53 protein-coding genes and 3 pseudogenes (2 of these 56 cut by a window edge) are annotated in these 56,804 nt (G+C 60.8%); 28 read left to right on the top strand and 28 right to left on the bottom strand.

Annotation, left to right across the window (positions count from 1 at the left end):
* The 3 genes from AC07S6_RS19145 to AC07S6_RS19135 all read left to right on the top strand — a co-directional run.
* Positions 1-852, top strand: partial view of a class 1 fructose-bisphosphatase gene (locus AC07S6_RS19145; protein ID WP_003187818.1) — the 3' portion only. 159 nt of this gene lie to the left of the window's left edge; 852 of the gene's 1,011 nt are visible here — the last part of the coding sequence; its start codon lies beyond the left edge, outside the window; its stop codon occupies positions 850-852.
* A gap of 176 nt (positions 853-1,028) precedes the next feature.
* Positions 1,029-1,283: a hypothetical protein gene (locus tag AC07S6_RS19140; protein ID WP_003187823.1), complete on the top strand. Its 255-nt coding sequence runs from the start codon at positions 1,029-1,031 to the stop codon at positions 1,281-1,283.
* 30 nt (positions 1,284-1,313) lie between these two features.
* Positions 1,314-1,883: a lipocalin family protein gene (locus AC07S6_RS19135; RefSeq protein WP_014716529.1), complete on the top strand. Its 570-nt coding sequence runs from the start codon at positions 1,314-1,316 to the stop codon at positions 1,881-1,883.
* A gap of 125 nt (positions 1,884-2,008) precedes the next feature.
* Here AC07S6_RS19135 and AC07S6_RS19130 read toward each other — a convergent pair whose 3' ends face one another.
* Positions 2,009-3,373, bottom strand: a complete 1,365-nt coding sequence (locus tag AC07S6_RS19130; protein ID WP_495112796.1) for a formimidoylglutamate deiminase — start codon at positions 3,371-3,373, stop codon at positions 2,009-2,011.
* A gap of 147 nt (positions 3,374-3,520) precedes the next feature.
* Between AC07S6_RS19130 and hutC the strand changes: the two genes are divergently transcribed.
* The 21 genes and pseudogenes from hutC (at position 3,521) to AC07S6_RS19025 (ending at position 28,219) form a co-directional block, all read left to right on the top strand.
* Positions 3,521-4,231 (top strand): histidine utilization transcriptional repressor HutC, encoded by a 711-nt coding sequence (hutC, locus tag AC07S6_RS19125; protein ID WP_232910453.1) that lies wholly within the window; start codon positions 3,521-3,523, stop codon positions 4,229-4,231.
* Positions 4,228-4,788: a HutD/Ves family protein gene (locus tag AC07S6_RS19120; protein ID WP_495112795.1), complete on the top strand. Its 561-nt coding sequence runs from the start codon at positions 4,228-4,230 to the stop codon at positions 4,786-4,788. The genes hutC and AC07S6_RS19120 overlap by 4 nt, the downstream gene beginning before the upstream one ends.
* Positions 4,789-5,188: 400 nt before the next feature.
* Positions 5,189-6,859: a urocanate hydratase gene (gene hutU / locus AC07S6_RS19115; RefSeq protein ID WP_495112794.1), complete on the top strand. Its 1,671-nt coding sequence runs from the start codon at positions 5,189-5,191 to the stop codon at positions 6,857-6,859.
* 178 nt (positions 6,860-7,037) lie between these two features.
* Complete coding sequence (locus tag AC07S6_RS19110) at positions 7,038-8,483, top strand: purine-cytosine permease family protein (protein WP_003187834.1); 1,446 nt, start codon at positions 7,038-7,040, stop codon at positions 8,481-8,483.
* Positions 8,484-8,552: 69 nt separating this feature from the next.
* Positions 8,553-9,518: an ABC transporter substrate-binding protein gene (locus AC07S6_RS19105; protein ID WP_054897537.1), complete on the top strand. Its 966-nt coding sequence runs from the start codon at positions 8,553-8,555 to the stop codon at positions 9,516-9,518.
* Positions 9,519-9,589: 71 nt separating this feature from the next.
* Entirely contained in the window at positions 9,590-10,441 is an 852-nt protein-coding gene (locus AC07S6_RS19100) for an ABC transporter permease (RefSeq protein ID WP_003187838.1), read from the top strand.
* On the top strand, positions 10,438-11,262 hold the full coding sequence (locus AC07S6_RS19095) for a quaternary amine ABC transporter ATP-binding protein (protein WP_057975382.1): 825 nt from the start codon (positions 10,438-10,440) through the stop codon (positions 11,260-11,262). The genes AC07S6_RS19100 and AC07S6_RS19095 overlap by 4 nt, the downstream gene beginning before the upstream one ends.
* A gap of 121 nt (positions 11,263-11,383) precedes the next feature.
* On the top strand, positions 11,384-12,892 hold the full coding sequence (gene hutH, locus AC07S6_RS19090; protein WP_032901817.1) for a histidine ammonia-lyase: 1,509 nt from the start codon (positions 11,384-11,386) through the stop codon (positions 12,890-12,892).
* A gap of 26 nt (positions 12,893-12,918) precedes the next feature.
* Positions 12,919-14,457: a histidine ammonia-lyase gene (hutH, locus tag AC07S6_RS19085; protein WP_495112793.1), complete on the top strand. Its 1,539-nt coding sequence runs from the start codon at positions 12,919-12,921 to the stop codon at positions 14,455-14,457.
* Between the two features lie 164 nt (positions 14,458-14,621).
* Complete coding sequence (locus AC07S6_RS19080; RefSeq protein ID WP_034125549.1) at positions 14,622-16,031, top strand: amino acid permease; 1,410 nt, start codon at positions 14,622-14,624, stop codon at positions 16,029-16,031.
* A 15-nt stretch (positions 16,032-16,046) separates the two neighbouring features.
* Positions 16,047-17,252: an imidazolonepropionase gene (hutI, locus tag AC07S6_RS19075; protein WP_089042092.1), complete on the top strand. Its 1,206-nt coding sequence runs from the start codon at positions 16,047-16,049 to the stop codon at positions 17,250-17,252.
* 12 nt (positions 17,253-17,264) lie between these two features.
* Positions 17,265-18,065 (top strand): N-formylglutamate deformylase, encoded by an 801-nt coding sequence (hutG, locus tag AC07S6_RS19070; RefSeq protein WP_495112792.1) that lies wholly within the window; start codon positions 17,265-17,267, stop codon positions 18,063-18,065.
* Between the two features lie 138 nt (positions 18,066-18,203).
* A pseudogene (locus tag AC07S6_RS19065) lies at positions 18,204-18,323 on the top strand (alpha/beta hydrolase); the annotation flags it as partial.
* Between the two features lie 103 nt (positions 18,324-18,426).
* The gene (gene pip, locus AC07S6_RS19060) at positions 18,427-19,398 is read left to right on the top strand and encodes a prolyl aminopeptidase (protein WP_034125552.1); all 972 of its coding nucleotides are present in this window, start codon (positions 18,427-18,429) and stop codon (positions 19,396-19,398) included.
* Entirely contained in the window at positions 19,395-19,832 is a 438-nt protein-coding gene (gene dtd / locus AC07S6_RS19055; RefSeq protein ID WP_060764872.1) for a D-aminoacyl-tRNA deacylase, read from the top strand. Before pip ends, dtd begins: the two co-directional genes overlap by 4 nt.
* A gap of 267 nt (positions 19,833-20,099) precedes the next feature.
* A complete protein-coding gene (locus tag AC07S6_RS19050; RefSeq protein WP_060764904.1) occupies positions 20,100-21,836 on the top strand; it encodes a glucan biosynthesis protein G in 1,737 nt (578 codons plus the stop codon).
* A pseudogene (gene mdoH, locus AC07S6_RS19045) lies at positions 21,829-24,407 on the top strand (glucans biosynthesis glucosyltransferase MdoH); the annotation flags it as partial. The gene AC07S6_RS19050 and the pseudogene mdoH, both read left to right, overlap by 8 nt.
* A 178-nt stretch (positions 24,408-24,585) precedes the next feature.
* Entirely contained in the window at positions 24,586-25,386 is an 801-nt protein-coding gene (locus AC07S6_RS19040) for a transporter substrate-binding domain-containing protein (RefSeq protein ID WP_495112791.1), read from the top strand.
* Between the two features lie 218 nt (positions 25,387-25,604).
* Complete coding sequence (locus AC07S6_RS19035) at positions 25,605-26,402, top strand: transporter substrate-binding domain-containing protein (protein WP_197880911.1); 798 nt, start codon at positions 25,605-25,607, stop codon at positions 26,400-26,402.
* A gap of 130 nt (positions 26,403-26,532) precedes the next feature.
* On the top strand, positions 26,533-27,492 hold the full coding sequence (locus AC07S6_RS19030) for an amino acid ABC transporter permease (RefSeq protein ID WP_495112790.1): 960 nt from the start codon (positions 26,533-26,535) through the stop codon (positions 27,490-27,492).
* Positions 27,485-28,219, top strand: a complete 735-nt coding sequence (locus tag AC07S6_RS19025; protein ID WP_197880932.1) for an amino acid ABC transporter ATP-binding protein — start codon at positions 27,485-27,487, stop codon at positions 28,217-28,219. Before AC07S6_RS19030 ends, AC07S6_RS19025 begins: the two co-directional genes overlap by 8 nt.
* A 109-nt stretch (positions 28,220-28,328) precedes the next feature.
* On the opposite strand, the gene AC07S6_RS19020 is transcribed toward AC07S6_RS19025, so the two are convergent.
* From AC07S6_RS19020 to ubiE, 12 genes and pseudogenes are all read right to left on the bottom strand, one after another.
* Positions 28,329-30,236, bottom strand: coding sequence for a methyl-accepting chemotaxis protein (locus tag AC07S6_RS19020; RefSeq protein ID WP_495112789.1), 1,908 nt, complete (start codon positions 30,234-30,236; stop codon positions 28,329-28,331).
* A 135-nt stretch (positions 30,237-30,371) separates the two neighbouring features.
* On the bottom strand, positions 30,372-31,085 hold the full coding sequence (locus AC07S6_RS19015; RefSeq protein ID WP_370712509.1) for a methyl-accepting chemotaxis protein: 714 nt from the start codon (positions 31,083-31,085) through the stop codon (positions 30,372-30,374).
* 144 nt (positions 31,086-31,229) lie between these two features.
* A pseudogene (locus tag AC07S6_RS19010) lies at positions 31,230-32,288 on the bottom strand (methyl-accepting chemotaxis protein); the annotation flags it as partial.
* A 201-nt stretch (positions 32,289-32,489) separates the two neighbouring features.
* Positions 32,490-33,197: a 16S rRNA (uracil(1498)-N(3))-methyltransferase gene (locus AC07S6_RS19005; protein ID WP_014716554.1), complete on the bottom strand. Its 708-nt coding sequence runs from the start codon at positions 33,195-33,197 to the stop codon at positions 32,490-32,492.
* A complete protein-coding gene (gene tatC / locus AC07S6_RS19000) occupies positions 33,194-33,985 on the bottom strand; it encodes a twin-arginine translocase subunit TatC (RefSeq protein ID WP_034125559.1) in 792 nt (263 codons plus the stop codon). Before tatC ends, AC07S6_RS19005 begins: the two co-directional genes overlap by 4 nt.
* The gene (tatB, locus tag AC07S6_RS18995; RefSeq protein ID WP_200583260.1) at positions 33,982-34,398 is read right to left on the bottom strand and encodes a Sec-independent protein translocase protein TatB; all 417 of its coding nucleotides are present in this window, start codon (positions 34,396-34,398) and stop codon (positions 33,982-33,984) included. Before tatB ends, tatC begins: the two co-directional genes overlap by 4 nt.
* Before the next feature lie 10 nt (positions 34,399-34,408).
* Positions 34,409-34,687: a twin-arginine translocase TatA/TatE family subunit gene (locus tag AC07S6_RS18990; RefSeq protein WP_003187877.1), complete on the bottom strand. Its 279-nt coding sequence runs from the start codon at positions 34,685-34,687 to the stop codon at positions 34,409-34,411.
* 27 nt (positions 34,688-34,714) lie between these two features.
* Positions 34,715-35,047, bottom strand: coding sequence for a phosphoribosyl-ATP diphosphatase (locus AC07S6_RS18985; protein WP_003187881.1), 333 nt, complete (start codon positions 35,045-35,047; stop codon positions 34,715-34,717).
* Positions 35,048-35,049: 2 nt separating this feature from the next.
* Positions 35,050-35,442 (bottom strand): phosphoribosyl-AMP cyclohydrolase, encoded by a 393-nt coding sequence (gene hisI, locus AC07S6_RS18980; RefSeq protein ID WP_003187884.1) that lies wholly within the window; start codon positions 35,440-35,442, stop codon positions 35,050-35,052.
* 41 nt (positions 35,443-35,483) lie between these two features.
* Positions 35,484-37,088 carry a ubiquinone biosynthesis regulatory protein kinase UbiB gene (gene ubiB, locus AC07S6_RS18975; RefSeq protein WP_019820016.1) on the bottom strand — a complete coding sequence of 535 codons (1,605 nt, stop codon included), beginning with the start codon at positions 37,086-37,088 and terminating at the stop codon, positions 35,484-35,486.
* A complete protein-coding gene (locus tag AC07S6_RS18970) occupies positions 37,085-37,708 on the bottom strand; it encodes a ubiquinone biosynthesis accessory factor UbiJ (protein WP_019820017.1) in 624 nt (207 codons plus the stop codon). Before AC07S6_RS18970 ends, ubiB begins: the two co-directional genes overlap by 4 nt.
* Entirely contained in the window at positions 37,708-38,478 is a 771-nt protein-coding gene (ubiE, locus tag AC07S6_RS18965; protein ID WP_003171186.1) for a bifunctional demethylmenaquinone methyltransferase/2-methoxy-6-polyprenyl-1,4-benzoquinol methylase UbiE, read from the bottom strand. The genes AC07S6_RS18970 and ubiE overlap by 1 nt, the downstream gene beginning before the upstream one ends.
* Positions 38,479-38,623: 145 nt before the next feature.
* Between ubiE and AC07S6_RS18960 the strand changes: the two genes are divergently transcribed.
* The 3 genes from AC07S6_RS18960 (at position 38,624) to AC07S6_RS18950 (ending at position 40,366) form a co-directional block, all read left to right on the top strand.
* On the top strand, positions 38,624-38,899 hold the full coding sequence (locus tag AC07S6_RS18960; protein ID WP_495112788.1) for a polyhydroxyalkanoic acid system family protein: 276 nt from the start codon (positions 38,624-38,626) through the stop codon (positions 38,897-38,899).
* Positions 38,900-39,004: 105 nt separating this feature from the next.
* Positions 39,005-39,427 (top strand): phasin family protein, encoded by a 423-nt coding sequence (locus tag AC07S6_RS18955; RefSeq protein WP_032878324.1) that lies wholly within the window; start codon positions 39,005-39,007, stop codon positions 39,425-39,427.
* A gap of 12 nt (positions 39,428-39,439) precedes the next feature.
* Positions 39,440-40,366 (top strand): phasin family protein, encoded by a 927-nt coding sequence (locus AC07S6_RS18950; RefSeq protein WP_495112787.1) that lies wholly within the window; start codon positions 39,440-39,442, stop codon positions 40,364-40,366.
* Positions 40,367-40,460: 94 nt separating this feature from the next.
* On the opposite strand, the gene AC07S6_RS18945 is transcribed toward AC07S6_RS18950, so the two are convergent.
* From AC07S6_RS18945 to AC07S6_RS18920, 6 genes are all read right to left on the bottom strand, one after another.
* On the bottom strand, positions 40,461-40,976 hold the full coding sequence (locus tag AC07S6_RS18945) for a fimbrial protein (RefSeq protein WP_168223965.1): 516 nt from the start codon (positions 40,974-40,976) through the stop codon (positions 40,461-40,463).
* Between the two features lie 17 nt (positions 40,977-40,993).
* Positions 40,994-41,950, bottom strand: a complete 957-nt coding sequence (locus tag AC07S6_RS18940) for a fimbrial protein (protein WP_495112786.1) — start codon at positions 41,948-41,950, stop codon at positions 40,994-40,996.
* A complete protein-coding gene (locus AC07S6_RS18935; RefSeq protein WP_495112785.1) occupies positions 41,947-44,511 on the bottom strand; it encodes a fimbria/pilus outer membrane usher protein in 2,565 nt (854 codons plus the stop codon). The genes AC07S6_RS18940 and AC07S6_RS18935 overlap by 4 nt, the downstream gene beginning before the upstream one ends.
* Positions 44,512-44,656: 145 nt before the next feature.
* Positions 44,657-45,415 carry a fimbrial biogenesis chaperone gene (locus tag AC07S6_RS18930; RefSeq protein ID WP_495112784.1) on the bottom strand — a complete coding sequence of 253 codons (759 nt, stop codon included), beginning with the start codon at positions 45,413-45,415 and terminating at the stop codon, positions 44,657-44,659.
* Positions 45,416-45,421: 6 nt separating this feature from the next.
* Positions 45,422-46,195, bottom strand: coding sequence for a fimbrial biogenesis chaperone (locus tag AC07S6_RS18925; RefSeq protein WP_495112783.1), 774 nt, complete (start codon positions 46,193-46,195; stop codon positions 45,422-45,424).
* A gap of 53 nt (positions 46,196-46,248) precedes the next feature.
* On the bottom strand, positions 46,249-46,827 hold the full coding sequence (locus AC07S6_RS18920; protein ID WP_495112782.1) for a fimbrial protein: 579 nt from the start codon (positions 46,825-46,827) through the stop codon (positions 46,249-46,251).
* A gap of 339 nt (positions 46,828-47,166) precedes the next feature.
* Here AC07S6_RS18920 and AC07S6_RS18915 point away from each other — a divergent pair, with 339 nt between their 5' ends.
* Complete coding sequence (locus tag AC07S6_RS18915) at positions 47,167-47,862, top strand: response regulator (protein ID WP_495112781.1); 696 nt, start codon at positions 47,167-47,169, stop codon at positions 47,860-47,862.
* 7 nt (positions 47,863-47,869) lie between these two features.
* On the opposite strand, the gene AC07S6_RS18910 is transcribed toward AC07S6_RS18915, so the two are convergent.
* The 9 genes from AC07S6_RS18910 to argS all read right to left on the bottom strand — a co-directional run.
* Positions 47,870-48,490, bottom strand: coding sequence for a TetR/AcrR family transcriptional regulator (locus AC07S6_RS18910; protein WP_020302373.1), 621 nt, complete (start codon positions 48,488-48,490; stop codon positions 47,870-47,872).
* 27 nt (positions 48,491-48,517) lie between these two features.
* Positions 48,518-50,200, bottom strand: coding sequence for a class II poly(R)-hydroxyalkanoic acid synthase (phaC, locus tag AC07S6_RS18905; RefSeq protein ID WP_191948820.1), 1,683 nt, complete (start codon positions 50,198-50,200; stop codon positions 48,518-48,520).
* A 90-nt stretch (positions 50,201-50,290) separates the two neighbouring features.
* Positions 50,291-51,136 (bottom strand): poly(3-hydroxyalkanoate) depolymerase, encoded by an 846-nt coding sequence (gene phaZ, locus AC07S6_RS18900; RefSeq protein WP_019820034.1) that lies wholly within the window; start codon positions 51,134-51,136, stop codon positions 50,291-50,293.
* A gap of 165 nt (positions 51,137-51,301) precedes the next feature.
* Positions 51,302-52,981, bottom strand: a complete 1,680-nt coding sequence (gene phaC / locus AC07S6_RS18895; RefSeq protein ID WP_495112780.1) for a class II poly(R)-hydroxyalkanoic acid synthase — start codon at positions 52,979-52,981, stop codon at positions 51,302-51,304.
* A 249-nt stretch (positions 52,982-53,230) separates the two neighbouring features.
* Positions 53,231-53,608 carry a gamma-butyrobetaine hydroxylase family protein gene (locus tag AC07S6_RS18890; RefSeq protein WP_034125568.1) on the bottom strand — a complete coding sequence of 126 codons (378 nt, stop codon included), beginning with the start codon at positions 53,606-53,608 and terminating at the stop codon, positions 53,231-53,233.
* A gap of 160 nt (positions 53,609-53,768) precedes the next feature.
* A complete protein-coding gene (hslU, locus tag AC07S6_RS18885; RefSeq protein ID WP_044270712.1) occupies positions 53,769-55,106 on the bottom strand; it encodes an ATP-dependent protease ATPase subunit HslU in 1,338 nt (445 codons plus the stop codon).
* Positions 55,107-55,143: 37 nt separating this feature from the next.
* On the bottom strand, positions 55,144-55,674 hold the full coding sequence (hslV, locus tag AC07S6_RS18880) for an ATP-dependent protease subunit HslV (RefSeq protein WP_003171209.1): 531 nt from the start codon (positions 55,672-55,674) through the stop codon (positions 55,144-55,146).
* A gap of 220 nt (positions 55,675-55,894) precedes the next feature.
* Positions 55,895-56,596, bottom strand: a complete 702-nt coding sequence (locus AC07S6_RS18875; protein WP_003187899.1) for an SPOR domain-containing protein — start codon at positions 56,594-56,596, stop codon at positions 55,895-55,897.
* Between the two features lies 1 nt (position 56,597).
* A protein-coding gene (gene argS / locus AC07S6_RS18870; RefSeq protein ID WP_019817938.1) for an arginine--tRNA ligase crosses the window boundary here: on the bottom strand, positions 56,598-56,804 show its 3' portion. Its footprint extends 1,530 nt past the window's final position; the window shows 207 of its 1,737 coding nt (coding positions 1,531-1,737); its start codon lies off the right edge, out of view — the gene reads right to left on this strand; its stop codon occupies positions 56,598-56,600.

Raw genomic sequence — 56,804 nt, 5'->3', positions numbered from 1 at the left:
GGCACTGAAAACGTGCAGGGCGAAGTGCAGAAGAAACTGGACGTTCTGTCCAACGAAATCCTGCTCGAAGCCAACGAATGGGGTGGCCACCTGGCCGGCATGGCGTCCGAAGAAATGGACAATGCCTACCAGATCCCAGGCAAATACCCGAAGGGCGCATACCTGCTGGTATTCGACCCACTGGACGGTTCGTCCAACATCGACATCAACGCACCGGTCGGCACCATCTTCTCGGTGCTGCGTTGCCCCAACGAATACCTGAGCCAGAACGAAGCCCTGAACGAAAAGGCCTTCCTGCAACCAGGCACCGAGCAGGTTGCTGCCGGCTACGCGATCTACGGCCCACAGACCATGCTGGTGCTGACCCTGGGCGATGGCGTCAAAGGCTTCACCCTGGACCGTGAAATGGGCAGCTTCGTACTCACCCACGAAGACATTTCGATTCCTGCTTCTACCCAGGAATTTGCCATCAACATGTCCAACCAGCGCCACTGGGAAGAACCGGTGAAGCGCTACGTCAACGAGCTGATGGAAGGCGAAGAAGGCCCGCTGAAGAAGAACTTCAACATGCGCTGGGTAGCCGCGATGGTTGCCGACGTGCACCGCATCCTGACCCGTGGTGGCCTGTTCATGTACCCACGCGACAGCCGCGAGCCGTCCAAGCCAGGCAAGCTGCGCCTGATGTACGAAGCCAACCCGATGTCGTTCCTGGTTGAACAGGCAGGCGGTGCGTCCACCGACGGCCACCAGCGCATCCTCGACATTCAGCCTGAAGGCCTGCACCAGCGTGTGGCGGTATTCCTGGGTTCGAAGGAAGAAGTTGAGCGCGTGACGGCCTATCACAAGAAGTAAGCCGTAACGAGCGGTGAGCCGCTGTATTGTGAGATGGATCACCGTTAAAGAAGCCCCGAAACGTTTCAGCGTTTTCGGGGCTTTTTTGTTTTCGCTCGTCGGGAACCAGACACCCCTTTTCCCTTCTAAGCTTCTGGCAGATACCCCAGCTGCTTTGTCTCTCCAGGAGCTTTTCCATGTCTATACGCCGTCTCGCCCTGCTGGCTTTTTGCGTGCTCTTAGCCGCTTGCAGCAAGGTCACCCAAGAAAACTACCAAAAGCTCTCAGCCGGCATGGCCAAGGCCGAGGTGGAGTCGTTGCTGGGCAAGCCAACCGATTGTTCCGGCGCACTGGGCATGTCCAGCTGCACCTGGGGCGATAAAAACAGCTTTATCAGCGTGCAGTACGCCGGTGACAAAGTTCTGATGTTTTCCGGGCAAGGCCTGAAGTAAACCGGGGCGCGAGCCTGCGGGAGAAGAAGAATGATGCGTTTTGTTTTGTTCCTTTGCGCCAGCCTGTTTTTGGCGGGCTGCGCCAGCCATTCTGGCGATGATCTGCAACCCAAGACTGCGAGCAACGTCAACCTCAAGCGTTACCAGGGCACCTGGTATGAGTTGGCCCGGTTGCCGATGTACTTCCAGCGCAACTGTGCGCAATCCGAAGCCCGCTACACCTTGCTGCCTGATGGTGACATGTCGGTTTTCAACCGCTGCCTGACGCCTGAGTGGAAGTGGCAAGAGGCCAAAGGCACGGCAACGCCGCAGGTGCCAGGCAAGACCGACAAGCTGTGGGTGGAATTCAATAACTGGTTTACATCACTGTTGCCGGGCGTTGCCAAGGGCGACTACTGGGTGCTGTATGTCAGCGATGACTACAAGACCGCCATCGTCGGCAGCCCGAGCCGGCGCTATATGTGGATCCTGTCGCGCACGCCGACGGTGAGTGCCGATACCCGCGAAGACCTGCTGAGCAGGGCGCGACAGCAAGGCTATGACACCACGCGGTTGATCTGGCGCACGTCGGATAAGCAGATGGCGAAGTCGTCTCAATAATTCGCAGCCCATCAATCAAGTGTGGGAGCTGGCTTGCCTGCGATAGCATCAACCCGGTGTAACTGAAGCACCGAGGTGTCTGTATCGCAGGCAAGCCAGCTCCCACAGTTGTTATGGGTTGGTCGTCAGTTCAGCAAGTCCTTCAGCACCTGGGTGAATGCCCGGCTGCTGTCTTCTTCGCCAGCATGATGCCCATCTCGCACCACCCACTTGCCATTGACCAGTACATCGCGCACTTGCCGATCACCACCGGCAAATAGCCAGCGGTTGAGAATCCCATCCTCACTGGCCGTCGCCAGGTACGGGTCGCTACCGTCCAGCACTATCCAGTCCGCACGCTTGCCCACTTGCAGTCGACCAATCGGCTGGCCCAGCGCTTGTGCGCCACCGTCCAGCGCAGCATCGAACAGCGTGCGACCCACCATCGGTTGGTCACTGCGATACAACCGATTACGCCGTTGATCGCGCAGGCGCTGGCCGTATTCCAGCCAACGCAGTTCTTCCACCACGCTCAGTGACACATGGCTGTCGGAACCAATGCCCATGCGGCCGCCCTGGGCGAGGAAGTCCACCGCAGGAAAAATCCCATCGCCTAGGTTGGCCTCCGTGGTCAGGCACAAACCTGCAATCGCTCGGCTGTTGGCCATGCGTGTCACTTCGTCGGCATCGGCATGGGTGGCGTGCACCAGGCACCAGCGCTCATCCACCTCGACATTGTCATACAGCCATTGCAACGGGCGCTTGCCGCTCCAGGCCAAGCAGTCGTCGACTTCTTTTTGCTGTTCGGCGATGTGGATATGCACCGGGCAGCTCTTGTCACTGGCGGCCAGCACGGTATGGATTTGTTCGGGGGTGACGGCGCGCAGGGAGTGGAAGCACAGACCCAGTTGCTGCGCCGGTTGTGCCGCCAGAATGGGCTGCAGGCGTGCTTGCAGGTCCAAGTAGTGTTCCGTGCTGTTGATAAACCGTCGCTGGCCTTCATTCGGCGCTTGGCCACCAAAGCCTGCGTGGGTGTAGAGCACCGGCAGCAAGGTCAGGCCGATCCCGCTGCTGGCGGCCGCCTGGCTGATCTGGCGGGACAGCTCCGTACGGTCAGCATAGGGCTGGCCGCTGAGATCGTGGTGCACGTAATGGAACTCGGCCACCGAGGTGTAGCCGGCCTTGAGCATTTCGATATACAGCTGGCGGGCGATGACCTGTAACTGCTCGGGGTTGATCTTGCCGACCATGCGGTACATCAAGTCGCGCCAGGTCCAGAAGCTGTCATTGGGGTTGCCGGCCACTTCGGCCAAGCCCGCCATGGCGCGCTGGAAGGCATGGGAATGCAGGTTTGGCATACCCGCCAACACCGGGCCCCTGAGCCGTTCCGCGCCTTCTGCACTGGCATTGGGCTCAACCTTTGTCAGCAGGCCATCGGCGCTGACTTCAAGACGTACATCATTGGCCCATCCATTAGGCAGCAGTGCGCGTTCGGCAAAGAAAGCGGACATGATCAAGGCACCCCGGTCGTGTGTTTATTTGTATATACATATACAGACGTTTGCCTGCTCGGTAAACTCCGGCAATCTATGCATCTTTTTCCCCTGCAAGGATTCCCTGTGCCGACTCCGCCCGCCAACTCTTCGCTGGCTGCCCACATGGACGAAAGTCCGGCGCCCTTGTATGCCCGCGTCAAACAGATGATCAGCCAGCAGATCCTCAACGGCAACTGGCCGCCCCATTACCGCGTGCCGTCGGAAAGCGAGCTGGTCAGCCAGTTGGGCTTCAGCCGCATGACCATCAACCGCGCCCTGCGCGAGCTGACCGCCGAAGGCTTGTTGGTGCGTATGCAAGGCGTGGGTACCTTCGTGGCCGAGCCCAAGAGCCAGTCGGCCCTGTTTGAAGTGCACAACATCGCCGATGAAATCGCTTCCCGCGGGCATCGGCACACTTGCCAGGTCATCACCCTGGGCGAAGAAGCTGCTGGTTCCGAGCGCGCCGTCGCCTTGGAAATGCGCGAAGGCGGGCGGGTGTTCCACTCGTTGATCGTGCATTACGAGAACGACATTCCCGTGCAAATCGAAGACCGTTTCGTCAACGCCCTGGTCGCGCCCGAGTACTTGCATCAGGACTTCACCCAACAAACCCCTTATGCCTATCTGAACCAGGTCGCGCCGCTCACCGAGGGTGAGCATGTGGTCGAAGCGATCCTGGCCGACGCAGACGAGTGCAAGCTGTTGCAGATTGAGCCGAGCGAGCCCTGCCTGTTGATTCGCCGTCGCACCTGGTCGGGTCGCCAGCCGGTCACCGCCGCGCGATTGATCCACCCCGGTTCCCGCCACAGCCTGGAAGGACGGTTCAGCAAATGAGTACAGTGAAGGTCTGGCGCGCCGCCGACTATGTGCGCATGCCGTGGAAAAACGGTGGCGGCAGCACCGAAGAAATCAGTCGCGACGCCGGCACCGGCCTGGAGGGATTTGGCTGGCGTTTGTCGATTGCCGATATCGCCGAGTCGGGTGGGTTTTCTACCTTTGCCGGTTACCAGCGCGTGATCACGGTGATCAAGGGTGCGGGCATGGTGCTGACTGTCGACGGCGAAGAGCAGCGCGGCTTGTTACCGTTGCAGCCGTTCGCGTTCAACGGCGAAAGCCAGGTGTCATGCCGTTTGATCACTGGGCCGATTCGCGACTTCAACCTGATCTACTCGCCACAGCGTTACCATGCACGCTTGCAGTGGGTGGATGGCGTGCAGCAGTTTTTCAGCACCGCGCAGACGGTGCTGGTGTTCAGCGTGGCGGATGAGGTGAAGGTGCTGGGCGAAAAGCTCGGCCATCACGATTGCCTGCAAGTGGACGGTAACACTGGGTTGCTGGATATCTCGGTCAGCGGCCGCAGCTGCGTAATCGAACTGACCGCACTCGGTTAAAAACTGTGGGAGCTGGCTTGCCTGCGATAGCGGTGTATCAGCCTAGGATGTGCTGACTGACACACTGCTATCGCAGGCAAGCCAGCTCCCACATTTGTTTTTGCACTGTTCACAAAATCTGTTTCCAGCCCGCGCACCCATTTGTTACCGAACGCCCCAGCGTGATGCAAAGCTTCGCTGCCGTGACAATTCCCCTTGCTGCAAAAAACCTCCGTAAGAAATTTCATCAACCGTTGAAGCCTTGATTTACAAGGCTTGTACGCCCCGTGCAAAAAAATCCCAACCACGCCCGGCTAAAGTTGGCCGCTTGATTGCATATGCTTGTACATACAAGTAAAGGTGTGTGCGTAAGACTTCGCACCATCAGTGTCCGCGCATCGTTCGCCGAGGAGTCCTAGCTGTGACCAAGCCTACAAAATACCGTGACGTCGAAATCCGCGCCGCCCGCGGTAACAAGCTCACCGCCAAAAGCTGGCTGACCGAAGCGCCGTTGCGCATGTTGATGAACAACCTCGACCCGCAAGTGGCCGAGAACCCCAAGGAGCTGGTGGTTTACGGCGGTATCGGCCGTGCGGCGCGCAACTGGGAGTGCTACGACCAGATCGTCGAGAGCCTCACCAATCTGAACGACGACGAAACCCTGCTGGTGCAATCCGGTAAGCCAGTCGGCGTGTTCAAGACCCACAGCAACGCCCCGCGCGTGCTGATTGCCAACTCCAACCTGGTACCGCACTGGGCCAGTTGGGAGCATTTCAACGAACTGGATGCCAAGGGCCTGGCCATGTACGGCCAGATGACCGCCGGCAGCTGGATCTACATCGGCAGCCAAGGCATTGTCCAAGGCACCTACGAAACCTTCGTCGAAGCCGGTCGCCAGCATTACAACAGTGACCTCACCGGCCGTTGGGTACTCACCGCCGGCCTCGGCGGCATGGGCGGCGCGCAGCCACTGGCCGCGACCCTGGCCGGCGCCTGCTCGCTGAACATCGAGTGCCAGCAAGTCAGCATCGACTTCCGCCTGAACAGCCGCTACGTCGACGAGCAGGCCGCCGACCTCGACGACGCCCTGGCCCGTATCGCCAAGTACACCAAAGAAGGCAAGGCCATCTCCATCGCCCTGCTGGGCAACGCCGCCGAGATCCTGCCGGAACTGGTCAAGCGTGGCGTGCGCCCGGACATGGTCACCGACCAGACCAGCGCCCACGACCCACTCAACGGCTACCTGCCGGCCGGCTGGACCTGGGACGAATACCGCGCTCGCGCCAAGACCGAGCCGGCCGCCGTGATCAAGGCCGCCAAGCAGTCGATGGCCGTCCACGTCAAAGCCATGCTCGAATTCCAGAAGCAAGGCATCCCGACCTTCGACTACGGCAACAACATCCGCCAGATGGCCCAGGAAGAAGGCGTGGAAAACGCGTTCGACTTCCCAGGTTTCGTACCGGCTTACATCCGCCCACTGTTCTGCCGTGGCATCGGCCCGTTCCGTTGGGCGGCGCTGTCCGGTGACCCGCAGGACATCTACAAGACCGACGCCAAAGTCAAAGAGCTGATCCCGGACGACGCCCACTTGCATAACTGGCTGGACATGGCCCGCGAGCGCATCAGCTTCCAGGGTCTGCCGGCACGTATCTGCTGGGTCGGCCTGGGCCAGCGTGCCAAGTTGGGCCTGGCGTTCAACGAAATGGTGCGCAGCGGCGAGCTGTCCGCGCCGGTCGTGATCGGCCGTGACCACCTGGACTCCGGCTCGGTCGCCAGCCCGAACCGCGAAACCGAAGCCATGCAGGACGGCTCCGACGCTGTGTCCGACTGGCCATTGCTCAACGCTTTGCTCAACACCGCGAGCGGCGCCACCTGGGTCTCGCTGCACCACGGTGGTGGCGTGGGCATGGGCTTCTCCCAGCACTCGGGGATGGTGATTGTCTGCGACGGTACTGACGAAGCGGCCGAGCGGATTGCCCGCGTGCTGCACAACGACCCGGCGACCGGGGTGATGCGCCATGCGGATGCGGGTTATCAGATCGCTATCGACTGCGCTAAAGAGCAGGGCCTGAACCTGCCGATGATCAAGTAACTCAATGTGGGGTGGGCTTGTGTGGCGAGCAAGCTTGCTTGCGCTGGGGGTGCGAAGCAGCCCCAAAAAGCCGGCTCCAGCTTCGCTGTCGAACGGGAGCAAGCTCCCTCGCCACAGCAAGCCAGCTCCCACAGAAGAGCAAGATGCATACAAAACAATCCATCAGAGGTTGAACAACATGGCTGCAAACGACACCACCCCGTTGATCGAGAAACGTTCGATCGACTACATCCCGGAAGCGGAAAGACATGGTCGTCTATTCAGTCAATTCACCCTGTGGATGGGTGCCAACCTGCAGATCACTGCGATTGTCACCGGGGCGTTGGCCGTGGTGCTGGGCGGTGATGTGTTCTGGTCGTTGATCGGCTTGCTCATCGGTCAACTGATCGGCGGTGGCGTCATGGCGCTGCATGCGGCGCAAGGGCCCAAGCTTGGCCTGCCGCAGATGATCTCCAGCCGGGTGCAGTTCGGCGTGTATGGGGCGGCCATTCCGATTGTGCTGGTGTGCTTGATGTACCTGGGTTTCACCGCCACCGGTACCGTGTTGTCGGGCCAGGCGCTGGGCCAGTTGTTCGGGGTCAGCGACAGCGTCGGCATCCTGATCTTCGCCAGTGTCATCGTGCTGGTCACGGTGCTGGGTTACCGAGTGATCCACTTCATCGGCCGGGTTGCCAGCCTGATTGGCGTGGTTGCCTTTGTGTACCTGTTCAGCCGCCTGATGAGCCAGACCGACGTTGGCGCGCTCCTGCAGATCCGCCACTTCAGTTGGAGCAGTTTCCTGCTGGCCGTGTCGCTGGCGGCCTCTTGGCAGATTGCGTTCGGCCCTTACGTGGCGGATTACTCGCGTTACCTGCCGAGCCACACGTCATCGGTTAAAACCTTTCTCGCTGCTGGCGCAGGCTCAGTCATCGGGGCCCAAGTGGCGATGGTCCTCGGCGTGTTTGCCGCGGCCATGTCCAACGGGCAGTTTGCCGGTCACGAGGTGGCGTACATCGTTGGCTTGAGCGGCACGGGGGCCACCGCTGCGTTGCTGTATTTCAGCATCGCGTTCGGCAAGGTCACCATCTCGACGCTCAACTCCTACGGCAGCTTCATGTGCATCGCCACTATCATCAGCGGCTTTCGTGGGCGTCTGGAGGTCACGCGTCTGCAGCGTCTGGTGTTCGTGTTGATGATCGTCGGCACGGCCACGCTGATCGCGTTGCTCGGCCAGCATTCGTTCCTCGGTGCATTCAAGTCGTTCATCCTGTTCCTGCTGGCGTTCTTTACGCCCTGGAGCGCGATCAACCTGGTGGATTACTACTGCATCACCCGCGAGCGTTATGACGTGCCGGCGCTGGCCGATCCGAACGGTCGCTACGGCCGCTGGAACCTGCTGGGCATCAGCGTCTATGTGTTCGGCGTACTGGTGCAGTTGCCGTTCATCTCCACCAAGTTCTACACCGGTCCCCTGGTGGCCGCGCTGGGTGATGTGGATATCTCCTGGATCATCGGCCTGGTACTGCCGGCGGCCCTGTATTACGTGTGTGCGAAAAAATGGCACGGCACGGTACCCGATCACCTGATCCTGCCAAAAGAGCAGGGCGCTTTACCCATAACAAACGAGCTGGCTGCACAAGCCTGATGGGACGTGGACAGGGCAGGACGCCTACTGACTGCCGTAATCCATTTCAAGATTGGGAGCGTCACAACAATGACTATGAATAAGACCTTGCTGGCTACTTTGTTCGCGGCCGGCGTGCTGGCAAGTGCCGGCGCCCAGGCGGCCGGTTGGTGCGAGTCGGGTAAACCGGTGAAATTCGCCGGCCTGAATTGGGAAAGCGGCATGTTGCTCACCGACATCCTGCAAACCGTGCTGGAAAAAGGCTACGACTGCAAAACCGACAGCTTGCCGGGCAATTCCATCACCATGGAAAACGCCCTGGGCAGTAACGACATCCAAGTGTTCGCCGAGGAGTGGGTAGGTCGCAGCGAGGTCTGGAACAAAGCCGAGAAGGCCGGCAAAGTCGTGGGCGTCGGTGCTCCGGTGGTCGGTGCGGTCGAAGGCTGGTACGTGCCGCGCTATGTGATCGAAGGCGACGCCAAGCGCAAGCTGGAAGCCAAGGCGCCGGACCTGAAAAACATCGCCGACCTGGCCAAGTACGCCTCGGTGTTCAAGGACCAGGAAGAGCCGTCCAAGGGCCGCTTCTACAACTGCCCGGCCGGCTGGACCTGCGAGCTGGACAACAGCGAAATGCTCAAGAGCTACGGCCTGGAAAGCACCTACACCAACTTCCGCCCGGGCACCGGCCCAGCGCTGGATGCGGCGGTGCTGTCGAGCTACAAGCGTGGCGAGCCGATCCTTTTCTACTACTGGTCACCGACACCGCTGATGGGCCAGGTCGATCTGGTCAAGCTGGAAGAAAAGCCCGGCGTGGACAAAACCGTGAGCATCAAGGTCGGCCTCTCCAAGTCTTTCCACGAGCAAGCCCCGGAACTGGTGGCCGTGCTGGAAAAGGTCAACCTGCCCATCGACCTGCTGAACCAGAACCTGGGCCGCATGGCCAAGGAGCGGATCGAGTCGCCGAAACTGGCGAAAATATTCCTCAAGGAACATCCTGAAGTCTGGCACGCCTGGGTGAGCGAAGACGCAGCCAAGAAAATCGACGCGGCCTTGTAGGTCAAGTGTGCACGGCTACCCTCAAGGGTGGCCGGGCGGCTGGCCACAACCCACTGGATCGAGAGCACGATATGTTTCCTGAGAGCTTTACCTTTTCCATCGCCGACTGGGTCAACGGTTGGGTGGACGCACTGGTCACCAACTACGGCGATGTGTTCCGGCACATCTCCGATACGCTGCTGTGGGCCATCGTCAACCTGGAAGGCCTGCTGCGCGCAGCGCCCTGGTGGCTGATGCTGGCCATCGTCGGCGGTATTGCCTGGCATGCCACCCGCAAGGTGGTGACCACGGCGGTGATTGTCGGTCTGCTGTTCCTGGTGGGCGCGGTTGGCCTGTGGGACAAGCTGATGCAAACCCTGGCATTGATGATGGTGGCCACGGTGATTTCGGTGTTGATCGGCATCCCCCTGGGCATCCTCTCGGCGCGCAGTAATCGCCTGCGTTCAGTGTTGATGCCGCTGCTGGACATCATGCAAACCATGCCCAGCTTCGTGTACCTCATCCCGGTGCTGATGCTGTTCGGCCTGGGCAAGGTCCCGGCGATTTTCGCTACGGTGATCTACGCCGCGCCGCCGCTGATTCGCCTGACAGACCTGGGTATTCGCCAGGTCGATGGCGAAGTCATGGAAGCCATCAACGCCTTCGGCGCCAACCGCTGGCAGCAACTGTTCGGCGTGCAATTGCCGCTGGCGTTGCCGAGCATTATGGCCGGGATTAACCAGACCACCATGATGGCGCTGTCGATGGTGGTGATCGCCTCGATGATCGGTGCCCGTGGCTTGGGTGAAGACGTGCTCGTCGGCATCCAGACCCTCAACGTCGGCCGCGGCCTTGAAGCCGGGCTGGCGATCGTGATTCTCGCAGTGGTCATCGACCGCATTACCCAGGCTTATGGCCGCCCACGGCATGAGGCGAGCAAATGACGACTGTCAGCAAAATCGAAGTCAAAAACGTCTTCAAAATTTTCGGCGCACGCGCCAAGGATGCGCTGGCCATGGTCGGCCAGGGCAAGACCAAGGACCAGGTACTGGCCGAGACCGGTTGCGTGGTCGGCGTCAATGACCTGTCCCTGAGCATCGGCACCGGTGAGATCTTTGTGATCATGGGCTTGTCGGGTTCGGGCAAATCCACCCTGGTGCGCCACTTCAACCGCCTGATCGACCCCACCAGCGGCGCGATCCTGGTGGACGGCGAAGACATCCTGCAACTGGACATGGAAGCCCTGCGCCAATTCCGTCGGCACAAGATCAGCATGGTGTTCCAGAGCTTCGGCCTGCTGCCGCACAAGAGCGTGCTCGACAACGTTGCCTACGGCCTGAAAGTGCGTGGCGAGACCAGGCAAGTCTGCGCCGAACGTGCGTTGCACTGGATCGAAACCGTGGGCCTCAAAGGCTATGAAAACAAATACCCCCACCAGCTTTCCGGTGGCATGCGCCAGCGCGTGGGCCTGGCCCGCGCCCTGGCGGCCGACACCGACATCATCCTGATGGACGAAGCCTTCAGCGCCCTCGACCCGTTGATCCGCGCCGAGATGCAAGACCAGTTGCTCGAGCTGCAAAAGACCCTGCACAAGACCATCGTGTTCATCACCCACGACCTCGACGAGGCCGTGCGCATCGGCAACCGCATTGCGATCCTCAAGGACGGCAAGCTGATCCAGGTCGGCACCCCGCGAGAGATTCTGCATTCGCCGGCGGATGAGTATGTGGACCGCTTTGTTCAGCGGCGGGCGGCGGTGGTCTGACGGACGCCATCGCAGGCAAGCCAGCTCCCACATTTGATTGGGTTCACACAGTTCAAATGTGGGAGCCGGGCTTGCCCGCGATGACGCCGGCAATGCTGTAGAGATTATGAAGAGGTCAACGATGTCCCAGGCAACAACAATCATCATCGCCGACACCCCACTGCGCTGGCAGGACGTGGTCGCCGTCGCCCGCCACGGCGCCATGCTCGAACTGTCGGGCCACGCCTGGGCGCGCATCGACAATGCCCAAGCCATCGTGCAGCGCATCGTCACCAGCGGCGAGCGTGCCTATGGTGTCAACACCGGCCTGGGCGCGCTGTGCAACGTCTCGCTCAAGACCGAGCAACTGAGCCAACTGTCGCGCAATACGCTGTTGAGCCATGCCTGTGGTGTCGGCCCGGTGCTCAGCGATGAGCAAACCCGTGCGATCATCTGCGCGGCGATCATCAACTACAGCCATGGCAAGTCCGGCTTGCATCCGCAGGTGGTGCACGCGCTGCTGGCGTTGCTCAACCACGGCATCACCCCGCAAGTGCCGTCCCAAGGCTCGGTGGGGTACCTGACCCACATGGCCCATATCGGCGTGGCCCTGCTGGGCGTCGGCAATGTGAGCTACCGCGGCCAGATCGTCACGGCGCAACACGCGTTGCAGGCTGAAGGTTTGCAGCCGGTGGTACTCGGCGCCAAGGACGGCCTGTGCCTGGTCAATGGCACGCCGTGCATGACCGGCCTGAGTTGCCTGGCCCTGGCCGATGCGCATCACTTGCTGCAATGGGCCGACGTGATCGGTGCCATGAGCTTCGAAGCCCAGCGCGGCCAGATCGACGCCTTTGACGAAGAAATCATTGCTCTCAAGCCGCATCCTGGCATGCAGCAAGTGGGTATCAACCTGCGTGCCTTGCTCGACGGCAGTGAGGTGATTGCCAGCAGTAAAGGTATTCGCACCCAGGATGCCTTGAGCATTCGCTCGATCCCGCAGATTCACGGCGCGGCCCGCGATCAGGTGGAACACGCCACGCGCCAGATCGAGACCGAACTCAACAGCGCCACCGACAACCCGCTGGTGCTGGGCACGCCAGACAGCTACCGCGTGGTGTCCCAGGCCAACCCCCACGGGCAGTCCGTCGCGATGGCGGCCGACATGCTCGCCATCGCCATGGCCGAGATCGGTTCGGTGGCCGAGCGTCGCCTGGACCGCCTGGTCAACCCGCATGTCAGCGGCCTGCCAGCCTTCCTGGTGAGCAACCCGGGGGTCAACTCCGGGATGATGATCGTGCAGTACGTCGCCGCATCCTTGTGCGGGCAGAACCGCCAGTTGGCGCAACCGGCCGTGCTCGACAATTTCGTCACCTCGGGCCTGCAGGAAGACCACTTGAGCATGGGCACCAACGCCGCGCTCAAGCTGCACCAGGTGCTGGTCAACGTCACCCAGATTCTTGCCATCGAGTACCTGCTGGCGGCCCAGGCTTTCGAGTTTCTCAAGGACCAGCGCTTCGGCGCTGGTACCGATCGCGCCTGGCGTTTGCTGCGCGAAGTGGTCCCTGCGTATGAACAGGACCGCTGGCTGGCGCCGGATATTGCCGCCGCTGCCCAATTGCTTAAAGACACTGCTTTACCGAATTTGCACTGAACACCTAAGAACAATTCACAAGGAGTATGAATGTGACTGCGCTAAACCTGATTCCAGGCCAACTGAGCCTTGCCCAACTGCGTGCCATCTACCAGCAGCCAGTAACCCTCAGCCTGGATGACAGCGCCTCGGCCCAGATCGAAGCCAGCGTTGCCTGCGTGGAGCAGATTCTCGCCGAGAACCGCACCGCCTATGGCATCAACACCGGTTTTGGCCTGTTGGCATCGACCCGCATCGCCAGCGAAGACCTGGAAAACCTGCAGCGCTCCCTGGTGCTGTCCCACGCCGCCGGCGTCGGTGAGCCGATCAGCGATGCGCTGGTGCGACTGGTCATGGTGCTCAAGGTCAACAGCCTGAGCCGTGGCTTCTCCGGGATTCGTCGCCAGGTGATCGACGCGTTGATCGCGCTGATCAACGCCGAGGTGTACCCGCACATTCCGCTCAAGGGTTCGGTCGGCGCCTCCGGTGACCTGGCGCCGCTGGCGCACATGTCCCTGGTACTGCTTGGCGAAGGCAAGGCACGCCACAAAGGCGAATGGCTGCAAGCCACCGAGGCACTGAAAATCGCCGGCCTCACGCCGCTGACCCTGGCCGCCAAAGAAGGCCTGGCGCTGCTCAACGGCACCCAGGTGTCCACGGCCTATGCCCTGCGTGGCCTGTTCGAAGGCGAAGACCTGTTCGCCGGCGCCCTCGCTTGCGGCGGCCTCACTGTGGAAGCGGTACTGGGTTCGCGTTCGCCGTTCGATGCGCGTATTCATGCAGCGCGTGGCCAGCGTGGCCAGATCGACTCGGCAGCGGCCTATCGCGACCTGCTCGGTGAGAGCAGCCAGGTGTCCCAATCGCACCAGAACTGCGACAAGGTGCAAGACCCGTATTCCCTGCGTTGCCAGCCGCAGGTCATGGGTGCGTGCCTGACTCAATTGCGCCAGGCCGCCGAGGTGCTGGTGGTAGAGGCCAACGCAGTGTCCGATAACCCGCTGGTCTTTGCTGCCGAGGGCGATGTGATTTCCGGTGGCAACTTCCACGCCGAACCCGTGGCCATGGCCGCCGACAACATGGCGCTGGCCATTGCCGAAATCGGCTCCCTGAGCGAGCGCCGGATCTCGTTGATGATGGACAAGCACATGTCGCAACTGCCGCCGTTTCTGGTGGGCAATGGCGGGGTGAACTCCGGCTTCATGATCGCCCAGGTGACCGCTGCCGCGCTCGCCAGCGAGAACAAGGCGCTGGCCCATCCCCATAGCGTCGACAGCTTGCCGACTTCGGCCAACCAGGAAGACCACGTGTCCATGGCCCCGGCTGCGGGCAAGCGTTTGTGGGAAATGGCCGAGAACACCCGGGGCATCCTCGCGGTGGAATGGCTCGCGGCGTGCCAGGGCCTGGACCTGCGCGACGGCCTGAAGACCTCGCCCAAGCTGGAAAAAGCCCGTGGCATCCTGCGCGACAAGGTGGCGTTCTATGACAAGGACCGCTTCTTCGCCCCGGACATCAATGCCGCCAGCGAACTGCTCGCCAGCCGCTGCCTGAATGAGCTGGTGCCGGCCAGGTTGCTGCCAAGTCTCTGACCGCGACTCGGTCTGTGCCTGATCATTCCCACGCTCCGCGTGGGAATGCATCCTGTGACGCTCTGCGTCACCGCTCTAAAAGCGGACGCGGAGCGTCCAGGTCGGAGTTCCCACGCAGAGCGTGGGAACGATCTTCTCCTCATAAGAATAATTAGGGACGAGAAATGCACCAGCCAGAAAAAGGTTTGAAACGCGGGCTCAACGCCCGACATATTCGCTTCATGGCCCTGGGTTCCGCGATCGGTACCGGGCTGTTCTATGGCTCTGCCTCCGCCATCCAAATGGCCGGCCCTGCCGTGCTGCTGGCCTACTTGATCGGCGGCGCTGCTGTGTTCATGGTGATGCGTGCCCTCGGCGAGATGGCCGTGCACAACCCGGTGTCCGGCTCCTTCGGCCACTACGCCAGCACCTACCTGGGGCCGATGGCCGGGTTTATCCTCGGCTGGACCTACGCCTTTGAAATGATCATCGTCTGCCTCGCCGACGTCACCGCGTTCGGTATCTACATGGGCTTCTGGTTTCCCGAAGTGGCCCGTTGGGTCTGGGTGCTGGGCATCGTGTTTTTGATCGGCGGCCTGAACCTGTGCAACGTCAAAGTCTTTGGCGAGATGGAGTTCTGGCTGTCGTTGCTCAAGGTCGGTGCCATTGTGGCGATGATCCTCGGCGGCTTTGGCATCATGTTGTTCGGCATTCACTCGGCGGGCGAAACCCAGGCCAGCGGACTGAGTAACCTGTGGGCCCATGGCGGCTTCATGCCCAACGGCATCGGTGGGCTGATCGCCTCGTTTGCCGTGGTGATGTTTGCCTTTGGTGGCATCGAAATCATCGGCATCACCGCCGGTGAAGCCAAGGACCCGCAGCGGGTGATCCCCAAGGCGATCAACGCGGTGCCGCTGCGTATCCTGTTGTTCTACGTACTGACCCTGTTCGTGTTGATGGCCATCTACCCGTGGCCGCAGATTGGCAGCCAGGGCAGCCCGTTCGTGCAGATCTTCAGCAACCTGGGGATTGGCTCGGCGGCGACCATCCTCAACATCGTGGTGATCTCGGCGGCGGTGTCGGCGATCAACAGCGACATCTTCGGCGCCGGCCGCATGATGTACGGCCTGGCTCAACAAGGGCAGGCGCCCAAGGGCTTCGCGCAATTGTCCAAACAAGGCGTGCCATGGATGACCGTGGTGGTCATGGGCGCCGCCTTGCTCGGCGGTGTGGTGCTCAACTACCTGATCCCAGAAAACGTGTTCCTGCTGATCGCCTCGATTGCCACCTTCGCCACCGTGTGGGTATGGCTGATGATCCTGTTTACTCAGGTCGCCATGCGCCGCTCGATGACCAAGGCGCAGATCGCCGAACTGAAATTCCCGGTGCCGTTCTGGCCTTATGCGCCGGCGGCGGCCATTGTGTTCATGCTGTTTGTGTTTGGTGTACTCGGTTACTTCCCTGATACCCAGGCGGCGTTGATGGTAGGCGCAGTGTGGATCGTGCTGCTGATCATCGCCTACTGGCTGTGGGTCAAGCCTGCCGCCGGGCAAACGGCCAAGGTCGATTACGACCCGGTTTTGTCTCATCGATAACTTAGGGAGGCGTTGATGAAAACGCTTTGGCAACACTGCCACGTCGCAACCATGGCCAACGGCAAATACTCGATCATCGAGGATGCCGCCATGGTGACTGCCGGCTCGCTCATCGAGTGGGTCGGCCCCCGCAGCCAGGCGCCAACCGCGGATTACGCCCAGGTGCATGACCTGCAAGGCGCGTGGGTCACCCCCGGGCTGATCGATTGCCACACCCATACGGTGTTCGGTGGCAATCGCAGCGGCGAATTCGAGCAGCGCCTCGAAGGTGTCAGCTACGCCGAGATCGCGGCCAAGGGCGGCGGCATTGCCAGCACGGTGCGCGCAACCCGTGCGGCGAGCGAAGATGAGCTGTTCTTGAGCGCTGAAAAGCGCCTGCGCAGTTTGCTGCGTGACGGCGTGACCACGGTGGAGATCAAGTCCGGCTACGGCCTGGACCTGGCCAACGAACGCAAGATGCTGCGTGTGGCTCGGCGCCTGGGTGAAGCACTGCCGGTCAGCGTGCGCGCCACCTGCCTGGCCGCCCACGCGTTACCGCCGGAGTACAAGGACCGCGCCGACGATTACATCGAGCACATCTGCAGCCAGATGCTGCCGGCCCTGGCCGCCGAGGGGTTGGTGGATGCGGTCGATGCCTTCTGTGAATACCTGGCGTTTTCCCCCGAGCAGGTTGAGCGGGTCTTCAAGGTCGCCCAGCAACTTGGCTTGCCGGTGAAGCTGCACGCCGAGCAACTCTCGTCGTTGCATGGCTCAAGCCTGGCGGCGCGCTACCACGCGTTGTCGGCCGACCACCTGGAATTCATGACTGAAGAAGACGCCATCGCCATGGCTGCGGCCGGTACCGTCGCCGTGCTATTGCCGGGCGCGTTCTACTTCCTGCGTGAAACCCAGTTGCCGCCGATGGAGGCCCTGCGCAAGCACGGCGTGAAGATCGCCATCGCCAGCGACCTCAACCCCGGTACTTCACCGGCGCTGTCGGTGCGGCTGATGCTGAACATGGCCTGCACCCTGTTCCGCATGACCCCGGAAGAAGCCCTGGCCGGCGCCACGCAACACGCGGCCACCGCGTTGGGCCTGGGCGATACCCATGGTTCCCTGGAAGTGGGCAAGGTCGCGGATTTTGTCGCCTGGCAGATCGATCGCCCCGCCGACCTGGCCTACTGGCTGGGTGGCGAACTGGATAAACGCGTCGTGCGCCACGGCGTCGACGTCACTGTTTGAGAGGATGCAGTTGTGGATAAGGTTCTGACATTCAAGCAAGGCCGCGTACCGCTGCTGATCAGCATGCCCCACGCCGGCCTGCGGCTCACCCCTGCGGTGGAGGCCGGGTTGATCCCCGAGGCGCAAAGCCTGCCGGATACCGACTGGCATATCCCGCTGTTGTATGACTTTGCCGAAGAACTGGGCGCCAGCACCCTGGCTGCGGAGTACTCGCGGTTTGTCATCGACCTCAACCGGCCCTCCGACAACACGCCGCTGTATGCCGGCGCTACGACGGGCCTGTACCCCGAGACGCTGTTCGATGGCGTGCCGTTGTTCCGGCAAGGGCAAACGCCCTCCGAGGAGGAGCGGGCCAGTTACCTGCAAAAAATCTGGGGGCCGTACCACCGTCAACTGCAAGAAGAACTGGCACGCCTCAAGGCCGAGTTCGGTTATGCGTTGCTGTTCGACGCGCACTCGATCCGCTCGGTGATCCCACACCTGTTCGACGGCAAATTGCCGGACTTCAATTTGGGTACCTTCAACGGCGCTGCGTGCGTCCCGCAGCTAGCCAGCCAGCTGGAAGCCATCTGCGCTCAGCATCCGCAATATACCCATGTGCTGAACGGGCGCTTCAAGGGCGGCCATATCACCCGTCACTACGGCAACCCCGCGCAGGATATCCACGCGGTGCAGCTGGAGTTGTGCCAGAGCACCTATATGGAGGAGTTCGAACCTTTCCGTTATCGCCCTGATTTGGCCGAGCCGACTCGGGTGGTGTTGAGGCAGTTGCTTGAAGGGCTGTTGGCTTGGGGACAGAAGCACTACCGGTAATTGTTGGTGCTGCTGCAATAGCTTTCGCGAGCAAGCCCGCTTGACCGCGCTCTATCATGAGAATGCGCTCGAAATGTGGGAGCTGGCTTGCCTGCGATAACGGTGGTTCAGCAACACTTTTATCAACTGACACACCGCCATCCCGGCAAAGGGCTGGCCCACGGTTGTTTGCGGGCACGCAAACAGGTGCCGGAGGTGGATCGGCTGTATGACTATCTGCTCGGTTATCTGAGGAGCGAACTGCTGACACAGGTCTAAGTGCTCAAGGACATGCTCATTGCACAATTCGGGTTTATGATGCCAGACGGCAAAATAATAGACGTCCCCCCAGGGATGAACCCGACACCCTACGGAGCACGCAATGCAGACTTGGTACCCGCAGATCAAACCCTACGCCCGGCACGATCTGGCTGTCGATGACACCCACACCCTGTATGTCGATGAAAGTGGCTCCCCCGAAGGCTTGCCTGTCGTGTTCATCCATGGAGGTCCCGGCTCCGGTTGCGACGCCCAGAGCCGCTGCTATTTCGACCCGAACCTCTACCATATTGTCACCTTCGACCAGCGTGGCTGCGGCCGCTCCACGCCAAGGGCCAGCCTCGAGAACAACACCACCTGGGATCTGGTCGCCGACCTTGAGCGCATCCGCGAGCACCTGGGCATCGACAAATGGGTGCTGTTCGGCGGCTCCTGGGGTTCGACCCTGGCCCTGGCCTACGCGCAAACCCACCCCGAGCGTGTGCATGGCCTGATCGTGCGCGGCATCTTCCTCGCCCGCCCGCAGGATATTCGCTGGTTCTACCAGGAGGGCGCGAGCCGCCTGTTCCCGGATTACTGGCAGGACTATGTGGCACCGATCCCGGTGGAAGAGCGCCACGATATGATTGCCGCTTACCACAAGCGCCTGACCGGCAACGACCAGATCGCCCAGATGCATGCGGCCAAAGCCTGGTCGGGCTGGGAAGGCCGTATGTTGGGCCTGTGCCCGAGCCCGCAGCATGTGGAACGGTTTTCCGAGCCGCAGCGCGCCTTGTCCATCGCACGTATCGAATGCCATTACTTCACCAACAACTCCTTCCTGGAACCCAACCAGCTGATTCGCGATATGCACAAGATCGCCCATCTGCCTGGCGTCATCATCCATGGCCGCTACGATATGATCTGCACGCTGGATAACGCTTGGGAGCTGCATCAGGCCTGGCCCAACAGCGAGTTGCAGGTGATCCGCGAAGCCGGGCATGCGGCGTCCGAGCCGGGCATCACCGACGCGCTGGTGCGTGCGACCGGCGAAATGGCCCGGCGCCTGCTCGATCTGCCGCCTGAAGAAGCATGAAGGGCCTGTTGCAGCGGGTGCGTGGCGCCCGGGTTGAGGTTGCAGGGGAGGTGGTAGGCTCGATTGACCAGGGTTTGCTGGTGCTGGTGGCCGTCGAACCTTCAGATACGCCCGAAAGCGCCGACAAACTGCTGCACAAGCTGCTTAACTATCGGGTGTTCAGTGACGAGGAGGGCAAGATGAACCTGTCCCTCAAGGACATCGGCGGCGGTTTGCTGCTGGTGTCGCAGTTCACCCTGGCGGCGGATACCAAAAGCGGGCTAAGGCCCAGCTTCTCCACAGCGGCTCCTCCGGCCCTGGGAGCGGCGCTTTTTGAGCACTTGTTGTTACAAGCGCAACAATTGCATGGCAAGGTGGCTTCGGGGCGTTTTGGCGCGGATATGCAGGTGCACTTGGTCAATGATGGCCCTGTGACCTTCCTCTTACAGACATGAATGTATGAAAAACGACGTTAATGCCTAAAAACGCAGGGTTTCGCTACAAATACTTCACTGTCCCTGATGCGTTGTCTCGCGGGCTACTAGATAATCGCGCGCTACGGGGATCAGCGTTGTTTGGTCCATTTTTGACTTAGGTAGAGCCTTGTCCGACAACCGCATGGGGAATCATTTTGCCCCAGAGGAGTCGGAACATTGCTCGCCAACCTGGCATATAGATAGCTGGCCGTTGGTTTTTTGATCTGTTTTCGGCGAGGGTTGCTCGTGATTGTTAGTCCCTGTAATGCACCAAAATTGTCTGCCAAACGGTTACGAAACGCACTGGTGACGGGCTCTGCCCTGTTTTGCCTGTTCGGCGCGGGTCAACTGTGGGCGTTCAGTCTGGATGATGTGTCGGCCAAGGCAAAAGAGCTGGCTGGGCAGAAGTACGAAGCTCCGCGCAGCAATCTGCCGAACGAATTCCGCGAAATGAAATTTGCGGATTACCAGAAAATTCGTTTCCGCAATGAAAAAGCCGAGTGGGCCGATCAGAACACCCCGTTCAAGCTGTCCTTCTATCACCAGGGGATGCATTTCGACACCCCGGTGAAAATCAACGAAGTCACCGCCGACAGCGTGCACGAAATCAAGTACGACCCGACGCGTTTCGATTTCGGCGACGTGAAATTTGATCCTAAAGCCACCGAACAGCTGGGTTACGCCGGTTTCCGTGTGCTTTTCCCGATCAACAAGGCCGACAAGCAAGACGAAATCATGACCATGCTCGGCGCCAGCTATTTCCGCGTCGTAGGCAAGGACCAAGTGTATGGCCTGTCTGCCCGTGGCATGGCAATCGACACCGCGTTGCCGTCTGGCGAAGAATTCCCGCGTTTCACCGAGTTCTGGATCGAGCGTCCAAAGCCGGGTGACAAGCATTTGGTGATTTTCGCGCTACTGGATTCGCCACGCGCCACTGGCGCTTATCGTCTGATCCTGCGCCCTGGCACCGACACCGTGGTGGACGTCAAATCCCAGATGTACCTGCGTGACAAGGTCAGCAAGCTGGGCGTTGCGCCGTTGACCTCGATGTTCCTGTTCGGCGCCAACCAGCCGTCCAAGGTCCTCAACTACCGTCGCGAGCTCCACGATTCCAGCGGCCTGTCGATTCACGCCGGCAATGGCGAGTGGATCTGGCGTCCGCTGAACAACCCTAAACACCTGTCGGTCAGCAACTTCAGCGTCGAGAACCCGCGTGGGTTTGGCCTGCTGCAACGTGGCCGCAACTTCAGCCACTACGAAGACCTGGACGACAACTACGACAAGCGCCCAAGCGCCTGGATCGAGCCTGAAGGTGACTGGGGCAAAGGCTCTGTCGACCTGGTCGAGATTCCGACCGCCGATGAGACCAACGACAACATCGTGGCCTTCTGGAGCCCGGCCGAACTGCCGGAAGTCGGCAAGCCGCTGGACGTTGCCTACCGTTTGCACTGGACATTGGATGACGCGGCCTTCCATTCGCCGGACAGTGCCTGGGTCAAGCAGACCCTGCGCTCCACGGGTGACGTGAAGCAATCGAACCTGATCCGTCAGCCGGACGGCAGCGTGGCCTATCTGGTCGACTTCGAGGGCCCGTCCCTGAAGAAACTGCTGCCGGACGCCCCGGTGCGCAGCCAGGTAAGCGTGGGTGATAACGCTGAGCTGGTTGAAAACAGCGTGCGCTACAACGAACACACCAAAGGCTGGCGCCTGACCCTGCGTATGAAGATCAAAGACGCAAGCAAGCCGACCGAAATGCGTGCGGCACTGGTGCAGGATATCGTGCAGCCTGAGGCTGAGTCGGTTTCCAACCATGTGCTCAAGGCCGATAAAGTCTTGGCCAAGCAGCATGAGAAACAGGCCAAGAAAGACGCCAAGGACAAGGAAGCCAAACAGCCTGAGGCTGCCCCAGCCACACCGGAGCCGATCAAGACCGAGCAAGTCCTGACCGAAACCTGGAGCTATCAGTTGCCTGCCGATGAGTAATTCTCAAGTCAAGCCAGAGACTCTGTCCGAGTACCTGGCGCATCTACCCATGACGGCTGAGCAGCGCGCCGAGCTGGCGGGCTGCAAGTCCTTCAGCGAGCTGCACGAACGTCTGTCGTCCAAGACCTTCGACGCACCGACCGACGCTGCCCAAGCGTCGGTTGGCCGCCGCTTGACCCTCAACAGCGCCGAAGAGCTGCAAGACGCCGAGATGCTGGCGCTCGATGCCAGCGGTCGTGTGTGCCTCAAGGCCACGCCGCCGATTCGCCGGACCAAAGTGGTGCCCGAGCCTTGGCGCACCAACATCCTGGTGCGCGGTTGGCGCCGGATGACCGGCCGCACCAACCCGCCCAAGCCACCGAAAGACGAGCGGGTATTGCCGGCTGCGCGCTGGCGTACCGTGGGCTCGATCCGTCGTTACATCCTGCTGGTGCTGATGCTGGGCCAGACCATCGTGGCCGGCTGGTACATGAAAGGCATCATGCCGTACCAGGGCTGGTCGCTGGTCGACTTCGACGAGATCCGCAACCAGACCCTGCTGCAAACCGCTACCCAGGTACTGCCTTACGCGCTGCAAACCAGCATCCTGATCATGTTCGGGATTCTGTTCTGCTGGGTGTCGGCCGGTTTCTGGACTGCGCTCATGGGCTTCCTGGAGCTGCTGACCGGTCACGATAAATACCGCATTTCCGGTAAAAGTGCCGGTGACGAGCCGATTCCGAAAGATGCGCGCACCGCCCTGGTGATGCCGATCTGTAACGAAGACGTGCCGCGTGTATTCGCCGGCTTGCGTGCAACGTTCGAATCGGTGGCCGCGACCGGTGACCTGGATCGCTTCGATTTCTTCGTGCTCAGCGACAGTAACGACGCCGACATCTGCATCGCCGAACAGCAAGCCTGGCTCGACGTATGCCGCGAAGCCGGTGGTTTCGGCAAGATCTTCTATCGCCGTCGTCGCCGTCGCGTAAAGCGCAAGAGCGGCAACCTCGACGACTTTTGCCGTCGTTGGGGCGGTGACTACAAGTACATGGTCGTTCTTGACGCTGACTCTGTGATGAGCGGCGAGTGCCTGACCAGCCTGGTGCGCCTGATGGAAGCCACGCCGGATGCCGGGATTATCCAGACCGCGCCGCGTGCGTCGGGCATGGACACCCTGTATGCGCGCATGCAGCAGTTCGCCACTCGCGTGTACGGCCCGCTGTTTACCGCCGGCCTGCACTTCTGGCAGTTGGGTGAATCCCACTACTGGGGTCACAACGCCATTATCCGTATGAAGCCGTTTATCGAGCACTGCGCCCTGGCGCCGCTGCCCGGTAAAGGCGCGTTTGCCGGTGCGATCCTCTCCCACGACTTCGTTGAAGCCGCGCTGATGCGCCGTGCCGGCTGGGGCGTGTGGATTGCCTACGACCTGCCGGGCAGCTACGAAGAACTGCCGCCGAACCTGCTGGACGAACTCAAGCGTGACCGTCGCTGGTGCCACGGTAACCTGATGAACTTCCGCCTGTTCCTGGTCAAAGGCATGCACCCGGTGCACCGTGCGGTGTTCCTGACCGGCGTGATGTCTTATCTGTCGGCGCCGTTGTGGTTCTTCTTCCTGGTGCTGTCCACGGCCTTGCTGGCGGTGAACACGCTGATGGAGCCGCAATACTTCATGGCCCCGCGCCAGTTGTACCCGCTATGGCCACAATGGCACCCGGACAAGGCGGTGGCGCTGTTCTCCACCACCATCGTGCTGCTGTTCCTGCCTAAACTGCTCAGCATCATCTTGATCTGGGCCAAGGGCGCCAAAGAGTTCGGTGGCAAGTTCAAGGTAACCCTGTCGATGCTGCTGGAGATGTTGTTCTCCATGCTGCTGGCGCCGGTGCGGATGATCTTCCACACCCGTTTCGTCCTCGCCGCCTTCCTCGGCTGGGCCGCAACCTGGAACTCGCCGCAACGTGACGATGACTCCACGCCATGGAGCGAAGCGGTCAAGCGCCACGGTCCGCAAACCGTGCTGGGCTTCCTGTGGGCGCTGCTGGTGGTGTGGCTGAACCCGAGCTTCCTGTGGTGGCTGGTGCCGATTGTCGGCTCGCTGATGCTGTCGATCCCGGTGTCGGTGATTTCCAGCCGGGTCAAGCTGGGCCTCAAGTCCCGCGACGAGAGCCTGTTCCTGATCCCTGAGGAATACAACCCGCCGCAAGCCCTGCTGTCGACCGAGAAGTACACCCACGAAAACCGTTGGCACGCCCTCAACGACGGCTTTGTGCGTTCGGTGGTAGACCCACAGCAAAACGCCCTGGCCTGCGCCTTGGCGACCTCGCGGCACCGTGAGGCCGAGCCCATCGAGTACCTGCGCATGGAGCGTGTTCGCCACGCGTTGAAAGTCGGCCCGGCTGGCCTCAACAACAGCGAACGCCTGGCCTTGCTCAGCGATCCGGTGGCCTTGGCTCGTCTGCATGAGCAGGTGTGGAGCGAAGGTCATGCCGAGTGGCTAGGCGCTTGGCGTGCCTCGATCAAGGCCGATCCGCACGCGCCATTGCTGCCCCTGCAACCACAGTCGCCCCAGGCCCAACCGGCCTGATTCAGGCACCCCCGAAGGCTCACTTCGGGGGTGTTTCAAACGTTGGTCCTACAGCGTTTTTCGCTTCTTCCTTTTTATCGCTAACTCCTTGTTATTTCGAAACAAAAGACCTTTGTTCGAAGCGTATTGCCGTGCCCGCGGCTGGGTTAGGATCGCCCCCCAAATTGGACTCGCCACGGGGCATTCATGATCAAAAGGTATTGTTTGGCATTGCTGATGGGCTTTTTCCTGGCGGGGCACGCAGGTTTGCTTTACGCGGGCGCGCTGGACAACGCTGTGCGCCGTGGCGTGCTTAAGGTCGGCACAACCCCCAATAACGTCCCTTTCGAAATGCTCGATAAGCAGGGGCGCATCGTCGGCTTTGAAATTGACTTGCTCCATACCATGAGCCGCGCACTTGGCGTAGAGCTTGAATTGGTGGCAGTGCCTTACACGGATCTGCTGCCGGGGCTGATGACGAACAAGTTTGATCTGATTGGCAGCGGCATGACGGTCACTCAAGAGCGCAACCTCAAGCTCAACTTCAGTGACTCGTTCGTCGTGGTGGGCCAGACCGTGCTACTGCATCCGCGCCTGGGAGGGAAAGTGTCCAGTATTGAAGAGCTGGACGATCCCAGTTACCGCGTCGTTGCAACCCAAGGCACCACCGGCGAAGCCGCGGCACAGCGCTTTCTCCTATCAGCGCGGCTCAACAGTGTGGCCAACCCGGAAGAAGGCGTGCGGCAGGTCGTTGAAGGCAAGGCCGATGCTTTTATCCATGATGCGCCCTACAACCTGATCGCGATGAGTCGGCCACAGAACAGTGCATTGTTGGCACTTGAGCAACCCTTCACCTTTGAGCCCTTGGCGTTCGGCCTGAAAAAAGGGGATTACGACAGCCTCAATTGGATCAACCATTTTCTCAACCAGATCGCCCAGGACGGCACCTACGATCGCCTGCATGACAAGTGGTTCAGGGATACGGCCTGGATAGCCGAGATCGACTGATCGTCATAACTGCTTACACATCAATCCCTGATCGAGAGGCCGCGCTGAAGCGTCTGCGCCTGTGTTTGGCCAGGTCGCTGTCAGGGTTTCCGACACACGCCGATAACATTTGCCGGTGAAACCTTTGTGGCGGACAACGAGTGGGTTAGGATCGCACCCCGAAATGGCGCAGCCCTCTTGTGCGCCAACCTTATAAGAATCGTTCAGGGGTCTTGATGATGAAAAAGTATCTTTCGATGCTGATGCTCGGCGTCGCTGCGCTGGTCGTTGCCACTACGGCCCAGGCCGGCGCCATTGATGAGGCGGTCAAGCGCGGCACGTTGAAAGTCGGCATGGACCCCACCTACATGCCGTTCGAAATGACCGACAAGCGCGGCGAAATCATCGGTTTCGAAGTGGACATCCTCAAGGCTATGGCCAAGTCCATGGGCGTCAAGCTGGAGCTGGTGTCCACCGGGTACGACGGCATCATCCCGGCCTTCCTGACCGGCAAGTTCGACATGATTGGCAGTGGCATGACCCTGACCCAGGAACGCAACCTGCGCCTGAACTTCAGCGAACCCTTCATCGTGGTCGGCCAGACGCTGCTGATCCGCAAGGAACTGGAAGGTACTATCAAGTCCTACAAAGACCTGAACGACGAGAAATACCGCCTGACCTCCAAGCTCGGCACCACCGGTGAGATGGTCGCCAAGAAGCTGATCTCCAAGGCCAAGTACCACGGCTACGACAACGAGCAGGAAGGCGTGCTCGACGTGGTCAATGGCAAGGCTGATGCGTTCGTCTACGACGCACCGTACAACGTAGTGGCCGAAAAGAAAGTCGGGAACGGCAAGCTGGTGTTCCTGGAAGAACCCTTCACCTTTGAACCCCTGGCGTTCGGTTTGAAGAAAGGCGATTACGACAGCATCAACTTCATCAACAACTTCCTACACCAGATCCGTAACGACGGCACCTACGATCGCATCCATGACAAGTGGTTCAAGAGCTCCGAGTGGCTCAAGGACATGGAATAAGGCCTGACACCGAGTTGCCTGCATCGCAGGCAAGCCAGCTCCCACATTTGACTGTATTCACACATCAACCTGTGGGAGCGGGCTTGCCCGCGATGGCGGCCTATCAGGCGACACCTATGCGGAAAGTGAAATGAAACAGAAAAAAGCCCAATGGCCCTGGCACCTGCTGACGGTGGTCGTGCTGGTCGGCCTGGCGGGTGCCTTGTACTACGCCACGTCGTTGATGTCCTACGAGTGGCGCTGGAATCGCGTCCCACAATACTTCGCCTATCAAGCCGAAACCTCCCAGCGCGCCTCGGATATATCCACCGTGGTCGAGTTGGTGCGCAAAGGCGATACGGCCGAAGTCACCCTGCGCAACGACGTCGGAGTGGAGCAAAAGCTCACAGTCGCCGATAACAGCCTGCAAGTGGCGCGCGGTGACGATGTAGCTGAAGGCGACGTGGTCGGCGTGACTCGGCAATGGGCACTGGGGCCGTTGATGTGGGGCTTGTGGACCACACTGTGGCTGTCGGTGGTGTCCGGCATCCTGGGTTTGGCGATTGGCTTGGCGACCGGGCTGTGCCGGCTGTCGAAAAATCCCACCTTGCGCGACCTGTCGACAATTTACGTCGAGCTGGTGCGGGGCACGCCGCTGCTGGTGCAGATCTTCATTTTCTATTTCTTTATCGGCACGGTGCTCAACCTGTCCCGGGAGTTTGCCGGAATTGCCGCGCTGTCGTTGTTCACGGGTGCCTACGTGGCAGAAATCGTGCGCGCTGGCGTGCAGTCCATCACCCGTGGCCAGGACGAAGCGGCGCGCTCCCTGGGCTTGAGTGCCAGCCAGTCGATGCGCCACGTGGTACTGCCGCAGGCCTTCAAGCGCGTGTTACCGCCCCTGGCCGGGCAATTTATCAGCCTGGTCAAGGACACGTCCCTGGTGTCGGTGATCGCGATTACCGAGTTGCTCAAGAGTGGCCGCGAAGTGATCACCACCTCGTTCTCGCCGTTTGAAATCCTGTTTTGTGTGGCGGGCTTGTACCTGCTGATCAACCTGCCGCTGTCGAAGATGGCCAGCCGGCTTGAGCGGAGGCTTGCCCAAAGTGATTGAAGTACGCGATCTGGTAAAGGTCTTCGATACCCGTGGGCAGGTGGTGCGCGCGGTGGATCACGTCACCACCCAAGTGGCCAAGGGCGAGGTGCTGGTGGTGATCGGTCCCTCGGGTTCCGGCAAGTCGACCTTCTTGCGTTGCCTGAATGGGTTGGAGGCGTTCGATTCGGGTTCGGTGAGCATCGACGGCCTGCAACTGGCCGACCCGAAGACCGACGTGAATGCCTACCGCCGTGAAGTCGGCATGGTGTTCCAGCACTTCAACCTGTTCCCCCACATGACCGTGCTGGAAAACCTGTGCCTGGCGCAAAAGGTCGTGCGCAAGCGCGGCAAGCAAGAGCGGGAGGCCAAGGCCCTGGCGCTGTTGGAAAAGGTCGGTATTGCGCAGAAGGCCCACGAGTTTCCATCGCGCCTGTCTGGCGGCCAGCAGCAGCGAGTCGCCATTGCCCGAGCCCTGGCCATGGATCCCAAGGTGATGCTGTTTGACGAGCCCACCTCGGCTCTCGACCCGGAAATGGTCGGTGAAGTGCTGGACGTGATGAAGACCCTGGCCCTGGAAGGCATGACCATGGTGTGCGTCACCCACGAGATGGGCTTTGCCCGGGAAGTGGCAGACCGGGTGTTGTTTTTCGACCACGGCAAATTGCTGGAAGACGCCGCCCCGGCGGAGTTCTTCAATGCGCCAAAAGACCCGCGTGCCCAGGCCTTCCTGCGCCAAGTCCTGTAGAAATATTTGCCTCTGTGGCGAGCGAGCTTGCTCGCGCTGGAGTGCGAAGCGCTCCCAAGATTTTGGGGCCGCTGCGCAGCCCAGCGGGAGCAAGCTCCCTCGCCACAGGTCAAAGCTTGAATTTGTCGACCAGCGTCTGCAAGTCCAGGCTCAACCTTGTCAACTGAACACTCGCGGCCGCCGTTTCCTCGCTGGCGGCGGCGGTTTGTTCCGACACGTCCCGTACCTTCAGCACACTGCGGTTGATCTCCTCGGCCACAGCGCTTTGCTGTTCCGCTGCGGCGGCGATCTGCGGGTTCATTTCCTGGATGATCGACACCGTGCGGGCAATGGCGATCAGGGCGTCGCCGGCGTCGCGGGTCAGGGTGACGCTGTTATCGGTCAGGTTACGGCTGCTGTCCATGATGTCCGCCACCTGCTGGGTGCCGTTATGCAGGCCGAGGATCAGCCCTTCGATCTCCTCGGCCGATTCCTGAGTGCGTTGGGCCAGGCTGCGCACTTCGTCGGCGACCACCGCAAAGCCTTGGCCGGCAGCGCCCGCACGCGCCGCTTCAATGGCTGCGTTCAGGGCCAGCAGGTTGGTCTGCTGAGAAACAGACTTGATCACATCCAGCACACTGGCGATCTTCTGGCTCTCCTGTTGCAGCGCGAGCATCGCACGGCCCGACAGCGCCATTTCACTGGCCAGGTTGCCAATCTGCTCCATAGCCTGGGTGACCACCTGCTCACCGGCGCCGGCCTGATGGTCGGCTTCTTGGGCCGCCAGCGAGGCGCGTTCGGCGTGGCGCGCCACTTCCTGGGCAGTGGCGAGCATTTCATTCATTGCCGTCGCCACCTGGTCGGTTTCATCTTTCTGCTCGTTGAGCCCGCTGCGGGTCTGCTCGGTGACGGTGGATAACTGCGTGGCCGCTCCGGCGATCTGCCGGGCGCTGTCACCGATACTGCTGATCAGGCTACGCAGGCTGCGGGTCATTTGCCCGATGCTTTGCTGCAACTGGCCGAGTTCATCGCGACGGTCGACCGCCATGTCGTGGCTGAGGTCGCCTTCGGCAATGCGGCGTGCGGCGCCAAGGATCTCCCGCAGTGGTACCGCAATCTGCCGGGCGATCCACCAGGCGGCCAGCGCGCCCAGGGCCAGGGCGGCCACTGTCACGCTAATCAGCAATGTGCGGGTGTGGTCTGCCTCGCTGTTGCGCTTGGTGTTCTGGCTTTGGCTCAACTGGTTACTGTTGTCGCGCAGGTCATCGAGTTGCTGTTCGAAGCGGTTTTGCACGGTCTCCACGTTGAGCTGGGCTTCCTTGAGCTCGATCAACTGCTCGCGATAGTTAGCCAGGTCGGTCTTGAGCAGTGCTGAGTCTACGGGCAGCGCTGTGACTGCCAGCTGCGCGGTCTCCAGGGCGTCAAGGGCCTTGCCGATGGCCTCTGTATACATTGCCAGCGATTGCGCGGCCCAGGCGGGGCTCTGGGCGCGATCTTCGGCCAGCTCCATGGCCTGACGCAGTTGCTCGATGGCATCAAGGGCCTTTTCGTCGTTCTGATCAGGCAGGTCACTGGCAAATTGGGCGAGGGTATCGCTGGCTTGCAGGGCGACTTTTTTCAGCGCCGGGCGGATGCGCTCACGCTGTTCGACCAAGGGCGGAAGTTGCGTCAGTGCCGCCTTGAAGTGGCTTGCAAGGCTCTTGGCTTCCTCAAGTCGCTGCAGGTCAGCCGGGTCTTTCAGGCGGTTTGATAGGTCGGCCAGGTGTTGGTCCATCCGTTCAATCTTCGCGGCCATTTTGCTCAGGCTATCGCTGTCTGTCAGGGTGCGGTACACGATGCGGTCGGCGCGCATGGCCTCGGCGTCGACGGCCAATTGACCCAGGGTCGTCAGACTATTGGATCGGTAAAGCACGGCGTTCAAGGCTTGCCAGCCCGTAGCGGCGATCAGGAAACTGAGGATCAGCACTTGGCCAAAACCCAGGGCGAGCTTGAGGCGGACGCTGGCATTGACGAGCACGCGGGTTAGCCGAGAAAACATGGTGAACCTCCGAATCAGAGAAAGCATTTCGCAACACATGAAACGCTAATTCGATTCGGGGCCGTGGAGGGCTGATTACTGCGTAGGAAATTTCACAAGTTGCGGCGGCTTTGGTAAGCCGCCGCGTAGGGTAATTCAGACCCGGAAGCGCCCAACCAGGGTCTGCAGGTAGATCCCCAGGCGCGCCAGTTCGGCACTGGAGGACGCAGTTTCTTCGCTGGCCGACGAGGTTTGTTCGGAGATGTCGCGCACATTCAGCACGCTGCGGTTGATCTCTTCAGCCACGGCGCTTTGTTGCTCGGCGGCGGTGGCGATCTGCGAGTTCATGGCCTGAATGGTCGAGACGGTGCGGGTGATATTGCCCAGCGCGTGGCCGGCGCGGCGCGTCAGCTCAACACTGCTCTCGGTCAGCCCGCGGCTGTTGTCCATGATGGTTGCCACCTGCTGGGTACCACTTTGCAGGCCGACGATCAGCTCTTCGATCTCTTCAGTGGACTTCTGCGTGCGCTGGGCCAGGCTGCGCACCTCGTCGGCCACCACGGCAAAGCCACGGCCGGCCTCACCGGCACGCGCGGCCTCAATGGCGGCGTTAAGGGCCAGCAGGTTGGTTTGCTGGGCCACGGATTTGATCACGTCGAGCACACTGCCGATCTTGTCGCTTTCGCGCTTGAGTTCACCCATGGCCACCGTGGAATTACCCACTTCGGTGGCCAGGCGCTCGATCTGGGCGATGGCTTCACCCACCACCTGATCGCCTTCACGGGCTTGCTGGTCGGCAGCCACGGCGGCTTCCGAGGCCTCTTCGGCGTTGCGCGCCACCTCCTGCACGGTGGCGGCCATCTCGTTCATGGCGGTGGCCACCTGGTCGGTCTCGACCTTCTGGCTGTTGACCCCGGCGCTGGTTTGTTCGGTCACGGCCGACAACTGCTCGGCGGCGCTGGCGATCTGGGTGACCCCGTCGCTGATCCCGCCGATCAACTCGCGCAGGCCTACGGTCATGCTTTGCATGGCACGCTGCAATTGACCCAGTTCGTCCTGGCGGCCCGATTCCAGGTTGTGGCTCAGATCGCCGGAGGCCACACGCTCGGCGACTTTAAGGGTCTGGTTCAGGGGGATGACGATCTGGCGGGTGATGGCCCAGGCTGCGAAGATGCCGACGATCAGCGCCAGCACGGTGGCAAGCAGCAACAGGTATTTGGCCTGCGCGGCATCTGCGTCACGCACGGCGGTCTGGGAGACGGTGAGTTTTTCACTGTGGCCCAGCAGGATGTCGCCTTGGGCGATCATGGTTTTCAGCGCAGCCGCGCTGGCGACCTGGGAATCGCGATACTGGCTGACGGCAGCGCGGTAGGCTTGCAGTGAAGCCCCGGCTTCTTGCAGGTTGGCCTGGTATTGGGCCGGCAGCTGGCCTTGCAGTTCGGTGATTTTCTTCAGGGCGTTGTCGATAGCATCCAGGGCCGGTTGCTCGGCTTCGACCTTGCCGCTGTAGGTGTAGCCGCGTACTTGGAAGCGCGATTGCTGGATCAGCTTGCTCTGCTCCACCACGCTGTTGAACTGGGTGACGCTGTCACCTTGCAGCAGGGCTTTTTCGATTTCATTGATCTTGGCGACAGCATTGTCGGCAGTGTCGCCGAGCTTGCTGCGAGCACCCTCACGCTTGAGGCCCGCCTGGACCATGGCCGCGAAGGCCTTTTTGTATTGGTTCAAGGCTTCCTGCTGTTGCTCGACCAGGGCTTTGTCGTCAGGTTGCTCGATCAGCTCGGCGGCGGTCTTCAGGCCGCTGTCGAGGTGGGCGAGCAGGCCGTCGACCTTGTCCGTGCCTTGCTCGCCACGGCGCATATCGAAGTCCAGACGTGCCAGGCGCAGGTCTTTGGTCAGGCCATTGAGGCTGGAAATAAAGCCCAGCTTGTCGCCGCGACTGATCACATCCCCCAGGCCGGTCCAGCCGGTAAAGGTGATCAACAGCGTCAGGAGCAACACCAGGCCAAAGCCCACGCTCAGCTTGCGGTTGACGCTTACATTCCCCAACTTCTCGGCTAACCAACGATACATGCTGCGAACTCCCCTGGAACAAGGCTTGGACTTATTCAAAGGCTATCGGCAACGCACGGGGATACTTGATCGTTCCCACGCTCTGGTGATCAGTTCACTCTGCGTGGGAATGAATGGCGTGACGCTCTGCGTCACAAGGGCGGACGCAGAGCGTCCTGAGCGGCATTCCCACGCAGAGCGTGGGCACGATCAGTCGGGGGGTTAGAACAGGCGGGCGAGCAGGGCCGTTACGGCGGTTTCGACGCGCAAAATACGTGCACCCAGTTGCACCGGCTGCAAACCGGCCTTGGCCAGCAAGTCCACTTCATAGGGAATCCAGCCGCCTTCCGGGCCGATCGCCAGGGTCACCGGTTCCTCGAGGGCTCGGGGGCAGGCCGGGTAATCGCCCGGATGGCCGATCAGGCCCAGGGTGCCAGCCGCCATGGCCGGCAGCCGATCTTCCACAAACGGCTTGAAGCGTTTCTCGATAATGATCTCGGGCAGCACCGTGTCCCGCGCTTGTTCCAGGCCGAGGATCAGTTGCTCGCGCACCGCTTCCGGCTCCAGGAACGGGGTTTGCCAGAAGCTTTTTTCCACGCGGTAGCTGTTGACCAGTACCACCTTGGGCACGCCCATGGCCGCCACCGTTTGCAGCACCCGGCGCAGCATCTTTGGGCGGGGCAGGGCCAGCAGCAAGGTCAGGGGTAATTTGCTCGGTGGCGGTTGGTCGAAGCTTACTTGCAGTTCGGCTTCAGCGGCTTCCAGGCGCAGCAGTTGGGCATTGCCCATCAGCCCGCCAATGCGGCCCACGCGCAGGGAGTCACCGACGGCGGCGCGGTGAACCTCCTGCATATGCACCAGGCGACGATCACGCAGCACTACGCGGTCGGCCGCGATAAAGTCGGCCTCTTCGAGCAGCAGCAGGTTCACGGCTGGGTCGCTGGCGGTTGGTCGTCGTCGGCAGGCGCGTCATCCGGGTGTTCGCCACGCTTGCTGATCAGGCCGCTGAACAGGATGCCCACCTCGAACAGCATCCACATCGGCACGGCCAGCAAGGTCTGGGAGAAGATGTCCGGTGGCGTGAGGATCATGCCGACCACGAAGCAGCCGATGATCACGTACGGGCGGATCTTCTTCAGGTACTTGACGTCGACCACGCCGATCCACACCAGCAACACTACCGCTACCGGAATTTCAAACGCCACGCCAAAGGCGAAGAACAGCGTCATCACGAAATCGAGGTAGCTGGTGATATCGGTCATCATTTCCACGCCGGCCGGGGTGGCGGCGGCGAAGAACTTGAAGATCAGTGGGAACACCAGGAAATAGGCGAAGGCCATGCCGGTGTAGAACAGCAGGATGCTCGACACCAGCAACGGCACGGCGATGCGCTTCTCATGCTTGTACAGGCCTGGCGCGATAAACCCCCATATCTGATGCAGGATCACCGGGATCGCCAGGAACAGCGAGACCATCATGGTCAGCTTCAAGGGCGTCAGGAACGGCGACGACACATCGGTGGCGATCATCGTCGCGCCGGCCGGCAGGTACTGGCGCAGGGGCGTCGAGACGAAGGTGTAGATCTGCTGGGTAAAGGCGAACAGCCCGGCAAAGATGATGAAGATCGCCGCCACGCAACGCAGCAGGCGGGTACGCAGCTCGGTGAGGTGCGAGACCAGCGGCATATGCTGGTCGTTTTCCGGTTTATCAGCGCTCATGGGGCTCGCGGCGGCAATGTAGGGTCATGGGGTGCGGGCGACGCAACGGGCGTCGGCGCGGGCGTCGTAGGAGCGGGCGCTGCCGGTGCGGCGTCGGCCACAGGGGCTGGCGCGATGCTGTGCTCGGCCACCGGCGTTACCGGCGTTACCGGCTTGGCCGGCTCTTGCACCGGGGAAAGAATCTTGCGGGCTTCCTGCTCCAACGAGAGGATGTGCTCGTTGTGCAATTGCCGACGGATTTCGTCGGCACCGATTTCCCGTTCAACTTCCTGTTTGATCGCGTTGAAACTGCGCTTGAGGCGCCCGATCCACAAGCCGGCGGTGCGTGCGGCGCCGGGTAGGCGTTCCGGCCCCAGTACCAGCAGGGCCACCAGGCCGACGAGCAGCAGTTCAGAGAAGCTGATACCAAACATTAGTCAGTGCTCACGAGTCTTTGCGGGTCGGCTCTTGGACCTTTTCAGCCTGCACGTCGAAGGTACGGCGCTCGGTGATCGGCTGGGTGGCCTGCGGGTGAACAGGCTGGGCCGGTGGCACCGGGTTGGCGCTTGGCTCGGCTGGCTTTTCATCATCGTTCATGGCTTTGCGAAAGCCCTTGATCGACTCGCCCACATCGGTGCCCAGGTTCTTGAGCTTCTTGGTGCCGAACACCAATACCACCACCACCAGAATGACGATCCAGTGTTTCCAGTCAAAAATGCCCATGCTTCAAATCCTCAAGTCTTACGTTATTCAGGCGGACGGGCGCGAGGCCTTCTCGGCGTGCCCGGACAAGCCGAAGCGACGGTCCAGTTCATCCAGCACGGCCTGTGGGTGCTGCCCCAGTTGGGCGAGCATCACCAGGCTATGGAACCACAAGTCTGCGGTCTCATAGATTACATCGCTGTAATCACCGCTGATTTGCGCGTCCTTGGCCGCAATGATGGTCTCGACGGATTCTTCGCCGAGTTTTTCCAGAATCTTGTTCAGACCCTTGTGGTACAGGCTGGCGACGTAGGAGCTGTCGGCATCCGCGCCTTTGCGGTCTTCCAGCACCTGGGCCACACGGTTCAGGGTATCGCTCATGTTCAGTGTCCTGCTGGGTAGATGGCGTGCGGGTCTTTGAGCACCGGCTCCACAACCTTCCATTCGCCATTCTCGAACACGCGATAGAAGCAACTGTGGCGGCCAGTGTGGCAGGCAATGCCGCCGATCTGCTCGACCTTGAGGATCACCACGTCGGCATCGCAGTCCAGGCGCAGCTCGTGCAGGGTCTGCACGTGCCCGGATTCTTCGCCCTTGCGCCACAGTTTGCCACGCGAACGTGACCAGTAGATGGCGCGCTGCTCGGCGGCGGTGAGGCTCAGGGCCTCGCGGTTCATCCAGGCCATCATCAGCACGCGCCCGGTCTTGTAGTCCTGGGCAATGGCCGGCACCAGGCCGTCACTGTCCCACTTGATCTCATCCAGCCAGTCTTTCATGTTCGGCTCCGGCAATTTGCGACAGTGTATAACCGGATGGGCTATCGACGCACGATCAGATAAACACCCACGGCGACCATGATGCCGGCTGGCCAGTGGCCCAGTTGGTTCAATGGCCCACCAATCGCCAGCATCACACCGCCCACCAGGTGCGCGGCGCCGAGCAGGCGCAGGAACCAGTCGTCCTTGCGCTTGCGCCACGGTGGCTCAGGGTCCTTGGCGTGGGGCTGGGACATGCGCTCCAGCAGGTCGCGGGTCATGTTGGCCAGGTGCGGCAGCTGTTCGAACTGGCTGTGCAGGTTGCCCAGCATGGTTTTGGGGCTCATGCGCTCGCGCATCCAGCGTTCCAGGAAGGGTTGCGCGGTGTTCCACAAGTCGAGGTCCGGGTACAGCTGGCGGCCCAGGCCTTCGATGTTCAGCAGGGTCTTCTGCAACAACACCAACTGCGGCTGTACTTCCATATTGAAACGCCGCGCGGTCTGGAACAGACGCATCAGTACCTGACCGAAGGAAATATCTTTTAACGGTTTTTCAAAGATCGGCTCGCAGACGGTACGGATCGCCGCTTCGAATTCGTTGAGCTTGGTTTCCGCCGGCACCCAACCCGAATCAATGTGCAGCTGCGCCACACGACGGTAGTCGCGCTTGAAGAAGGCAAACAGGTTGCGCGCCAGGTAATCCTGGTCTTCCGGGGTGAGGCTGCCGACGATGCCGCAGTCGATGGCGATGTACTGCGGGCTCCACGGGTTGACGGTGCTGACGAAGATGTTGCCCGGGTGCATGTCGGCGTGGAAGAAGCTGTCGCGGAACACTTGGGTGAAGAAGATTTCCACACCGCGCTCGGCCAGCATCTTCATGTCGGTGCGCTGGTCGGCCAGGGTCGCAAGGTCGGTGACCTGCACGCCGTAGATGCGCTCCATCACCAGCACTTTGGGCCGGCACCAGTCCCAATACACCTGCGGCACGTACAGCAGTTGCGAGCCTTCGAAGTTGCGTCGCAATTGGCTGGCGTTGGCCGCTTCGCGCAGCAGGTCGAGTTCGTCGTAGATGGTTTTTTCGTAGTCGGCGACCACGTCCACCGGGTGCAGCAGGCGCGCATCGGCAGAGAAGCGTTCGGCCGCGCGGGCCAGGATGAACAGCCATGCCAGGTCCTGGCCGATGATCGGCTTGAGGCCTGGGCGAATGACTTTCACCACCACTTCTTCGCCGGTCTTGAGCTGCGCGGCGTGCACTTGCGCCACCGACGCCGAGGCCAGGGGCTCGACGTCGAAGCGGCTGAACACCTCGCTTATCTTCTGGCCCAGCTGTTCTTCGATCAGCGCCATCGATTGCTGCGAATCGAACGGCGGCACGCGGTCTTGCAGCAGCATCAGCTCGTCGGCGATGTCTTCGGGCAACAGGTCGCGGCGGGTGGAGAGGATCTGCCCGAACTTGATGAAGATCGGCCCCAAATCCTGCAACGCCAGGCGCAGGCTGGCGCCACGGCTCAACGGTGACGGTTTGCGCGGCAACCAGCGCCACGGCAGCACATAACGCACCGCCAGCAGGAACCATGGCAAAGGCAGGGCAAACAGCAGGTCATCGAGACGGTAGCGGATTACGACGCGCTGGATACGAAACAAACGGCGGACGGCGAGCAGCTTCATGCGTTATCGCTTGGATCAAGGGAACGGCTCAAGCGCTCGAAGCGGGCCTCGAGGCGTTCCAGGTCGATTTTGGCCTTGTCGAGCTCGCGAAAGCGCGCTTGCGCTTCCCGTTGCCCGACCAGGGTGCGCGATTCTTCGCTCAGGTATTCGGCAAGGTTCTGGTTGAGGCTGGCGAACCCTTGCTGGTACCAGCGCGAGCGGCTGCGCAGGTGCCCGCTGATCAACTGGGTGGCGACGGGGCCAATCCAGCGCGACAGTTCGTATTCCCAGTCCAGCTCCAGGTCTTGCAGCACGGCGGCCAGGTCCATCAGCACCGCACTGTCGCCTTCCAGTTCCACCTCGGGGCTGTGGAGGATGGCGGTCTTGTTGCGGCTCAGTGCCAGGTGCAACAGGCTTGAGGCTGGTGCACGCAGGGTGCAATCGGCCTCAGCGGCCCATTGAGTGGCGAGCAGCAGGCCTTCATCGCTGGGCAGGATAAACAGCTGCAAGGCGGGGCTTCGGCAGTCGACGGCAATGACTTTGCCGGTCAGGTGCGCGAGCCGCGCCAGGGCGGTGCTGTCCAGGCGCAGTACACGGTTGAGGCCGTGCTCGACGCTGGCGAGAAGACCTTGCAGCAGCATCAGGGCTTGATGCCGCGGTGCAGGGCGACGATGCCGGACGTCATGTTGTGGTAGGTCACGCGGTCGAAACCGGCCTCCACCATCATCGACTTCAGGGTTTCCTGGTCCGGGTGCATGCGGATCGACTCGGCCAGGTAGCGGTAGCTCTCGGCGTCGTTGGTGATCAGCTTGCCCATCAGTGGCATGAAGGCGAACGAATAGGTGTCGTAGACCTTGGACATCAGCGCGTTGGTCGGCTTGGAGAATTCCAGCACCAGCAGGCGGCCACCCGGCTTGAGTACGCGCAGCATCGAGCGGATCGCGTCTTCCTTGTGAGTCACGTTACGCAGGCCGAACGCGATGGTTACGCAGTCGAAATGGTTGTCGGGGAAGGGCAGCTTCTCGGCATCGGCCTGAACGAACTCGATATTGCCGGCTACGCCTTTGTCGAGCAGGCGGTCGCGGCCCACCTTGAGCATCGAGCCGTTGATATCGGCCAATACCACCTGGCCAGTCGGGCCAACCAGCTTGGAGAACTTGGCGGCCAGGTCGCCCGTGCCGCCGGCGATGTCCAGCACCCGGTTGCCGGTGCGTACGCCCGACAACTCGATGGTGAAGCGCTTCCATAGGCGGTGCATGCCGCCGGAAAGCACGTCATTCATCAGGTCATACTTGGCCGCCACGGAGTGGAACACCTCAGCGACTTTTTCCGCCTTTTGGCTTTCCGGGACGTTCTTGAAGCCGAAGTGAGTGGTGGGTTCGGCATCGCTGCCTTTGCGCTGATCAGTCATATCGCTGTCACCAAAAGAGAATGCGGGACATGATAATCCCCAAGGCCTACTTTGTCTTGGCAAGGCTGCAGGTAAGATAGGCGCTCATCGAGACCTTTTGCCGCATGGCGGGTGTTCTGAGTCGTTATAAAGAGGAGTCATTGCAATGGCCCGTATTACCGTTGAGCGTGAACATACCCTGGGAAAAGAACAGGCGCGGGCCAAGGCTGAGCAATTGGCGCGCAAACTCGAGGATAAATATGGGGTGGAGTCTTCATGGGCTGGCGACACCCTGAAGCTCAAGCGCTCCGGGGTTAAAGGCACGGTTGCGGTGGCCGAAGACTCATTGCGCATCGATGTCGAACTCGGCCTGTTGATGTCGGCCATGAGTGGCACGATAAAGTCCGAAATCGAAAAGGCCTTGGATAAAGCGTTGGCCTGACTTGGCTGCTCTTAGGGTGCCGATTCTAATTTTAAACCCTACTTTGTGCCCACGCCCTCAACTCCTGCGGGCCGTCCTCCCCCCCCTTTTTGTGTGAGGTGCACCATGGCCAAAGTTATTTTGAAGAAAAAAATCGACGTTCAAACCACCCCCCTGAGTGAGGTTAAAAGCTATGCCCGCAAGATCTGGCTGGCGGGTCTTGGCGCCTATGCGAAGGTCGGCAGTGAGGGCGGCGAGTACTTCAAAGAGCTGGTTAAGAGCGGCCAACGTGTTGAAAGTAAAGGTAAAAAAGTTGTAGTTGAACAACTTGACGCCGCCAACAGTCAGATTGACCAGGTAAAGAGTAATGTCTCCGGCGTCAGGGGCCTGGTTGAAGTTCAGCTGGATAAAGTTGAAAAAGCTTTTGACACGCGTGTTGCAAGTGCCTTGAATCGAATCGGCATTGCGTCTAAACATGACGTGGAGACACTCTCTGCTAAGCTCGAAGAGCTGACGGCATTGCTCGAACGTGTCGCGCGTAAACACTAAGGAGACATCGGGATGGCTGTTAAAAAGACTACTCAGAAAGAAGGCAGCTCGTGGGTCGGGGAAGTTGAAAAATATTCCCGCAAAATCTGGCTTGCTGGTTTAGGCGTGTACTCGAAGGTTAGCAGTGACGGCGGTAAATACTTCGAGACTCTGGTCAAGGACGGCGAGAAGGCCGAGAAGTTGACCAAGAGTACAGTGGGTAAAAAAGTTGATGCGGCCAAGGCAACGGCCGGTTCCGCCAAGTCGAGCATTTCTGACACGTGGGGCAAGTTGGAAGAAACCTTCGACAAGCGCCTCAACAGTGCTATTTCGCGACTGGGCGTGCCCAGCAAGGCTGAGTTGAAGACGTTGCACAGCAAGGTCGATACCTTGACCAGGCAAATCGAAAAACTCACCGGCGCCAAAGCGGCTCCAGCCAAGACCGCCGCGGCAAAACCTGCGGCCAAAACCGCAGCTGCAAAACCCGCAGCCAAAGCCGCTGCCAAGCCTCTGGTTAAAGCTGCCGCTAAACCGGCTGCAAAATCTGCGGCCAAGGCTCCAGCCAAAGCCGCGACGAAACCTGCAGCTAAGCCAGCGGCCAAAACAGCTGCGGCCAAACCGGCCAGCAAGCCTGCCGCCAAGCCAGTGGCTGCTAAAGCAGCAGCGAAACCTGCGGCTAAACCGGCTGCTGCCAAGTCCGCTGCAAAACCTGCCGCCAAACCCGCTGCCAAGCCAGCTGCGGCAAAATCCGCCGCCAAACCAGCAGCAGTGAAACCTGCGGCAAAACCTGCGGTGGCCAAAAAGCCTGCGGCGGCGAAAAAGCCAGCAGCGCCAAAGCCTGCCGTGGCGGCCAAGCCGGCTCCGACTGCTTCAGCAGCCAATTCGGTGTCCGCACCGTCGCCCACCGCTGCTACCCCGACTGCAACGCCGGTAACCCCGACGCCATCCAGTCAGTCCTGATTTTTGCGGGACCAGAAAATGCCCGGCCTTTAAAGGTCGGGCATTTTTTATGGGCCGGAACAATCAGGCGTCACGAGGCGCTACACCAAGCCCATCAGTTATAAGTAATCGAAACGGTGACGGCACTGGCCAGCGTGCCGTGGGAAATCGCCGCGCCGGTTTTGTGGTAAGCCGCTTTGAGCGCCAGTACCGCCTTGCTGCTGCTCGTTGCAACCGTGCGGCTACGCTGGGCCTCAGTACCGTTGGCGGGGATGATGCCTGCGCTGGCCAGCCAAAGAGCGGTGCCGCCCGACGTTCCCGTATTGGCGAAGAGCTCTGCGTTGCCAGCGGAGGGTGTGCCAGCGAATTGGAAGATCACGTTCTTGACGTCAGAGTCGCAGTCGGCGGCAAGCTCGAAATCGTGTTCTCCCGCGGAGTCGGCACTGTCGAAGTCCGACACTTTGACGGGCGGTAGAGTGATGGTGCGGTTTACATCGCCGGCGATCAGGTTGCACGTGCCCGCGTTGACCACGCCTTGGAAGGTCAGGGTGCCGGTGGTAGCAGCGAAGGCGACAGGAGCGCCCAGGCTGGCGGTAAACGCCAATAGCAGGGGCAGTGTTGAGAGACGCATCGTTAATCCTCAGGGTTTCAGTTGTAGGTGATGTTGACGGTAGCGGTACTGATCAGCGTGCCTTGGTCGACCGTGCCGCTTTTGTGGTACGCAGCGCCGAGTGGCAGTACCGCGCGATTGCCGCTCACAACCAGCGTGCGTTCGTTGTCGCTGCCATTGGCAGGGATCGTTTGATTCGTTCCGTTGATGCGCGAATACAGCCACAGCGCGACACCCCTTGCGGTGCCCGTATTGGCAAAGAGCAGGTTGTTCTCAGGCGAAGGTGCGCCGGAAAAACGAAAGGTGACGTTGGTGGCGTCGCTGCAATTGGCCGTCAGCTCGAAGTTGTGTGCGCCGGCGTAGGGGCTGCTGTTGAAAGCGCTGACCTGCACGGGGTCAAGGACGATGGAACGGTTAACGTCGCCCGCTTCGAGGCTGCAAGTGGCAACCGGGCTTACAAACCTGACCGAGTTGTTGAGCTTTAGCTCAAAGCGGCCCAGGAGCTGACCTATTCGAGTCATCAACGTATATCTGTAGATGCTTCCCGCAGGTACGACCCCCCCGGTCACCGGCCCTGTTTTGTAGAAAATCGCCTCGGCATTGGTGAAGATGGGGTGGCGTCCAGTGGGCAGTTGAGTCACCGTATTTTCAATCGCGTAGAAGTTGCTCACTCCCCGGGCATCGGTAATTCTAATGCGCACGCCGATGCCCGGAGCCTCAGTGGAATAGATCTGGCCTGGCATGAGTTGCGGATACCTGCGGGAGGTGACTTGCCTGCGGGTCAAGCTGTGGCAATTGAAAAATCGGCCGGGAACCACGCCACTGAATGGCTGCTGGGTAATGATGCTCCCCTCGGGCAGGTTGGCCGGTACCGTAATGGTTGCCGGGAGGGACAGGCCGTGCTCGGAGTCCATATAGCTATCGCACTCCGCCTGGGCCACGATGGGCAGGCCAAGCGCCAGCAGTGTCGAAATGAGCGGGATCGATGGCTTCATTGTGAACTCCGTATCGTCATGGGGCGTAGGGCGGAAGTCGTTTTCGGTCCGCGCTGGCAGGCACCTGCGTTCAGGTGGCGCAAGCGATTGGCGCCTACGGCAGTGGATGATGCGCTTACGTCATAGCGCAACTTGCACAGGGCCGTGGCATCCGAACCCCATTTGACGGTTAATTGCCCCTGTCCTCGTGACACGCGCACAAAGGCTTTGCCACCCTGGCCAACGATCCCGACGCTGGCGCCGCTTTCATCGAACACATCCGCGCCGAACGGCAATGGCGTGCCATCCTCCCGCAGCGCCGTGATCAACATGGCCTGCCCGCTGACGGTCTCGAATTGCAACTGCACCACCGAGCCGGCTCGTGGCGCGACGTTCTGAGCGGCGGTCCTGAGCTCGACATCCGTGGACAGATCCTTGGGGTCCAACTCGACCACGTTCTGGCGGTAAGGCGTGAGGTGCGGCACCACGGCGAAGCCGCTGTTGCCGATCTGCGCGCCATGGTTGCCGTTGATCCGCGCGCCGAGGGCGTCGGGAGCCTGGACGATGCCGATGGTGTCGCCCAACTCTGGGGCGAAGGTCACCCCGCCACGGTGGGCGACGATGCCACCGGTCATGCCCAGGGAGGTCGATTGGTACGCGTTGCTTTGGCCGTAGCTTGCCGACAGCACGCCTTGAGAGGTCTGGTATTTCATGTCGGCGCTAGTGGCATAGCCGCTGCCTTGAGCACGGCTGCTGCTCAGGCCGTAGCTCAATTCATTGCGCTCGCCAAGCGTACCGCCCAGGCTCAGGCGCTCGCCGCTGCTTTGATCGCCACGGTAGACGGTGGTGGTCAGTGTGGGCGAGCGTGCGCCGCTGCCCAGTGGCAGGCTGACGGTGAAGTCCAATTGCTTGTCGACGCGTTCGCTCAGCAAGTCCCGGGTGCGCTGCGCGCTGACGGTGTAATGCAAACCCTTCCACGTACTGCTGTAGCCGGCGGTAAACGTCAGGTTGCCATTGTTGCGGTTCCAATAGTTTTGCGAGGAGCCGGTCAGGTACACCGAGCCGTCGCCGACGCTTTGGTTGAGGCTGATGTCCATTCGGTCACGCAGTCGCGAGACGGTGTCGAGCTTGAGCCCGTCCAGCGCAAGGTCGCGGATGTGTGCTGCGTCGCTCACGCTCAAGAAGCCTTCGGTGGAGTAGCGATACGCGCCCAGCGCGAAGTGGGTACCTGTATTCGCGAAGTTCTTGCTGTAGCGCAGCTGTACGCTTTGACCCGCGCGTGAACCATGCCCTGGCAGGTGCGCGTTCGACTGGGTCAAGTCCAGAGAAAGTGCGCCCAACGGCGTGTTGAACGCGGCCCCCAGCAACTGTGAGCGGTAATCCTCACCCATCACGGCACCGGTATAACCGGTCAGCAGATTACTCAGGCCATGCTGGTAAGTCGCTTGCATCAGCCTGGGCGGGTGGTGCAGGCCGACTTCATCAAGCAGGCCGGCACTCAGCGAATAGCGGCTGTAGCCGGGGCGCAGCAGGTTGGCGTTGGCGGCAAACGGTACGATGAACTCACGGGTACGACCGTCGGCTTCGGTGACGGTGACATTCAGGTCGCCGCCGTAACCGGTGGGGAACAGGTCCTTGAGCACGAACGGGCCGGGCGCGACGGAGACTTCATCCAGCAACACACCGCGCTGGCGCACACTGACCCGTGCGTTGGTCTCGGCAACCCCGCGCACCACCGGGGCAAAGCCGGTCAGTGAATCGGGCAGCATCCGGTCATCGGAAGACAGGCTGGCGCCGCGCAGTCGCACGCTGTCGAACAGTTCGCCGGGGGTATAGATTTCGCCAAGCACCAGTTGGGACTTCAAGGCACTCAAATCCCGCTGTACATAGGTGGCGCTGCTTTGGTACCCCGAGGCGGTATGGGTGCGGCTGTAGCTGCCGTTGTGGCGCCAGTGCCAGTCCCCCAGGTTGAGGCCGGTGTTCAGGCCGAGGTAGCTGGAGCCCAGGGTGCGCCCGCCGGTCCGCGTGGTGAAGGTGTTGGTGTTGTAACGCACAAACGCGGCATCCACGCCGCCATCCCAGTGTTGCGGGTCGACGTAGCCGCGTGGCTGGCGCGCCAGGTATATCTGCGGAACTTGCAGGTCGAGGCGACTTTCACCCGAATCGAACTGGCTGCTGGCGCCGGGCAGGTAGCTGGCGATGTCGGCACAGTTGGAAAGGGCTGCTGCCTCGACGCTATCGACAGTAACGCCAAACCTGAGCAGCGCCTGGGGCTCCAGGCACAGCTGGGCGGTGTCATGGCCCGCGATCTTGGAAAAGGACAGGGTTTCACGCCCGACCCACTGGCCGTTAAGGTGCACATCGGCGCGGTAGCTGCCAGGCAGGACGACGTTGCCTTGGTTGAACTTGGCGATATCAACCTGCAAGCCCGCCTTGCCACCCGGAAAGAAGGCCGGGTTGAATTCGACTTGCTCGGCACTTTGGGCGGTGACGGCTTCAGCGCCGCTGATAAACAGCAGGCTATGCAGGGTCCACTTGAAGCGATGACGTGCTTTTACGCCGGTTGGCGTGTTGGAACTCATGTTCAGCATTCTCGAAAAACAGGTGTCGGTCGACTGTCGGCATAGGGAGTCCCTACCCGCGTCAGTGGGCATCGACATGAAAAAGTAGGGGCGTGGGTAGCGCCAGTCAGGGCGCCCTACGCTGGAAGGTCTGTTCTGGTGGCTGTCATGGCGGGGCCTTGGCGCTATGGACGGCCTTCACGCCATAGTCATCAAGTGTCTGGAACTCCACGGTCGCCTCGGTATTGGCCGATGCTTTGAGCGTGGGCAGCTCAAAGCGAAGGTGGCTGCCGGGCAGTACCATGTTTTCGCTGCCCGACGACGCGGTTTTACGCGCATGTCGTTGCCCGGACTCCAGCACCTCGACGCCTTCAAAGGTCACGTGATAGGGCGTCGGGTTGAAGACTTCCAGGCCCTGGCCCTGTGCGCTTGAGATGCGTCGCCATTGCAGTTTTCCGGGTGCCGCTTCGACTCCGTAGGGCAGGTTATGCGGACGGAAGAACAGTTTGATCCGCGAGCGAAACGCCAGCTGGAGTTGGTTGCCCTGTTGCGCATTTGGAGATTGCGCAGGCACTTCCAGCAAGTTGAACCAGAACAGGCTTTCCTGTGCCGTCGGCAAGGATTCTCCGGTATAGGCCACGCGCACCACCTGTTGCTTGCCCGGGTCCATACGGAAGATGGGCGGGGTCACCACAAAAGGAATGCCGCCCACCTGTGGCGTCGACTGCTCATCGCCATTATCCAGCCAGGTCTGGACCAATACCGGCGCCTGGTTCTTGCTCTCCAGCCTGACGGTGACCTCTTTGTCGTTCTGCGGATAAACCACGCGCGTGCTGTTGATGATCACGCTCGCCTGCAGTGCCGTTGCGCCCGCCAGCGTGAAGGTCAGCAAGGTGGTCTGCGCAAAAATCGAAAGTACATTCATGGTGGATTATCCCGTGCAGCCAGGCAGCGCTGCCGAGTGCCGTACGCGGGCACCGAAATCGCTGACGCTGGTGAACTCAACCTTGGCCGGGGTACGCGTACATTCGCGCAATAGCGGCAGCGCAAAGCGTTTTACATCGCCGGCCGGCAGCAGCAGGCTGTCGTTGGCGCTCTGGTTCGGTGCTTTGGCAAAACGCTGGCCGGCGCTGAGCAGTTCGATAGAGGCAAGCGAGACGTGGTAGGGCGTCGGGTTAGTGGCTTGCAGGGCGTAGCCGCGATCGTGGGCGATCAGTTTCCATTGCAGTTTCGAGGCTGCGTTTGCCGCCGGATAAGGCAACGCTTGCGGGCGCAGGAATACGCGCAAGCGGGTACGGAATGACAATTCGATCTGGTTATTCTCGTCACCCTTTGCGGCACTCGGCGGCACTTCCAGTACGTTCAGCCAAAACAGGCTTTCACGATCGGCAGGCAAAGGCTCGCCCGAGTAGCGCAGGCGCAATGCCTGTTGCTGGTGCGGCTCAATGCGGAAGATTGGGGGGGACGTACTCAGCGGCGCTTTTGCAGTGGTGGCTGTTGAGTATCGGTCGCCGTCGTCCAGCCAGGTTTGCACCAATGCCGGGCGATTGCCTTTGTTTTCCAGGCGTACGATCACTTCCTGCCGTTCGGCAGGGTAGATCACCCGTGTGCCGTGGATGATGACGCCTGCCTCGGCGGCAAGTGTGAACAGCAGCATTGCACCAGACACACCGGCGACAAATGTAAGACGGGCCTTCGTTTTCATTGTCTGGTCTCTTTACCCAGGGAGGAGCCTGCCTTCACAGGCTCGCTGGCACTTTACTCGGCGTACTCGATCATGAACCCGACCCGGGTGTTGACCTTGCCTTCGGTGGCCGGGCCGCTGGCGTACAGTTGTGCAGCCAGTGGGATGGTTGCCTGGTTATCGGCGATCACCACGCCTTCGGATTTTTCGGTGTAGACGTTGATCGGCGTGCCGCTGCGGCTGGTGACCTCCACCTGGACGTTCTTGGCGTTGGTGGTATCCGATGGATCGTCGTAGCCATCAATGTTCAAGCGCCCAGTGGCCACGTCGATGGCCGGGCTGGTCGGATCGAAGGCAACCATGGCGGTGCGTCCGTTGGTGCAACTGCCCTCACCCGGTGCGCCGATGCGAATGGTGAAGCCGGTCAGGTTGGCACGGCTGCCTTCCGTGGCCAGGCGTGCGGCAGAGACGCCACCCAGGTTCACGTCCTTGACCACAGCCCCCGTGCCCGGAGCCGCGCCTTCGACGGTGCAGGTCACGTCGGTCACCAGGCCACTGAAGTTGATCACGCCGTCCGCGGCGTACACCGATGGCGTCATCGTGGCGCTCAAGGCCAGGGCGGTTGCAATGGCAGATAAAACGTTGGCTTTCATTCTGTTTCCGATCTCGAGTTATTGAAGTTATCCGCCGCAGGTTTAAGCGCAGTGCCTGAGGTTCTTGTCGAATTTTTTTCATGGGGCGGGCTGGCATAATTTGTATCTAAAAGTGAATGCGCTCTATAGCGAAGTCTCGAGTTTTGGTTCGTGATTGTTCGAAAGCGTTTTGTTTTGTTTAGTTTTTTTTGTATGGATTTTTGGTTGGGTAAAGTTTCCTCAGTTGTTTCTGTAGGAAGTTGCCGTAAGTAAATGTAGTACTGTTGTGTCCGCTTATTGAACCCTGCATAAGGCTGGTCTATAGCGTGCAGTACTGCATTGATTTATGCGGGGCTCGTTATGACAACTTCACCATTGGCCATCTGTACCGTCATGCTGCTGGATGACCACGAGATGGTTCGCCAAGGTATCGCACTGGGATTGAATGCCGAGGCCGACATTCAGGTGACCGGCTCCTACGGTACGGGCCGGCAACTGCTGGAGGCGCTGGCCCGTCAGCGGGTCGATGTGGTCGTCATGGACTTCGTGCTGGCGCCGTCAGACATCGACGGCCTCAGTCTGCTCCAGACGCTGGGCAGGCGTTTCAGCCAGTGCCGGGCATTGATCGTTTCCTCGGATTATTCGCCTGCGACAGTCTCGCTGGCGCTCAAGGCTGGATGTTGGGGCATTCTGGGTAAGACTCAGAATCTGACCGAGCTGATCACGGCTATCCGAACTGTCGCTCAAGGGCGGCTTTATATACAACCTTGTATGTTGGCGACATTACAGGGCAAACACTCTGCGTTTGATCTCATCACTGTGAAGTCGACGGTCAATGTTTCAGCGACGCTGTCATTGACCTCCGGGCTCACACCCAAAGAGCGCGAAGTGTTGCGCTGTTTTCTCGATGGCATGTCAGTCAGTTCGATTGCGGCAAAGTTCTCCCGCAGTGCAAGTACTATCAGTACGCAGAAACAATCGGCTTATCGGAAGTTGGGCGTGCGCAATGACAGTGAACTTTTCAAATTCATTCAGCAATTCGGCGGGCCTGAGTAAGCACCGGTCAAAGCGGATCATCCAGGTAGCGCAAGGCCCAGCGTTCGGTGGCCTGGCGTGCAGGTGACAGCAGGTGCGGCGCTACCAGCATCATGACCTGGTACACCACCACTCGTACCTCGCCTTCACGGTCCAGTACGCGTTGGTAATCGAGGGAGAACAGCAGAGTCATGGTGATCTGTTCCACCAACTGCCCCAGTGCCTGGGTGTCACTGACCAGTTGCCCCGCAGCCTTCAACCGCGCCAACAAGGAGGCCAGGGTGCGTTTGAGCGCGGTAAGCAGATTGCGGATCCCCTTGGCCAGCTTCGGCAGGCGCCCGGCCAGGTTCGACAGGTCCTGGAAGAGGAAGCGATAGTGGGCCATGCGCTCGACAATCAGGTGCAAAAACAGCCAGTAGTCCTCAGCCTCCAGTTGCGCATCGGCAGGCGGGTCGAGCAGCGGCGCCAGCTCGCATTGAAAGCGCTCGAACAGCCCCAGTACCAACGGCTCCTTGCCATGGAAGTGGTAGTAGAGGTTACCGGGGCTGATCCCCATTTCATTGGCCACCTCCATGGTCGACACGTTCGGTTCGCCCTTGTGGTTGAACAACTGCAAGGCACATTCAAGGATACGGTCGCGGGTCTTCATCCAGTCTTCTTAATGTGATGTTTGAGCTCATCGCACGCGCACGTAAGTGCCCGGCGCCGCTTCCATCGGTGGGTAATTCTGGTTGCCCAGAGCGGTGAGGGTTTCGCGTTGTACACCGGAGCGTTTTTGCACCCACTCCAGCCACTGCGGCCACCAACTGCCTTCGACGTGCTGGGCGTCGTAATACCAGGCGCGCGGGTCGCTGCTCAGCTTGAGGTTCTCGACGTAGTTGGCCTTGGGGTTGCCCGGTGGGTTGAGGATGCTCTGGATATGCCCGCTGTTGGACAGCACGAAGCGCCGCTCGCCACCCAGCAGTTGCGTGGAGCGGTACACCGCGTCCCACGGCGTGATGTGATCGTTGATGCCGGCCACGCTGAAGCTGTCCACCGCGACCTTGCGCAAGTCGATGGGCGTGCCGCATACCTCCAGGCCGCCAGGGTGGCTCAGGGGGTTGTGCTTGAAGAAATCCAGCAGATCGCCGTGCAAGGCGGCGGGCAGGCGCGTGTTGTCGTTGTTCCAGTACAGGATGTCGAACGCCGGCGGTTCCTTGCCCAGCAGGTAATTGTTGATCCAGTAATTCCAGATCAAGTCGTTGGGGCGCATCCAGGCAAACACCTTGGCCATGTCGCGGCCATCCAGCACGCCTTGCTGGTAAGAGCGGCGCTTGGCGGCCTCCAGGGTTTGTTCATCGGCGAATAGGGTTGCGGGGCTGTCGATCTGGCTGTCGAGCAGGCTTACCAGGTAACTGGCGCTGGAGATGCGCCGCAACTGGCGCTTGGCTTGCAGGTGGCCTTGCAGCGCGGCGATGGTCAGGCCCCCGGCGCAGGCGCCCATCAGGTTGACCTCGCGAGCGCCAGTGATGGCCCGGCACACGTTGAGCGCTTCTTCCAGCGCCGCCACGTAGGTGGACAGGCCCCATTCGCGATGTCGCACGTCCGGGTTACGCCAGCTGACCATAAAGGTCTGCAGGCCGTTTTTGAGCGCGTATTGCACAAAGCTGTTGGCCGGGCTCAGGTCGAAAATGTAGTACTTGTTGATTTGCGGCGGCACCACCAGCAGTGGCTTGGCGTACTGTTTTTCGCTCATGGGCTTGTATTGGATCAGCTCCAGCAGCTCATTGCGAAACACCACCGAACCGGGCGTGGTCGCCACGGTCTTGCCCACTTCAAAGGCGTGCTTGCTGACCTGACGCGGCAAACCGTTGTTGTGCAGCAGGTCTTCGAACAAGTTACTCACGCCACGCACCACGCTGTTGCCGCCGGAGTTGAGCAGCTCCTTGATCGCCAGCGGGTTGAGCAGGGTGTTGGAAGGGGAGACAGCATCGTTGAGCAGGGCGAAGGCGAACTGCGCGCGGGCGCGATCATCGTCACTGAGGGTGCTGTCGTCGATCCACTGCCGTGTCTGTTTTTGCCAGCTCAGATAGGCTTGCAAGCTGCGGCGGTACAGCGGGTTGAGCTTCCAGGTGGGGTCGCTGAAGCGATGGTCCCTGGGGTTGGGTTCGTGCACGGCCTCACCCAGCAGCACGCGGCCTAGCTGGCCGCCCAGGGCCAGGGCGTGGCGAGCGGTGTGCACCGGGTTGCGCAGGCCGTGCGCGGCGACGGTACGCAGGGTCGACAGCAAGTCCCGGCCGCGCAGGCCGGTGATCGCATTTTGCGCGTTGATGAACGCAGCGGGGGTGGGCGCCGGGTTCGTCACGGGTCTTTCTCGCATGAGCCAACACTCCTTCGTCAAGTCATCAAGCAGGCACGCCAATCCAGAACCATAGTCGGTTCCTGGCAAGTTGCGCGGTGGTGTGGTCCTTCACACCGCCGGTCGCGGATGTATCACGGCGCGCAGGCGCTCCTCCTCCAGAAACTTCATGATGATCGGCGCCACGGCTTCGGCCCGGGTGATCAGGAACAGGTGGCCGTCGTCGATGATGTGCAACTGCGCATTGGGGATGCGCCAGGCGAGCATGCGCATGTTGACCAGCGGGATCAGCGGGTCATCGTCCCCGGCCAGCACCAGGGTGGGCTGGCGGATCTTGTGCAGCCAGTGAATGCTGGTCCAGCCCAGCCCGGCAAACAGTTGCCAGTAGTAGCCCAGCTTGCCGGCCGAGCGCACTTTGCTGGCGTGCTCGGCGGCCAGTTTGGAATCACGGCGGAACGAGCCGCCATAAATCATCGGTGCAATGCGCACCACGTGGGACGGCTGGATATAGCGCCTGGGGCTTGCCATCAGCCACAAGACCTTCGGTTTGCCCGGCACCATGAAGGCCCCGGCTGCGGTGGCCGCCAGGATCAATTTCTTGCAGCGCTCGGGGTAGTCATACGCAAATTGCTGGGCCAGCGCTCCGCCCCAGGACACGCCCACGGCATTCACTTGGCCGTAGTCGAGGTAATCGAGCATACGTGCGGTGAGCTTGGCCAGGCCGGGGAAGCGATAGGGTCGGTTCGGCGTCGAGGATCCGCCCACGCCGGGCACGTCGAAGGCGATCACTTCCAGGTCCGGGTCCAGGGCCTGGACGAACGGAAACACCAGCTCAAGGTTGGCGCCGATGCCGTTGAAGATCAGCAGCGGGGTCAAGTGCGGCTTGCCCGGGCGTACCGCCGTGCGGATGGTCTGGCCATCCAGGTCGATGGTACGGAAGATGAACGGTTGCGCCATGCTCAAGCCCTGTGAAGTGGTGCTATTGGTCTGTAGGAACTCGGTCAGTGTGGGAGCTGGCTTGCCTGCGATGGCATTCTTTCAGGCCGCGATTAGTGAGCAGGCCCATCGCTATCGCAGGCAAGCCAGCTCCCACATCTGATCTCATTTCAATCACAAGAATGCCTAGCGTTCATGTACATAGGTACCCGGCGCCGCTTCAGCGGCTGCATAGGTTTTATTGCCTAATGTCGTCGGGGCTTTTTTCAGTTTTCCCGCCCGCTCCGCCTGCCACACCTGCCAGTGCAGCCACCACGAATCGGTGTGCTTGGTCGCATCTTCTTGCCACTCCAGCGCACTGCCGGCCAGGCCCTCGCTGGTCTGGTAGCGCGCTTTGGGGTTGCCCGGCGGGTTGAGGATGCTCTGGATATGCCCGCTGCTGGACAGTACAAACTCGACCTTGCCGCCGAACAACTGCGCTGACTTGTAGCAGGACTGCCACGGCGTGATGTGGTCGTTGGTGCCGGCCAGGGAATAGATATCGGCAGTGACCTGCTTGAGATCGATGGGCGTGCCGCACACTTCCAGGGCGTTGGCCCGTACCAATGGGTTGTTTTTGAACAGTTCGATCAGGTCGCCATGGAACGCGGCCGGCAAGCGTGTGGTGTCGTTGTTCCAGAACAGGATGTCGAACACCGGCGGCTCGTTGCCCAGCAGGTAGTTGTTGACCCAATAGTTCCAGATCAAGTCGTTGGGGCGCATCCAGGCAAAGACCTTGGCCATGTCGCGGCCTTCCAGCACGCCGGCCTGATAGGAGTGGCGCTTGGCCGCTTCCAGAGTCTGTTCATCCACAAACAACGCCACCTGGGTGTCCAGGGTGGTATCCAGCACGCTCACTAGCAGCGTCAGGGCGTTGACCTTCTTCTCGCCCAGCGCCGCGTAGTGGCCCAACAGTGCGGTGCAGGTGATGCCGCCGGAGCAGGCACCGAGCATATTCACGTCTTTGCTGCCGGTAATTGCCGTGACCACATCGACCGCTTCCTTCAGCGCCTCGATATAGGTGGATAGCCCCCATTCGCGCTGGGCCTTGGTGGGGTTGCGCCAACTGACGATAAAGGTCTGCTGGCCATTACGCAGGCAGAAGCGTGCCAGGCTTTTATCCGGGCACAGGTCGAAGACGTAGAATTTGTTGATCTGCGGCGGTACCACCAGCAGCGGGCGTTCGTGTACCTGTTCGGTGATGGGCTTGTACTGGATCAGCTCCAGTACATCGTTGCGAAACACCACCGCGCCTTCGCTGGTGCCCAGGGTCTTGCCGACTTCAAAGGCGCCCATGTTGACCTGGCTGGGCATACCGCCGTTGTGCACCATGTCCTTGGCCAGGTGGGAAAGGCCGTCGAGCAGGCTTTTGCCTCCGGTTTCAAAGAAGCGCTTGACCGCCGCCGGGTTGGCCGCGCTGTTGGTGGGGGCCATGGCTTCGGTCATCAGGTTGATCACGAAGTGGCCGCGGCTGATGTCTTGTGCCGACAGGTTGCTGTCGTCGATCCAGTCGTGAAGCTCCTTGCGCCACGCCAGGTAAGTCTGCAAATAACGTTTGTAGAGCGGGTTCTGGCTCCAGGCCGGGTCGTTGAAGCGACGGTCGTCGCCCTCGGGCACCAGCGCGGATTTGCCGAACATCACATTCTTCAATTCAACGCCAAAGTGGGCGACGTGCTTGACGCTGTGCAACGGTTGCTTGATGGCTTGGGTCAGCACCATCTTGGCCGAGGCCAATAAATCCTTTTTGCGTAACGCGATGATCGGGTTCAACCCCAGGGTGTTTTCCGAGGCCTGGCGTTTCAAGTCATCGTTATTCTTGTTACTCATCTACGACGCTCCATTGTCCGAAAGACGAGTACCGGCGATTGCTGCGCACCCAATTTCGATACACGACACCAGCCTGGTACTGCGACTCGGGTGACCGTTGATACCGCATCGTCAAATGCAGGGAACTTGCCAGCTCCATTGGTTACCCGAGTTTATTTTTTTTCGCAAGCAGGCCAATCGTTGGCCACGCGACAGGGCATTCAAGCAGATGAAATTAGAAAATGCGCTCTAAACAGCAAGACCCCTGTGCTAGAGCATCAGCCGCACGACCGACTCACTCGGATCGCGGGTTTTTCCAGCGGCTTTGAGTTCGGCCAGGTAGTCGGCCCATAGAGCGTCCTGACGTACGGCCAGCTGATAGAGATAGTCCCAGGTGAACAGTCCGCTGTCATGACCGTCGTCGAAGGTCAATTTCAGTGCGTACTGGCCGGCCGGTTCCAGCTTGATCAACCGGACGTTGAGCTTGCCGAATTGCAGGATGGGTTTGCCGTGGCCCTGGACCTCGGCAGAAGGGGAGTGCACCCGCAGGAATTCGGCGGGCAACTGGTAGGTTTCGTCTGGCCCGTAGGTCAGGCCGAGGGTATTGGAGGTTTTGTGCAGGTTTACTGCGGTAGGAAATTTCGACATTGGAGATAACCCTGAAGGAACCGGCCCAAAATGTGGAAGGGACCAACGTGGGAGCCGGGCTTGCCCGCGATGCAGGCACCTCGGTGTTTCAGGAACACTGAAGTGATGCTATCGCAGGCAAGCCAGCTCCCACACAAGCCACTCCCACATTGGGTGAGGCTTACAGGATATAACGAGACAAGTCTTCGTTCTGCGCCAATTCGCCCAAGTGGCTGTTGACGTAGTCAGCATCGATCTTGATCGCTTCGCCATTCTGCGCACCGGCCATGTCGCCGGCGCTGAACGACACTTCCTCAAGCAGGCGCTCAAGCAAGGTATGCAGGCGACGGGCACCGATGTTCTCGGTCTTCTCGTTGACCTGCCAGGCGATCTCCGCCAGGCGCTTGATACCGTCAGCCTGGAATTCGATACCCAGCCCTTCGGTTTTCAGCAGCTCGCGGTACTGCTCGGTGAGCGAGGCATGCGGTTCGCTGAGGATGCGCTCGAAGTCGCCCGGCGTCAGTGCCTTGAGTTCCACCCGAATCGGCAGGCGGCCTTGCAGCTCGGGCACCAGGTCGCTCGGCTTGCTCAGGTGGAAGGCACCGGAGGCGATAAACAGGATGTGGTCAGTCTTGACCATGCCCAGCTTGGTGTTGACCGTGCAGCCTTCGATCAGCGGCAGCAAATCGCGCTGCACGCCTTCGCGGGAGACATCCACGCCGCCGGAGTTACCACGCTTGGCCACCTTGTCGATCTCATCGATAAACACAATGCCATGTTGCTCGACCGCTTCCAGGGCCTTGGCCTTGAGTTCTTCCTCATTGACCAGGCGCCCGGCTTCTTCGTCGCGCACCAGCTTGAGCGCATCCTTGACCTTGAGCTTGCGGCTTTTCTTCTTGCCCTTGCCCATGTTGGCGAACAGGTTTTGCAACTGGCTGGTCATTTCTTCCATGCCAGGCGGGGCAGAGATATCCACGCCGGACACTTCGGCCACTTCGATCTCGATTTCCTTGTCATCCAACTGGCCTTCACGCAGGCGCTTGCGGAACAGCTGACGGGTGTTGGAATCCGACGAAGGTGCGGCGTCTTCGTTGAAACCCATGCGTGCCGGTGGCAGCAGGGCGTCGAGGATGCGCTCTTCAGCGGCGTCTTCGGCGCGATGGCTGACCTTGGTCACTTCCTGTTCGCGCAGCATCTTCAGGGCGGCGTCAGCCAGGTCGCGAATGATCGACTCGACATCGCGGCCCACATAACCGACTTCGGTGAATTTGGTCGCTTCGACCTTGATGAACGGTGCATTGGCCAATTTGGCCAGCCGCCGAGCGATCTCGGTCTTGCCGACGCCGGTAGGGCCGATCATCAGGATGTTCTTGGGCGTTACTTCAACGCGCAGTTCTTCCGGCAGTTGCATCCGGCGCCAGCGGTTACGCAGCGCAATGGCAACGGCGCGCTTGGCATCGTCCTGGCCGATGATATGGCGGTTGAGTTCATGGACGATTTCGCGGGGAGTCATGGACATAGTGTTTGGCGGCCTCAAGCCTGAATAAGCCCAGGGCTTATTCGGCGAGGTCCTGCTCCTCAATGGTCTGGTTGTGGTTGGTGAACACGCAGATATCGCCAGCGATACCCAGGGCGGTCTCGACGATTTCACGGGCCGACAGGTCGGTTTTCTTCAGCAGCGCGCTGGCCGCAGCCTGGGCGTAGCCGCCACCTGAACCCATGGCGATCAAGCCATGCTCGGGTTCAACCACGTCGCCGTTGCCGGTGATGATCAGGGAAGCATCTTTGTTCGCAACCGCCAGCATAGCCTCCAGGCGGCTGAGGGAGCGGTCGGTGCGCCATTCTTTGGCAAGCTCTACAGCGGCGCGCACCAGGTGGCCCTGGTGTTTCTCAAGCTGGCCTTCGAAACGCTCGAACAGGGTAAAGGCGTCGGCGGTTGCGCCTGCGAAGCCGGCAAGCACCTGGCCGTGGTACAGGCGGCGCACTTTCTTGGCGTTGCCTTTCATCACGGTGTTGCCCAGGGAAACCTGGCCGTCGCCGCCCATGACAACTTTGCCGTGGCGACGTACTGAAACGATGGTGGTCAAGGGGAGAGTCTCCACGCAGCGGGGCGAAAATGCCCTGATGGAAACTCATATGGGGGTGGCGAGGGGGATTTCAACCGTAGGGAGGCAGGGCGGACGAGTGGTGATCGTTCCCACGCTCCGCGTGGTAATGCCGCCTTGGGTGCTCTGCGCCTGCTCTGTGACGCAAAGCGTCAAGGGGCACGTTCCCACGCGGAGCGTGGGAACGATCAGTGAGTATGAGTCAGCGGCTCTGGCGTTGTTGTAACAACAGGTTGCTAAACCCGGCGCCGGCCAATTGCTTTTGCGCCACGGTCAGCTGTTCACGGTTGCTGAACGGCCCCACCAATACGCGATACCAAGTCGCATCCTTCACCGTGCCGGACTCAACCGATACCGATTGGCCCAACAGAATGATCTGTGCGCGTACACGGTCCGCATCCGCCTGTTTCGGGAACGAGCCCGCTTGCAGGAAGAACTTGGTCACCGGCGCAGCCTTGGTTGCAGCCACCGGCGGTGCTGGCGGCGGCGTGATACCGGCCAGCGCGGCCTGGGCGCGCGCCGTGTCGATTTTCGCCGCTTCCGCTGGGGTTACCGGCGTGGTCGGCACTTGTGGCGTCGGCAGGGTTTTTTCCGGCACGGCGTCAGGCGGCACGATCACTTCCGATTCCGGCAGCAGCGTGTAGAAGTCGTACTTGGGCTTTACCGGTGCAGTCGGGCTCGGCGCGGTCTTGTTGGCTTCGGCGATCTTAGTGGCCTTTTGCTGCTCCTGTTTGACGCGCTTGACGTCATCGCCCTGGCCGGGCTCCAGCTTCATCAGAAACACGATAAATGCGCCGACCGTAAGGCCGATGGCCATCCACAACCAACCCGGAATCGGTTGCTTCGCCGGGGCCTGGTAGCGGCTGGCGCCGCGCTTGGGTGCAGGTTTTTTCTTGGCAGCCAACTTACATACGCTCCAGAGTTTCCAGGCCCAAGAGTTCCAGGCCTTGCTTGAGGGTGCGTCCAGCCAATGCGGCAAGGCGCAGGCGACTTTGTTTCTGGGCTTCGTCGTCGGCGGTCAGGATCGGGCAGTTCTCGTAGAAGCTGGAGAACAGGCCGGCCACTTCGTACAAATAGGTGCACAGGATGTGCGGCGTGCCTTTTTCGCCAAC

This window comes from Pseudomonas sp. GW821-FHT07B01 (genome assembly GCF_059419065.1).
This window is presented reverse-complemented; position numbering and strand designations above follow the sequence as displayed.

Excerpts from the sequence above, each read along its gene's own strand:
- AC07S6_RS19140 (WP_003187823.1), top strand. The coding sequence starts at position 1,029 with ATGTCTATACGCCGTCTCGCCCTGCTGGCTTTTTGCGTGCTCTTAGCC.
- AC07S6_RS19135 (WP_014716529.1), top strand. The coding sequence starts at position 1,314 with ATGATGCGTTTTGTTTTGTTCCTTTGCGCCAGCCTGTTTTTGGCGGGC.
- AC07S6_RS19130 (WP_495112796.1), bottom strand. The coding sequence starts at position 3,373 with ATGTCCGCTTTCTTTGCCGAACGCGCACTGCTGCCTAATGGATGGGCC.
- hutC (WP_232910453.1), top strand. The coding sequence starts at position 3,521 with ATGGACGAAAGTCCGGCGCCCTTGTATGCCCGCGTCAAACAGATGATC.
- AC07S6_RS19120 (WP_495112795.1), top strand. The coding sequence starts at position 4,228 with ATGAGTACAGTGAAGGTCTGGCGCGCCGCCGACTATGTGCGCATGCCG.
- AC07S6_RS19110 (WP_003187834.1), top strand. The coding sequence starts at position 7,038 with ATGGCTGCAAACGACACCACCCCGTTGATCGAGAAACGTTCGATCGAC.
- AC07S6_RS19105 (WP_054897537.1), top strand. The coding sequence starts at position 8,553 with ATGACTATGAATAAGACCTTGCTGGCTACTTTGTTCGCGGCCGGCGTG.
- AC07S6_RS19100 (WP_003187838.1), top strand. The coding sequence starts at position 9,590 with ATGTTTCCTGAGAGCTTTACCTTTTCCATCGCCGACTGGGTCAACGGT.
- AC07S6_RS19095 (WP_057975382.1), top strand. The coding sequence starts at position 10,438 with ATGACGACTGTCAGCAAAATCGAAGTCAAAAACGTCTTCAAAATTTTC.
- hutH (WP_032901817.1), top strand. The coding sequence starts at position 11,384 with ATGTCCCAGGCAACAACAATCATCATCGCCGACACCCCACTGCGCTGG.
- hutH (WP_495112793.1), top strand. The coding sequence starts at position 12,919 with ATGAATGTGACTGCGCTAAACCTGATTCCAGGCCAACTGAGCCTTGCC.
- AC07S6_RS19080 (WP_034125549.1), top strand. The coding sequence starts at position 14,622 with ATGCACCAGCCAGAAAAAGGTTTGAAACGCGGGCTCAACGCCCGACAT.
- hutI (WP_089042092.1), top strand. The coding sequence starts at position 16,047 with ATGAAAACGCTTTGGCAACACTGCCACGTCGCAACCATGGCCAACGGC.
- pip (WP_034125552.1), top strand. The coding sequence starts at position 18,427 with ATGCAGACTTGGTACCCGCAGATCAAACCCTACGCCCGGCACGATCTG.
- dtd (WP_060764872.1), top strand. The coding sequence starts at position 19,395 with ATGAAGGGCCTGTTGCAGCGGGTGCGTGGCGCCCGGGTTGAGGTTGCA.
- AC07S6_RS19040 (WP_495112791.1), top strand. The coding sequence starts at position 24,586 with ATGATCAAAAGGTATTGTTTGGCATTGCTGATGGGCTTTTTCCTGGCG.
- AC07S6_RS19035 (WP_197880911.1), top strand. The coding sequence starts at position 25,605 with ATGAAAAAGTATCTTTCGATGCTGATGCTCGGCGTCGCTGCGCTGGTC.
- AC07S6_RS19030 (WP_495112790.1), top strand. The coding sequence starts at position 26,533 with ATGAAACAGAAAAAAGCCCAATGGCCCTGGCACCTGCTGACGGTGGTC.
- AC07S6_RS19020 (WP_495112789.1), bottom strand. The coding sequence starts at position 30,236 with ATGTTTTCTCGGCTAACCCGCGTGCTCGTCAATGCCAGCGTCCGCCTC.
- AC07S6_RS19015 (WP_370712509.1), bottom strand. The coding sequence starts at position 31,085 with ATGAACGAGATGGCCGCCACCGTGCAGGAGGTGGCGCGCAACGCCGAA.
- tatC (WP_034125559.1), bottom strand. The coding sequence starts at position 33,985 with ATGAGCGCTGATAAACCGGAAAACGACCAGCATATGCCGCTGGTCTCG.
- tatB (WP_200583260.1), bottom strand. The coding sequence starts at position 34,398 with ATGTTTGGTATCAGCTTCTCTGAACTGCTGCTCGTCGGCCTGGTGGCC.
- AC07S6_RS18990 (WP_003187877.1), bottom strand. The coding sequence starts at position 34,687 with ATGGGCATTTTTGACTGGAAACACTGGATCGTCATTCTGGTGGTGGTG.
- AC07S6_RS18985 (WP_003187881.1), bottom strand. The coding sequence starts at position 35,047 with ATGAGCGATACCCTGAACCGTGTGGCCCAGGTGCTGGAAGACCGCAAA.
- hisI (WP_003187884.1), bottom strand. The coding sequence starts at position 35,442 with ATGAAAGACTGGCTGGATGAGATCAAGTGGGACAGTGACGGCCTGGTG.
- ubiB (WP_019820016.1), bottom strand. The coding sequence starts at position 37,088 with ATGAAGCTGCTCGCCGTCCGCCGTTTGTTTCGTATCCAGCGCGTCGTA.
- AC07S6_RS18970 (WP_019820017.1), bottom strand. The coding sequence starts at position 37,708 with ATGCTGCTGCAAGGTCTTCTCGCCAGCGTCGAGCACGGCCTCAACCGT.
- ubiE (WP_003171186.1), bottom strand. The coding sequence starts at position 38,478 with ATGACTGATCAGCGCAAAGGCAGCGATGCCGAACCCACCACTCACTTC.
- AC07S6_RS18960 (WP_495112788.1), top strand. The coding sequence starts at position 38,624 with ATGGCCCGTATTACCGTTGAGCGTGAACATACCCTGGGAAAAGAACAG.
- AC07S6_RS18955 (WP_032878324.1), top strand. The coding sequence starts at position 39,005 with ATGGCCAAAGTTATTTTGAAGAAAAAAATCGACGTTCAAACCACCCCC.
- AC07S6_RS18950 (WP_495112787.1), top strand. The coding sequence starts at position 39,440 with ATGGCTGTTAAAAAGACTACTCAGAAAGAAGGCAGCTCGTGGGTCGGG.
- AC07S6_RS18945 (WP_168223965.1), bottom strand. The coding sequence starts at position 40,976 with ATGCGTCTCTCAACACTGCCCCTGCTATTGGCGTTTACCGCCAGCCTG.
- AC07S6_RS18940 (WP_495112786.1), bottom strand. The coding sequence starts at position 41,950 with ATGAAGCCATCGATCCCGCTCATTTCGACACTGCTGGCGCTTGGCCTG.
- AC07S6_RS18935 (WP_495112785.1), bottom strand. The coding sequence starts at position 44,511 with ATGAGTTCCAACACGCCAACCGGCGTAAAAGCACGTCATCGCTTCAAG.
- AC07S6_RS18930 (WP_495112784.1), bottom strand. The coding sequence starts at position 45,415 with ATGAATGTACTTTCGATTTTTGCGCAGACCACCTTGCTGACCTTCACG.
- AC07S6_RS18925 (WP_495112783.1), bottom strand. The coding sequence starts at position 46,195 with ATGAAAACGAAGGCCCGTCTTACATTTGTCGCCGGTGTGTCTGGTGCA.
- AC07S6_RS18920 (WP_495112782.1), bottom strand. The coding sequence starts at position 46,827 with ATGAAAGCCAACGTTTTATCTGCCATTGCAACCGCCCTGGCCTTGAGC.
- AC07S6_RS18915 (WP_495112781.1), top strand. The coding sequence starts at position 47,167 with ATGACAACTTCACCATTGGCCATCTGTACCGTCATGCTGCTGGATGAC.
- AC07S6_RS18910 (WP_020302373.1), bottom strand. The coding sequence starts at position 48,490 with ATGAAGACCCGCGACCGTATCCTTGAATGTGCCTTGCAGTTGTTCAAC.
- phaC (WP_191948820.1), bottom strand. The coding sequence starts at position 50,200 with ATGCGAGAAAGACCCGTGACGAACCCGGCGCCCACCCCCGCTGCGTTC.
- phaZ (WP_019820034.1), bottom strand. The coding sequence starts at position 51,136 with ATGGCGCAACCGTTCATCTTCCGTACCATCGACCTGGATGGCCAGACC.
- phaC (WP_495112780.1), bottom strand. The coding sequence starts at position 52,981 with ATGAGTAACAAGAATAACGATGACTTGAAACGCCAGGCCTCGGAAAAC.
- AC07S6_RS18890 (WP_034125568.1), bottom strand. The coding sequence starts at position 53,608 with ATGTCGAAATTTCCTACCGCAGTAAACCTGCACAAAACCTCCAATACC.
- hslU (WP_044270712.1), bottom strand. The coding sequence starts at position 55,106 with ATGTCCATGACTCCCCGCGAAATCGTCCATGAACTCAACCGCCATATC.